Source organism: Hydrogenophaga sp. NFH-34 (assembly GCF_021401345.1).
In the GTDB taxonomy this organism is placed as follows: domain Bacteria; phylum Pseudomonadota; class Gammaproteobacteria; order Burkholderiales; family Burkholderiaceae_C; genus Hydrogenophaga; species Hydrogenophaga electricum.
This window is the reverse complement of the sequence record NZ_JACBGE010000015.1, coordinates 1-56,526: the sequence shown is the minus strand read 5'-3', so window position 1 is coordinate 56,526 and position 56,526 is coordinate 1. Positions and strand designations below refer to the sequence as shown.

At 66.7% G+C, this 56,526-nt stretch carries 55 protein-coding genes (1 of these 55 only partly in view); 39 read left to right on the top strand and 16 right to left on the bottom strand.

Annotation, left to right across the window (positions count from 1 at the left end; all coding sequences use genetic code 11):
• The 7 genes from tpiA to tsaD all read right to left on the bottom strand — a co-directional run.
• A protein-coding gene (tpiA, locus tag L0977_RS15215; protein ID WP_234265704.1) for a triose-phosphate isomerase crosses the window boundary here: on the bottom strand, positions 1-276 show its beginning. 468 nt of this gene lie to the left of the window's left edge; the window shows 276 of its 744 coding nt (coding positions 1-276); the start codon lies at positions 274-276; its stop codon lies off the left edge, out of view.
• 18 nt (positions 277-294) lie between these two features.
• Positions 295-1,284, bottom strand: coding sequence for an NAD(P)H-quinone oxidoreductase (locus L0977_RS15210; protein ID WP_234265782.1), 990 nt, complete (start codon positions 1,282-1,284; stop codon positions 295-297).
• A gap of 19 nt (positions 1,285-1,303) precedes the next feature.
• Positions 1,304-3,481, bottom strand: a complete 2,178-nt coding sequence (gene pnp, locus L0977_RS15205; protein WP_234265703.1) for a polyribonucleotide nucleotidyltransferase — start codon at positions 3,479-3,481, stop codon at positions 1,304-1,306.
• A 229-nt stretch (positions 3,482-3,710) separates the two neighbouring features.
• Positions 3,711-3,977, bottom strand: coding sequence for a 30S ribosomal protein S15 (gene rpsO / locus L0977_RS15200; RefSeq protein ID WP_234265702.1), 267 nt, complete (start codon positions 3,975-3,977; stop codon positions 3,711-3,713).
• A gap of 112 nt (positions 3,978-4,089) precedes the next feature.
• Positions 4,090-5,289 (bottom strand): pyridoxal phosphate-dependent aminotransferase, encoded by a 1,200-nt coding sequence (locus tag L0977_RS15195; protein ID WP_234265701.1) that lies wholly within the window; start codon positions 5,287-5,289, stop codon positions 4,090-4,092.
• Between the two features lie 142 nt (positions 5,290-5,431).
• A complete protein-coding gene (locus L0977_RS15190) occupies positions 5,432-6,721 on the bottom strand; it encodes a branched-chain amino acid ABC transporter substrate-binding protein (protein WP_234265700.1) in 1,290 nt (429 codons plus the stop codon).
• Positions 6,722-6,864: 143 nt separating this feature from the next.
• Positions 6,865-7,971 (bottom strand): tRNA (adenosine(37)-N6)-threonylcarbamoyltransferase complex transferase subunit TsaD, encoded by a 1,107-nt coding sequence (tsaD, locus tag L0977_RS15185; protein ID WP_234265699.1) that lies wholly within the window; start codon positions 7,969-7,971, stop codon positions 6,865-6,867.
• Between the two features lie 85 nt (positions 7,972-8,056).
• Here tsaD and L0977_RS15180 point away from each other — a divergent pair, with 85 nt between their 5' ends.
• The 10 genes from L0977_RS15180 to cobA all read left to right on the top strand — a co-directional run bounded on the left by L0977_RS15180 (position 8,057) and on the right by cobA (position 22,216).
• A complete protein-coding gene (locus L0977_RS15180; protein ID WP_234265698.1) occupies positions 8,057-8,749 on the top strand; it encodes a substrate-binding domain-containing protein in 693 nt (230 codons plus the stop codon).
• 86 nt (positions 8,750-8,835) lie between these two features.
• A complete protein-coding gene (locus tag L0977_RS15175; RefSeq protein WP_234265697.1) occupies positions 8,836-10,125 on the top strand; it encodes a nitrate regulatory protein in 1,290 nt (429 codons plus the stop codon).
• Positions 10,126-10,485: 360 nt separating this feature from the next.
• Entirely contained in the window at positions 10,486-11,793 is a 1,308-nt protein-coding gene (locus L0977_RS15170; RefSeq protein ID WP_234265696.1) for a CmpA/NrtA family ABC transporter substrate-binding protein, read from the top strand.
• Between the two features lie 31 nt (positions 11,794-11,824).
• Positions 11,825-12,691 carry a nitrate ABC transporter permease gene (gene ntrB, locus L0977_RS15165; protein WP_234265695.1) on the top strand — a complete coding sequence of 289 codons (867 nt, stop codon included), beginning with the start codon at positions 11,825-11,827 and terminating at the stop codon, positions 12,689-12,691.
• Positions 12,692-12,720: 29 nt separating this feature from the next.
• Positions 12,721-13,569, top strand: coding sequence for an ABC transporter ATP-binding protein (locus L0977_RS15160; protein ID WP_234265694.1), 849 nt, complete (start codon positions 12,721-12,723; stop codon positions 13,567-13,569).
• Between the two features lie 101 nt (positions 13,570-13,670).
• Positions 13,671-16,244: a nitrite reductase large subunit NirB gene (gene nirB, locus L0977_RS15155; RefSeq protein WP_234265693.1), complete on the top strand. Its 2,574-nt coding sequence runs from the start codon at positions 13,671-13,673 to the stop codon at positions 16,242-16,244.
• Positions 16,245-16,260: 16 nt separating this feature from the next.
• Entirely contained in the window at positions 16,261-16,596 is a 336-nt protein-coding gene (gene nirD / locus L0977_RS15150) for a nitrite reductase small subunit NirD (RefSeq protein WP_234265692.1), read from the top strand.
• Between the two features lie 7 nt (positions 16,597-16,603).
• On the top strand, positions 16,604-20,389 hold the full coding sequence (locus tag L0977_RS15145; protein WP_234265691.1) for a bifunctional nitrate reductase/sulfite reductase flavoprotein subunit alpha: 3,786 nt from the start codon (positions 16,604-16,606) through the stop codon (positions 20,387-20,389).
• Positions 20,390-20,462: 73 nt separating this feature from the next.
• Entirely contained in the window at positions 20,463-21,410 is a 948-nt protein-coding gene (gene ybiB, locus L0977_RS15140) for a DNA-binding protein YbiB (protein WP_234265690.1), read from the top strand.
• Positions 21,407-22,216 carry a uroporphyrinogen-III C-methyltransferase gene (gene cobA, locus L0977_RS15135; protein WP_234265689.1) on the top strand — a complete coding sequence of 270 codons (810 nt, stop codon included), beginning with the start codon at positions 21,407-21,409 and terminating at the stop codon, positions 22,214-22,216. Before ybiB ends, cobA begins: the two co-directional genes overlap by 4 nt.
• 12 nt (positions 22,217-22,228) lie before the next feature.
• On the opposite strand, the gene L0977_RS15130 is transcribed toward cobA, so the two are convergent.
• Positions 22,229-22,489: a hypothetical protein gene (locus tag L0977_RS15130; RefSeq protein WP_234265688.1), complete on the bottom strand. Its 261-nt coding sequence runs from the start codon at positions 22,487-22,489 to the stop codon at positions 22,229-22,231.
• A 187-nt stretch (positions 22,490-22,676) separates the two neighbouring features.
• Here L0977_RS15130 and L0977_RS15125 point away from each other — a divergent pair, with 187 nt between their 5' ends.
• Positions 22,677-23,882: an NAD(P)/FAD-dependent oxidoreductase gene (locus tag L0977_RS15125; protein ID WP_234265687.1), complete on the top strand. Its 1,206-nt coding sequence runs from the start codon at positions 22,677-22,679 to the stop codon at positions 23,880-23,882.
• A gap of 183 nt (positions 23,883-24,065) precedes the next feature.
• Positions 24,066-24,278 (top strand): 30S ribosomal protein S21, encoded by a 213-nt coding sequence (rpsU, locus tag L0977_RS15120; protein ID WP_056273869.1) that lies wholly within the window; start codon positions 24,066-24,068, stop codon positions 24,276-24,278.
• 81 nt (positions 24,279-24,359) lie between these two features.
• Here rpsU and L0977_RS15115 read toward each other — a convergent pair whose 3' ends face one another.
• Positions 24,360-25,283 (bottom strand): LysR family transcriptional regulator, encoded by a 924-nt coding sequence (locus tag L0977_RS15115; protein ID WP_234265686.1) that lies wholly within the window; start codon positions 25,281-25,283, stop codon positions 24,360-24,362.
• 80 nt (positions 25,284-25,363) lie between these two features.
• Between L0977_RS15115 and lysA the strand changes: the two genes are divergently transcribed.
• From lysA to L0977_RS15100, 3 genes are all read left to right on the top strand, one after another.
• Complete coding sequence (lysA, locus tag L0977_RS15110) at positions 25,364-26,602, top strand: diaminopimelate decarboxylase (protein WP_234265685.1); 1,239 nt, start codon at positions 25,364-25,366, stop codon at positions 26,600-26,602.
• A 367-nt stretch (positions 26,603-26,969) separates the two neighbouring features.
• The gene (locus tag L0977_RS15105; protein ID WP_234265684.1) at positions 26,970-28,580 is read left to right on the top strand and encodes a DUF4139 domain-containing protein; all 1,611 of its coding nucleotides are present in this window, start codon (positions 26,970-26,972) and stop codon (positions 28,578-28,580) included.
• A gap of 68 nt (positions 28,581-28,648) precedes the next feature.
• Positions 28,649-29,095, top strand: a complete 447-nt coding sequence (locus tag L0977_RS15100) for a GatB/YqeY domain-containing protein (protein WP_234265781.1) — start codon at positions 28,649-28,651, stop codon at positions 29,093-29,095.
• A 52-nt stretch (positions 29,096-29,147) separates the two neighbouring features.
• On the opposite strand, the gene pmbA is transcribed toward L0977_RS15100, so the two are convergent.
• Complete coding sequence (gene pmbA / locus L0977_RS15095) at positions 29,148-30,572, bottom strand: metalloprotease PmbA (RefSeq protein WP_234265683.1); 1,425 nt, start codon at positions 30,570-30,572, stop codon at positions 29,148-29,150.
• A gap of 41 nt (positions 30,573-30,613) precedes the next feature.
• On the opposite strand from pmbA, the gene yjgA reads away from it, so the two are divergent.
• The 5 genes from yjgA to L0977_RS25605 are packed head-to-tail and all read left to right on the top strand — an operon-like array spanning position 30,614 to position 34,213.
• Positions 30,614-31,279, top strand: coding sequence for a ribosome biogenesis factor YjgA (gene yjgA / locus L0977_RS15090; protein WP_234265682.1), 666 nt, complete (start codon positions 30,614-30,616; stop codon positions 31,277-31,279).
• Positions 31,276-31,866 (top strand): molybdopterin adenylyltransferase, encoded by a 591-nt coding sequence (gene mog / locus L0977_RS15085; RefSeq protein WP_234265681.1) that lies wholly within the window; start codon positions 31,276-31,278, stop codon positions 31,864-31,866. Before yjgA ends, mog begins: the two co-directional genes overlap by 4 nt.
• A gap of 8 nt (positions 31,867-31,874) precedes the next feature.
• Positions 31,875-32,351, top strand: a complete 477-nt coding sequence (locus L0977_RS15080) for an FKBP-type peptidyl-prolyl cis-trans isomerase (protein WP_234265680.1) — start codon at positions 31,875-31,877, stop codon at positions 32,349-32,351.
• Positions 32,348-33,532, top strand: a complete 1,185-nt coding sequence (locus L0977_RS25610; protein ID WP_326491075.1) for a chorismate-binding protein — start codon at positions 32,348-32,350, stop codon at positions 33,530-33,532. The genes L0977_RS15080 and L0977_RS25610 overlap by 4 nt, the downstream gene beginning before the upstream one ends.
• Before the next feature lie 30 nt (positions 33,533-33,562).
• Positions 33,563-34,213 (top strand): aminotransferase class IV, encoded by a 651-nt coding sequence (locus L0977_RS25605; RefSeq protein ID WP_326491074.1) that lies wholly within the window; start codon positions 33,563-33,565, stop codon positions 34,211-34,213.
• 37 nt (positions 34,214-34,250) lie between these two features.
• Here L0977_RS25605 and L0977_RS15070 read toward each other — a convergent pair whose 3' ends face one another.
• The 5 genes from L0977_RS15070 to L0977_RS15050 all read right to left on the bottom strand — a co-directional run bounded on the left by L0977_RS15070 (position 34,251) and on the right by L0977_RS15050 (position 40,310).
• Positions 34,251-36,743: a TonB-dependent siderophore receptor gene (locus L0977_RS15070; RefSeq protein WP_234265679.1), complete on the bottom strand. Its 2,493-nt coding sequence runs from the start codon at positions 36,741-36,743 to the stop codon at positions 34,251-34,253.
• Positions 36,744-36,919: 176 nt separating this feature from the next.
• Complete coding sequence (locus tag L0977_RS15065) at positions 36,920-38,032, bottom strand: FecR domain-containing protein (RefSeq protein ID WP_234265678.1); 1,113 nt, start codon at positions 38,030-38,032, stop codon at positions 36,920-36,922.
• A complete protein-coding gene (locus tag L0977_RS15060; RefSeq protein WP_234265677.1) occupies positions 38,022-38,558 on the bottom strand; it encodes a sigma-70 family RNA polymerase sigma factor in 537 nt (178 codons plus the stop codon). Before L0977_RS15060 ends, L0977_RS15065 begins: the two co-directional genes overlap by 11 nt.
• A gap of 100 nt (positions 38,559-38,658) precedes the next feature.
• Positions 38,659-39,435, bottom strand: coding sequence for a serine O-acetyltransferase (gene cysE, locus L0977_RS15055; protein ID WP_234265676.1), 777 nt, complete (start codon positions 39,433-39,435; stop codon positions 38,659-38,661).
• 116 nt (positions 39,436-39,551) lie between these two features.
• Positions 39,552-40,310: an RNA methyltransferase gene (locus L0977_RS15050; RefSeq protein ID WP_234265675.1), complete on the bottom strand. Its 759-nt coding sequence runs from the start codon at positions 40,308-40,310 to the stop codon at positions 39,552-39,554.
• A gap of 144 nt (positions 40,311-40,454) precedes the next feature.
• Between L0977_RS15050 and L0977_RS15045 the strand changes: the two genes are divergently transcribed.
• Complete coding sequence (locus L0977_RS15045) at positions 40,455-41,393, top strand: inositol monophosphatase family protein (protein WP_234265674.1); 939 nt, start codon at positions 40,455-40,457, stop codon at positions 41,391-41,393.
• Between the two features lie 6 nt (positions 41,394-41,399).
• Here L0977_RS15045 and L0977_RS15040 read toward each other — a convergent pair whose 3' ends face one another.
• Positions 41,400-43,952 (bottom strand): PAS-domain containing protein, encoded by a 2,553-nt coding sequence (locus tag L0977_RS15040; protein WP_234265673.1) that lies wholly within the window; start codon positions 43,950-43,952, stop codon positions 41,400-41,402.
• A 354-nt stretch (positions 43,953-44,306) separates the two neighbouring features.
• Here L0977_RS15040 and L0977_RS15035 point away from each other — a divergent pair, with 354 nt between their 5' ends.
• The 18 genes from L0977_RS15035 to L0977_RS14950 all read left to right on the top strand — a co-directional run bounded on the left by L0977_RS15035 (position 44,307) and on the right by L0977_RS14950 (position 56,311).
• The gene (locus L0977_RS15035; RefSeq protein ID WP_234265672.1) at positions 44,307-45,398 is read left to right on the top strand and encodes a 3-deoxy-7-phosphoheptulonate synthase; all 1,092 of its coding nucleotides are present in this window, start codon (positions 44,307-44,309) and stop codon (positions 45,396-45,398) included.
• Between the two features lie 76 nt (positions 45,399-45,474).
• Positions 45,475-46,470 (top strand): chorismate transformation enzyme, FkbO/Hyg5 family, encoded by a 996-nt coding sequence (locus tag L0977_RS15030; RefSeq protein WP_234265671.1) that lies wholly within the window; start codon positions 45,475-45,477, stop codon positions 46,468-46,470.
• A gap of 40 nt (positions 46,471-46,510) precedes the next feature.
• Positions 46,511-46,783, top strand: coding sequence for a hypothetical protein (locus L0977_RS15025; RefSeq protein ID WP_234265670.1), 273 nt, complete (start codon positions 46,511-46,513; stop codon positions 46,781-46,783).
• Between the two features lie 569 nt (positions 46,784-47,352).
• Positions 47,353-48,486, top strand: coding sequence for an ABC transporter substrate-binding protein (locus tag L0977_RS15020; protein WP_234265669.1), 1,134 nt, complete (start codon positions 47,353-47,355; stop codon positions 48,484-48,486).
• Positions 48,487-48,729: 243 nt separating this feature from the next.
• A complete protein-coding gene (locus L0977_RS15015; RefSeq protein WP_234265668.1) occupies positions 48,730-49,296 on the top strand; it encodes a hypothetical protein in 567 nt (188 codons plus the stop codon).
• Positions 49,297-49,298: 2 nt separating this feature from the next.
• A complete protein-coding gene (locus tag L0977_RS15010; protein WP_234265667.1) occupies positions 49,299-49,640 on the top strand; it encodes a DUF4031 domain-containing protein in 342 nt (113 codons plus the stop codon).
• 54 nt (positions 49,641-49,694) lie between these two features.
• Positions 49,695-49,931 carry a hypothetical protein gene (locus tag L0977_RS15005; RefSeq protein WP_234265666.1) on the top strand — a complete coding sequence of 79 codons (237 nt, stop codon included), beginning with the start codon at positions 49,695-49,697 and terminating at the stop codon, positions 49,929-49,931.
• Between the two features lie 39 nt (positions 49,932-49,970).
• A complete protein-coding gene (locus L0977_RS15000; protein WP_234265665.1) occupies positions 49,971-50,585 on the top strand; it encodes a hypothetical protein in 615 nt (204 codons plus the stop codon).
• Positions 50,582-50,860 carry a hypothetical protein gene (locus L0977_RS14995; protein WP_234265664.1) on the top strand — a complete coding sequence of 93 codons (279 nt, stop codon included), beginning with the start codon at positions 50,582-50,584 and terminating at the stop codon, positions 50,858-50,860. The genes L0977_RS15000 and L0977_RS14995 overlap by 4 nt, the downstream gene beginning before the upstream one ends.
• A gap of 216 nt (positions 50,861-51,076) precedes the next feature.
• Complete coding sequence (locus L0977_RS14990; RefSeq protein WP_234265663.1) at positions 51,077-51,865, top strand: hypothetical protein; 789 nt, start codon at positions 51,077-51,079, stop codon at positions 51,863-51,865.
• Between the two features lie 11 nt (positions 51,866-51,876).
• Positions 51,877-52,062 carry a hypothetical protein gene (locus tag L0977_RS14985; protein WP_234265662.1) on the top strand — a complete coding sequence of 62 codons (186 nt, stop codon included), beginning with the start codon at positions 51,877-51,879 and terminating at the stop codon, positions 52,060-52,062.
• A 24-nt stretch (positions 52,063-52,086) separates the two neighbouring features.
• Positions 52,087-52,659: a 5' nucleotidase, NT5C type gene (locus L0977_RS14980; protein WP_234265661.1), complete on the top strand. Its 573-nt coding sequence runs from the start codon at positions 52,087-52,089 to the stop codon at positions 52,657-52,659.
• A gap of 33 nt (positions 52,660-52,692) precedes the next feature.
• Positions 52,693-54,051 carry an NADAR family protein gene (locus L0977_RS14975; RefSeq protein ID WP_234265660.1) on the top strand — a complete coding sequence of 453 codons (1,359 nt, stop codon included), beginning with the start codon at positions 52,693-52,695 and terminating at the stop codon, positions 54,049-54,051.
• 434 nt (positions 54,052-54,485) lie between these two features.
• Positions 54,486-54,791: a hypothetical protein gene (locus L0977_RS14970; protein ID WP_234265659.1), complete on the top strand. Its 306-nt coding sequence runs from the start codon at positions 54,486-54,488 to the stop codon at positions 54,789-54,791.
• 9 nt (positions 54,792-54,800) lie between these two features.
• Positions 54,801-55,136: a hypothetical protein gene (locus L0977_RS14965; RefSeq protein ID WP_234265658.1), complete on the top strand. Its 336-nt coding sequence runs from the start codon at positions 54,801-54,803 to the stop codon at positions 55,134-55,136.
• Complete coding sequence (locus tag L0977_RS14960; protein ID WP_234265657.1) at positions 55,117-55,362, top strand: acyl carrier protein; 246 nt, start codon at positions 55,117-55,119, stop codon at positions 55,360-55,362. Before L0977_RS14965 ends, L0977_RS14960 begins: the two co-directional genes overlap by 20 nt.
• Positions 55,359-55,697: a hypothetical protein gene (locus L0977_RS14955; protein ID WP_234265656.1), complete on the top strand. Its 339-nt coding sequence runs from the start codon at positions 55,359-55,361 to the stop codon at positions 55,695-55,697. Before L0977_RS14960 ends, L0977_RS14955 begins: the two co-directional genes overlap by 4 nt.
• A 92-nt stretch (positions 55,698-55,789) precedes the next feature.
• Positions 55,790-56,311: a hypothetical protein gene (locus L0977_RS14950; protein ID WP_234265655.1), complete on the top strand. Its 522-nt coding sequence runs from the start codon at positions 55,790-55,792 to the stop codon at positions 56,309-56,311.
• Positions 56,312-56,526 lie beyond the last annotated feature (215 nt).

The window sequence follows — 56,526 nt, the reverse complement described above, 5'->3', positions numbered from 1 at the left end:
GACCAGGGCATAGCGGCAGGCAAAGTCCTTGAGCATGGCCGCGCTCACCTCACCGGTGAAAGCACCCTGCTCGTGGGCAGACACGTCTTGCGCTCCCCAGGCGATCGGACTGCCTTGCAGCAGCCCCTGCAACTGCGCCAGATACGGCGCCGGCGCGCACAAGGCCACGTCACAGGCGGGCGCGGCCAAACCGGCCAGCATGGCCTTGACCAGGCTTTCGTTGGCGGCGAGGCCACCATTCATCTTCCAGTTGCCTGCGATCAGTTTTCTGCTCATCCGAAATCTCCGCGGGATTCAGGACCAAGTCAGCACGATCTTGCCGATGTGCTGGTTGGTCTCCATGAGGGCGTGCGCTTCGGCAGCGTGCGCCGCTTCAAAAGTGGCGTGAACCACAGGCCGCACCAGCCCTTGTTCGAGCCAGGGCCAGACTTGCTCGCGCAACGAGGTGGCAATCGCCGCCTTGAAGGCCACTGGCCGCGGGCGCAGGGTCGAACCGGTGATCACCAGCCGGCGACGAAGCACCAGACCCGCATTGAAGCCGGACTGCACCCCGCCCTGCACCGCAATGATGACCAGCCGGCCGTCTTCGGCCAGGCACTCCACCTCGCGCGCCACATAGTCGCCTGCCACCATGTCGAGCACCACGTCGACGCCACGGCCACCGGTCAGTTCCCGCGCCACCGCCACAAAGTCCTGCTCGCGGTAGTTGATGGCATGGTCAGCACCCAGGGCCAGGCAGGCCGCGCATTTCTGGGCACTCCCGGCGGTGGCGATCACGTGCGCCCCGGCAGCCTTGGCCAGCTGGATCGCCGTCACGCCAATGCCACTGGTACCCCCCTGCACCAGCAGGGTTTCACCGGGCTGCAGACGGCCGCGATCGAACACGTTGCTCCAGACCGTGAAGAAGGTCTCGGGCAAGGAGGCCGCCTGCACATCATCCAGACCCGCCGGGACAGGCAGACACTGCGCCACGGGCGCGACGCAGTATTCGGCATACCCACCGCCAGCGACGAGCGCGCAGACGCGATCTCCGACACTCAGGCCCGCAGCCGACAGCGCAGCCGCATCCCCCGATACGATGACGCCAGCCACCTCCAGTCCCGGCAGATCCGGAGCGCCGGGCGGTGGCGGATAAGCCCCCTTGCGCTGCAGGACATCGGGCCGGTTCACCCCGGAGGCGTGCACGCGGATCAGCACCTCTCCGCTACCGGCCTCCGGAAGTGGGCGCTGCACCAGGCGCAAGACCTCGGGCGCGCCGAAAGCGCTGATTTCGACCGCTTGCATCGTGGTCACGGCCTGCCGCTTATTGCTGCTGTTGCTGTTGCTGCTGGGCAGCCTCCATGTCCGCCGGTGCGCGTTCAGCACGCTCCGGGCGTTCGGCACGCTCCGGACGATCCAGCAAGGCCTTCATGGACAGCTTGACGCGTCCCTTTTCGTCGGTCTCGAGCACCTTGACCTTCACGATCTGACCTTCCTTGAGGTAGTCCGTGACCTTCTCGACGCGCTCGTGGGCGATCTGGCTGATGTGCAGCAGACCGTCCTTGCCGGGCAACAGGTTCACCAGGGCGCCGAAGTCCAGGATCTTGGTGATCGGGCCTTCGTAGACCTTGCCGATTTCGACTTCGGCCGTGATCTGCTCGATGCGGCGCTTGGCTTCGTCGGCCTTGGCACCATCGGTGGAGGCGATGGTGATGGTGCCGTCTTCGTCGATGTTGATCTGGGTGCCGGTCTCTTCGGTCAGCGCGCGGATCACGGCGCCACCCTTGCCGATCACGTCACGGATCTTCTCCGGATTGATCTTCATGGTGTAGAGCTTGGGAGCGAAGTTGCTCACCTCGGTCTTGGCTTCGCCCATGGCTTCCTGCATCTTGCCCAGGATGTGCATGCGCGCCTCCTTGGCCTGGGCCAGGGCGACCTGCATGATTTCCTTGGTGATACCCTGGATCTTGATGTCCATCTGCAGAGCGGTCACGCCATTGGTGGTACCAGCCACCTTGAAGTCCATGTCGCCCAGGTGGTCCTCATCGCCCAGGATGTCGGTCAGCACCGCAAAGCGGTTGCCTTCCTTGATCAGACCCATGGCGATACCAGCCACGTGTGCCTTCATGGGCACGCCGGCATCCATCAGGGCCAGGCAGCCACCGCAAACAGAAGCCATCGACGAGGAGCCATTGGATTCGGTGATTTCCGAGACCACACGGATGGTGTAGGGGAAGTCTTCCTTGCTCGGCAGCGCGGCCACCAGGGCGCGCTTGGCCAGACGGCCGTGGCCGATTTCGCGGCGCTTGGGGCTGCCCACGCGACCGGTTTCGCCAGTGGCGAACGGCGGCATGTTGTAGTGCAGCATGAAGCGGTCTTCGAACTCGCCGGCCAGCGCGTCGATGCGCTGGGCGTCGCGGTCGGTACCGAGCGTGGCAACCACCAGGGCCTGGGTTTCACCGCGGGTGAACAGGGCCGAGCCGTGGGTGCGCGGCAGCACACTGTTGCGAATTTCGATGGGACGCACGGTGCGGGTATCGCGACCGTCGATGCGCGGCTCACCGGCCAGGATCTGGCCACGGACGATCGCGGCTTCGATGTTGAACAGAAGGCCTTCGACGGCCACGCCGTCGAATTCGACGCCTTCGGCCTTCAGGCCATCCATGACCGCGGCATAGGCTTCGCGGCAGGCTTGCGTGCGGGCCTGCTTGTTGCGGATCTGATAGGCGGCTTCGAGCTTGGCCTTGCCCAGGGCTTCCACCTTGGCGATCAGCGGCTCGTCCTTGGCCGGCGGCTGCCAGCTCCATTCGGGCTTGCCCGCATCGCGCACCAGTTCATTGATGGCGGCGATGGCGATGTTGCCCTGCTCGTGGCCGAACACCACAGCGCCCAGCATGATCTCTTCCGACAGTTGCTGGGCTTCAGATTCGACCATCAGCACCGCAGCCTGCGTGCCCGCCACCACCAGATCCATCTGGCTGTTCTGGCGCTCGGTCTGACCCGGATTGAGCACGTACTGGCCGTTGACGTAGCCCACGCGGGCGGCGCCGATCGGGCCGTTGAAGGGGATGCCGGACACCGACAGGGCCGCCGAGGTGGCGATCATGGCCGCGATGTCAGCGTCCACTTCGGGATTCAACGACACCGTGTGGATGACGACCTGGACTTCGTTGAAGAAGCCTTCCGGGAACAGCGGGCGGATCGGGCGGTCGATCAGGCGGCTGGTCAGCGTCTCGAACTCGCTGGGGCGGCCTTCGCGCTTGAAGAAGCTGCCCGGGATCTTGCCGGCAGCGTACGACTTTTCGAGGTAGTCAACGGTCAGCGGGAAGAAGTCCTGGCCGGCCTTGGCTTCCTTGCGCGCCACCACGGTGGCCAGCACCACGGTGCCATCCATGTCGAGCAGCACGGCGCCGCTGGACTGACGGGCGATTTCGCCGGTTTCCATGCGGACCGTGTGCTGGCCCCACTGGAAGGTCTTGGTGACTTTGTTGAACATCGTCATGGATATCTCCTGTTGATTGGGTGCCTGAGGCAGCACCCGGAGCCCGGAAACACCACGTTCGGAACACGATGCCATTCCAGAGGGACTGAAAAACAGCGGCCGAAGCCGGCTTCAGCCCCCTTGGAATGACACAGCTTCGCTCGTCGTGCGGAATCTCCGAAGGAATGAAGCGCAAAACGCCTGAGCCAGCGAACCAACCCAGGCGTTTCGAGCATCCGGACCCGTGCGATTACTTGCGCAGGCCCAGCTTCTTGATCAGGGCCACGTAGCGGTCAGCGTCCTTGGTCTTGAGGTAGTCCAGCAGCTTGCGACGGCGGCTGACCATGCGCAGCAGGCCGCGGCGACCATGGTGATCCTTGGCGTGCTGCTTGAAGTGGGGGGTGAGTTCGTTGATGCGAGCGGTCAGGATGGCCACTTGCACTTCCGGGCTGCCGGTATCGGCGGCTGCACGGGCGTTGGCCGCAATGACGTCGGCCTTGACTTGTTTGTCGATCATGGTGATTCCTTTACAGGGACAGGCGACCCATCGCAGCGCGCACGTGCCGGACAACCCCGCACACGGCCGCAATGGGCGTGAACTTGCCATCCGAATCGGCGGCAACCGGTAATTATAGCCCAGTGCCGTGGGTACCGGGCTGGACGGCCAGCCAGCGGCGCAGGCGTTCCACCCCTTCGGTCAGCCGCCCCAGATCACGGCTGGCAAAACACCAGCGCAGCCACCCCGTCGCCTCGGCGCCGAACGCACTGCCGGGCGCCAAGCCGAGTCCGGCTTCGCGCACCAGGCGCTTGGCCAGTTCCAGGCAGTCGCCCTGGCCCTCCACGCGGAAAAAGGCGTACATACCGCCTGGCGGATCGGCCAGCGTCACCCCAGGCAACGCCGCCAGCAAGGGAATCAAGGTGTCGCGGCAGCGCTGCAGGTGGCGCACCAGCGCCGGGGTGATGTCCTCGGTGTGTTGCAGCGCCACCGTGGCACCCCGTTGCACAAACACCGGCGCGCAGGAGGTGTTGAACTCGATCAATTTGCCCATGACCGGCGTCATCGTCGGCGGCAGCACCAGCCAGCCCAGGCGCCAGCCGGTCATGAGAAAACTCTTGGAAAAGCTGTGCGCCACGATCAGGCGGTCGTCCGGCCGGGCCACATCCAGGAAGCTGGGCGCGGCGCCATTGGCGGTGTCGCCGGCGTAGTACAGGCGCTCGTACACCTCATCGGCCAGCACCCAGGTGCCGGTGCCGCGGCAGTGCGCCAGGATGGTGGCCTGCTCGTCGGCCGAGAGCGTCCAGCCCGTGGGGTTGTTGGGTGCGTTGACGATCAGCAGCCGCGTCGCCGGGGTGATGGCGGCCAGCAGGGCCGGCATGTCCAGGCACCATGCGCCGCGGTCGTCCACCACCAGCGGCACCGTGCGCACCCGGGCACCGAGAATGCGCGGCTGCGCCACCAGGTTGGGCCAGACCGGTGTGACGATGACGACCTCGTCGCCCGCGTCCACCACCGCCTGCACCGCCAACATCAGGCCGTTGACGCCCCCGGACGTGACCGCGATGCGGTCGAACCACGCATCGGTGTGCTGCCCCGGGTGGAGGTGGTGTGTGTAGCCGGCGATGGCGTGGCGAAGCTCCGGCAGACCCAGGTTGTGGGCGTAGAAGGTTTCGCCGGCCTGCAGGGACGCGATGGCCGCCTCCCGGATGATCTCGGGCGTGACCTCGTCACTTTCGCCGAACCAGAACTTGAGCACGCCCTCGCGGCCCAGGCCTTCGTTGGCCACTTCGCGGATCCGCGACTCTTCCAGGCTTTGCACGACCTCACGCATGAAAACTCCCGCACAAAGCCGCGATCATGCCAGTGCTGGCACGCCGTGTTCAAGCGGGCCGCCCCTTCCCGGGCGGTGCGCGTCTGCAGGCCTGGCCAAGACACCGGGCATGCAGCCTGCGCCCCCCCCGGAGCACCCGGACTCAGGGCCGCTGCATCGCGCACTGGTGCGGCATTTCGGCCTGTTCCGGGGTCAGTTGCCGGATGATGCGGAAGCCGTAACCGGACCCTTCGACATCGAACCGGACGCCCGGCGCGCCCTGGCGGTCCATCACGGCGACCGCCAGCGTCTGCTGCACCTGGTGGTCGGCGGCCCGCATGCGTGCCGTCTGGCCCGCCAGCGTGACCTCGGCCTTTTCCAGTTGGGCGGCGATCGCGCCCGCTTCGACCGAACCCGCGCGCTCGATGGCCTGGGCCAGGGCTTCGATCATGAGTTGCATGCGCATGTGCACGTAGTCGTCGGCCGGATTCGGGAAGCGCTGGCGAAACGCCTGGTAGAAGGTCTCGGATGCTTTGGTCGGCACGTTCGGGAACCAGTCGGCCACCGCCACCACCTTGCCGATGCCGGCGTCGCCCATGGCCGCCGGGGCGCCCAGCGCGTTGCCGTAGAAGGTGTAGAAGGTGCCATCGAAGCCGGCCTCGCGCGCCGCCTTGACCAGCAGCGTCAGGTCGTTGCCCCAGTTGCCCGTGAGCACCGCCTGGGCGCCGCTGGCCTTGATCTTGGCCGCATAAGGCGCAAAGTCCTTCACGCGGGCCATGGGGTGCAGCTCGTCACCGACGATCTTCACGTCGGGGCGCTGCGCGGCCAGTTGCCGGCGCCCTTCGCGCAGCACCGCCTGGCCAAACGAATAGTCCTGCCCGATCAGGTAGATGCTCTTGAGCGCCTTGTCTTCGCGCAGCACGCTCATCAGCGCCGACAGGCGCATGTCGGCATGCGCGTCGAAGCGGAAGTGCCAGTAGCTGCAGCGCTCGTTGGTCAGCAGCGGATCGACCGCCGAGTAGTTGAGGAACACCACGCGCCGCGACGGATCGCGCTCGTTGTGCTTGGCGATGGCGTCGATCAGACCGGCGGCGGCGGCGGACGAATTGCCCTGCACCACCACGCCGATGCCCCGGTCGATGGCCGCACGCAGGCCGGACAGCGCTTCTTCGGTCTGCCCTTTGCTGTCAAAGCGCACGATCTCCAGCGGCCGGCTGCCACCCGGCAGCTTCACGCCGCCCCGGGCGTTGACGCGCTCGGTCGCCCAGACCAGATTGCGGTACACCGCCTCCCCGGTATTGGCCATGGGGCCGGACAGGCCTTCGATCATGGCAATGCGGATCGGTGCCGCGTCCGCAGACGCAGCGGGCTGGGCCTGGGCAGCCACCCCGGTCAGGGCGCCGGCGAACAGGGCCGCCAGGAAACGGCGGCGGAAAAAAGCAAGACGTTGCATGAAAACGGTCTCTCCAACGGATCGGGGCCTGTGCGAACACGCGCCCCGGCACCTTGTTTGCAGGCCTGGCGGACGCCAGGCCCTGGCTTCAGGGAGGCGCAGTGTAATTCATAATTACAGGGCCGACTTGTGCCCAGGCGCTGTCAGGCCCCGACGGCCGACACCGCCGCCAGTTCGGCCAAAGGCCAGCGCGGGCGCACGTCGAAACGGTAGCTGGACGCCGCGTCCACCACCGGCGGCAGCAAGCCGGCCTGCGCGCGCAAGCCGGCCGCCAGCGCGATCATGGCGCCGTTGTCGGTGCACAGGTGCAGTTCGGGGTAGTGGACCCGCACGCCGCGCCGCTGGCAGGCCGCGTTCAGTTCCTGGCGCAGCAGCGCATTGGCCCCCACCCCGCCGGCCACCACGAGCCGCCGCAGACCGGTGGCCCGCAACGCCGCCAGCGACTTTTTCACCAGCACGTCGACGATGGCAGCCTGCACGCTGGCCGCCACGTCGGCCTTCTGCTGCGCACTCAGTGGGTCGGCCAGGTAGGCGGTGGCAGGGCCTTCGGGTGCCGCGTGCGCCAGGCGCTTGACCTGGGTGAGCACGGCCGTCTTGAGGCCGGCAAAAGAAAAGTCCAGATCGCCGCTGTGCAGCAGCGGCCGTGGAAAAGCGTAGGCCTTGCCGTCGCCGGACTGCGCCAGCCGCGACAGCGCCGGCCCGCCCGGGTAACCCAGGCCCAGCAGCTTGGCCGATTTGTCGAAGGCTTCGCCGGCGGCGTCGTCGATGGTCTCGCCGAGCAGTTCATAGCGCCCGACGCCGTCGACGCGCATCAGTTGCGTGTGCCCCCCCGAGACCAGCAGCGCCACGAAGGGAAATGCGGGCGGATCGGCGCTGAGGAATGGCGACAGCAGATGGCCTTCCAGGTGGTGCACGCCGATCACCGGTTTGCCCAGCGCCATGCCGAGCGCGCAGGCCACGCCCGAACCGACCAGCAGCGCGCCCGCCAGCCCGGGCCCCCGGGTGTGGGCCACCGCGTCCACCGCCGACAGCGGCAGGCCGGCCTGTTCGAGCACGGCGTCGGTCAGCGGCAGCACGCGCCGGATGTGGTCGCGGCTGGCGAGCTCGGGCACCACGCCGCCGTAGGCCTGGTGCATCTCGATCTGGCTGTGCAAGGCGTGGCCGAGCAGGCGCGGCACGCCGCTGCCGCTGGCATCGACCAGGGCCACACCGGTTTCGTCGCAGGAGGATTCGATTCCCAGGATCCGCATGGGCCGCGAGTGTACGTGCGCGGCCCCGACCATCCGCATAATGCGGCCTTCCCCGCCACCCTGTACCGCATCGATTGCCTTGCCCATGAGCGTCCGCATCACCCTCATTTCTTCCATGGCCACCAAGAAGCTGCTGGCCGAACTGACCGCCCGCTATACCGAGCTGCACCCGGACCACGAGGTGGTGGTGGAATCGGTCGGCGGCGTCGACGCCGCCAAGCGCGTGCAGGCCGGCGAGGTGTTCGACGTCGTGGCGCTCGCGGCCGACGCGATCGAAAAGCTCGCCGCTGGCGGCCACGTGGTGGGCGCCAGCCGCATCGACATGGTGCGCTCGCCGGTGGCCGTGGCCATCAAAGCCGGCGCGCCACGTCCCGACATCGCCACCGAAGAAGCCCTCAAACAGGCGGTACTGGCCGCCCCCACGCTCGGTTATTCCACCGGTCCCAGCGGTGTGCAACTGGCCCGGCTGTTCGAGCGCTGGGGCATCGCCGACGTGGTCCAGAGCCGCATCGTGACGCCGCCGCCCGGCGTGCCGGTGGGCTCGCTGGTGGCCAGCGGCGACGTGGCGCTGGGCTTCCAGCAACTGAGCGAGCTCATGAGCCTGCCGGGCATCGACCTGCTGGGCGGTCTGCCCGAAGCGGTGCAGATCGTCACCACGTTCTCGGCCGCCCAGGCCACGGCCTCGCCCCAGGCCCAGGCCGTGCAGGCGTTCCTGCAGTTCCTGGTCTCGCCCGACACCGCGGCCATCAAGCAGCGCAACGGCATGTCGCCCGCCTGACCCGGGCCGTCCGAACCAAGCCGCCCGATTCAGGCGGCACGCATGTTGCTGGCGTCATTCCACCTCCCTGCGATGCCACCTGCACCATGAAATCGGGCCTGTCTTTCCTCATCGAGGCGCGGCGATGCGAAATCGCCGGCCTGCAGCAACTGGCGCTGACGAGCGCCCTGGTCAACGCGACCGGGCGGCTGGTGCACGCGCTGCAGCGCGAACGGGGCCTGTCCAATCTGTATGTCGGCTCCCAGGGCAGACGCTGGCAGACCGAGCGCACTGGGCAGATCACCCAGTGCGAGCAGTTGCAGGCCGAGGTGCAGGCCTGCTTCGACCAGCTTGACACCCAGTCGCTGCAGACCGCCAACGGCGCCCGCCTGTTCAGCCGCATCGCCTACGTGCTCCAGGGGCTGGACGCCCTGCCCCGCCTGCGCGGGCGTGTCGCGGCCGGCGCGCTGAGCGCACAGCAGACCACCGCCGCCTTCGTGCGCCTGATCAACGGCCTGCTGGCCGTGGTGTTCGAAGCCGCCGACAGCGCACCCGACCCGGACATCTCCCGCCGCCTGGTGGCGCTGTTCAACTTCATGCAGGGCAAGGAATTCGCCGGCCAGGAACGGGCCACGGGCTCGGGCCTGTTCGCCTCCGGCCTGGCCGATCCGGACGAGCAGCACCACCTGCTGGACCTGGTCGAATCGCAGGAACGCTGCCTCCAGGTCTTCACCGACTTCGCCAGCGAAACCCTGCGGGCCGAATGGCAGCGCTCACAGCGCCCCGAGGTGCTGGCCGGGCTGGAGCGCCTGCGCCGCATCCTGGGCACGATGCCGGCAGGCAGCGCCCTCGACGTAAACCTGAGCCAGACCTGGTTCGACGCCTGCACCGCCCGCATCGACGCGATGAAAGCGGTTGAAGACGCGCTGGCCGCCGAGCTGCTGACGCTGTGCACGCAGCGGCTGGACACCACGCGCCGCGAGCTGGCGACGCTCGAACAGGTTGCGGCAGAGCAACGCGACGCCCTGCCGGACCGGGCAGACTTCTTCGACAGCCGCGAAGACCCCCTGCTCGCGTTGCCCCCCAGCGTGGCGGCAGCGGGGGGCGCGGTGCAGGCCTACGGCCCCCAGGTGGACCGCTCCATCCTCGAACTGGTGCAGGACCAGTCGCGCCGCCTCCAGCACATGAGCGACGAGCTCGACACCGTGCGCGCCAGCCTGAACGAGCGCAAGCTCATCGAACGCGCCAAGGGCCTGCTCATGGCCCACCGCCACCTGAGCGAAGAAGACGCGCACAAGACCCTGCGCCAGATGGCGATGAACCAGAACCGCCGCCTGGTGGACGTGGCCGACGCGGTGCTCGCCATGGCCGACGTGCTCTCCGACCGTCCCCGCTGAAGCCCGGCCCTCACACGGGTGCTGCCATGCACAAAAACTGCGTGCGCCTGCACCAGTTTGAGCGCCCGACGGCGCAGCAGGACGCAGGCAGGCAGACCGCAGAAACACGCCTCCTCCGGGATTTTCTCCTGCAAAAACAAATATCTTTCCAAAATTTGATCGCCTGAAGCGCTGCACAGCCATCGGCTGGCACACAAGCTGCTAGATGAGCCACAACCCAGCCAACGACGGCCAGGTACTCATCAGTCTTCCCAGACACGGACAACGGCGTCCATTGCTCTCCGGGCTTCCAGCCCGGGATGCGATGGGCGCCGTTGTCGTTTTGGGCTTCCGATTTTGTTCATCTCGCAGGAGTCGACCATGAAGCAGCCTTTGAACACCCCGTCTTTCTCGCGCCGGGCCGTCATCCAGAAAGCCTCGGCATTGGGAGGCGCCGCCCTGCTGGGCAACGCCTTCATAGCGCCCGCCCGTGCGTCCACCGCGCTGGAAACCAAGACCGCCAAGCTGGGCTTCATCGCCCTGACCGACGCGGCCCCGCTGTTCGTCGCCGACGAAAAAGGCTTCTTCAAGAAGCACGGCATGACCGAGGTGGAGGTGCTCAAGCAGTCCTCTTGGGGCACCACGCGCGACAACCTGGTGCTGGGCTCGGGCAAAGGTGGCATCGATGGCGCCCACATCCTCACGCCCATGCCCTACCTCATCAGCACCGGTGCGGTCACGGCCAACAACGTGCCGGTACCGATGACCATTCTGGCGCGCCTGAACCTGGGTGGCCAGTGCATCTCGGTAGGAGACGAGTACAAGGACCTCAAAGTCGGCCTGGACACCAAGGTCTTCGCCAAGGCCCTGCTCGCCAAGCGCGTGAAGACCGGCAAGCCGGTCAACGCCGCCATGACCTTCCCCGGCGGCACGCACGACATGTGGATCCGTTACTGGATGGCCGCCGGTGGCGTGGACCCGAACAAGGACATCTCCACCATCGTCGTGCCGCCCGCGCAGATGGTGGCCAACATGAAGGTTGGCAGCATGGACACCTTCTGCGTCTGCGAGCCCTGGAACCGGCAGCTCATCAACCAGAAGATCGGCTACACCGCCATCACCACCAGCGAACTCTGGATGAACCACCCGGAGAAGGCGTTTGCCATGCGCGCCGACTACGTGCAGGCCAACCCCAACGCCACCAAAGCGCTGCTCAAGGCGGTGATGGAAGCGCAGATGTGGTGCGAAGACCCGGCCAACCGCGCCGAGGTGGCCGAGATCTGTTCGCGCCGACGCTGGATCAACGCCCCGGTGGCCGACGTGATCGACCGCGTCAAGGGCGACTTCGACTACGGCACCGGCCGCGTGGAGATGAACAGCAAGTTCCAGATGCGCTTCTGGAAAGACCACGCCAGCTACCCGTTCCAGAGCCACGACCTGTGGTTCCTCACGGAAAACCAGCGCTGGGGCTACCTGCCGACCAACCTGGACACCCAGGCCCTGATCGCCAAGGTCAACCGCGAAGACCTCTGGCGCGAAGCCGCCAGGGAGCTGGGCGTGGCCGCCAAGGACATCCCCACGTCCACCTCGCGCGGCGTGGAGAAATTCTTCGACGGCAAGGTCTTCGATCCGGCCAACCCGAAGAAGTACCTGGAAAGCCTGTCCATCAAGGCCACCAGGTCGGCCTGACCCCACCCCCTGCTCCACGACGAGGAACACCATGTCCACGACCGACACCATCGAGCCGATCCGGCTCACCCCCACGGCTGCGGCCGCTCCCGCCGCGCCGGCCTGGCTGGGCAACACCGTGCGCAAGCTGGTGACCCACGTGCTGCCGCCGGTGATCATCCTGGCCGTGCTGCTGCTGATCTGGGAAGCGCTGGGCAGTCGGCCCGGCGCCGCCCTGCCGCCACCGAGCAAGGTGGTGGCCGACACCTGGGAGCTGATCATCGACCCGTTCTACGACAACGGCGGTAACGACGTGGGCATGGCCTGGCAACTGCTGGCCAGCCTCAAGCGCGTGGCCTACGGTTACGCATTGGCGGTGGTGGTCGGCGTGGGCCTGGGCGTGCTGGTGGGCCAGTCGACCTGGGCGCTGCGCGGGCTGGACCCGATCTTCCAGGTGCTGCGCACCGTGCCGCCGCTGGCCTGGCTGCCGATTTCGCTGGCGGGCTTTCGCGACGGCAACCCGTCGGCCATCTTCGTGATCTTCATCACCGCGATCTGGCCGATCATCATCAACACCTCCATCGGCATCCGCAACATCCCCGAGGACTACCGCAACGTGGCCAAGGTGATCCGCCTCAACGGCCTGGAGTACTTCGGCCAGATCATGCTGCCGGCCGCCGCCCCCTTCATCTTCTCGGGGCTGCGCATCGGGGTCGGCCTGTCGTGGCTGGCCATCGTGGCGGCCGAGATGCTGATCGGCGGTGTGGGCATCGGCTTCTTCATCTGGGACGCCTGGAACTCCTCGCGCATCAGCGACATCATCCTGGCGCTGCTCTACGTCGGCCTGATCGGCTTCGTGCTCGACCGCCTCGTGGCCTGGATCGGCCACCTCGTCACCCGCGGCACCGCGGCCCACTGACCCCCCGGACACCTTCACGGAGCCTCACCATGAGCAGCGCCTACCTCAGCCTCTCCCACGTCGACATGAGCTTTGCCGGTCGCAACGGCGCGGTCAACCCCGTCCTCAAGGGCATCAACCTCGACGTCCAGCGCGGCGAATTCATCTCGCTGATCGGCCACTCCGGTTGCGGCAAGTCCACCGTGCTCAACATCGTGGCCGGCCTGCTGCGCGCCACCGCCGGGGGCGTGATCCTCGACGGCCGCGAGATCAACGCCCCCGGCCCGGACCGCGCCGTGGTGTTCCAGAACCACTCGCTGCTGCCCTGGCTCACCGTGTGGCAGAACGTCGAGCTGGCGGTGGACAAAATCTTCCGCGACACCAAGACCCCGTCCGAGCGCAAGGCCTGGATCCGGCACAACCTGGAGATGGTGAACATGGGGCATGCGCTGCACCGCCTGCCCTCGGAAATCTCCGGCGGCATGAAGCAGCGCGTGGGCATTGCCCGTGCCCTGGCGATGGAACCCAAGGTGCTGCTGCTGGACGAGCCCTTCGGCGCTCTCGACGCACTGACCCGCGCGCACCTGCAGGACGAGGTGATCCGCATCCAGAGCGAGCTGGGCAACACCGTGCTGATGATCACGCACGACGTGGACGAGGCGGTGCTGCTGTCCGACCGCGTGGTGATGATGACCAACGGGCCGGCGGCCACCATCGGCCAGATCATGGACGTGCCGCTGGCGCGCCCGCGCAACCGCATCGCGCTGGCCGAAGACGCGGTCTACAACCGCTGCCGGCAGGAGATCCTGAGCTTCCTGTACGAGAAGCAGCGCAAGGTCGAGCCGATCGCGTCTTCGTCGCGCGCAACGCCCGACACCCCGGTGGCCCTGCAGGCCTGATCGCCCGCCGGGACCTCCGGCCCCACCCCCGCCCGCCACCCCCGGTTTGCCGGGGGTGAGGGTGGCTGCCGCCCGGTGAACCTTTTGCCCGAGACAACCCCATGACGACAACCTCCGCTCCCACCCACATCGTCGTGGCCGGCCACGGCATGGTCGGCCACCGCTTCGTCGAAGCGCTGCTGCAACACTGCCCCGACCTGCCGGCCGCCGGGTTGCGCGTGACCGTGCTGGGCGAAGAGCCGCGCCCGGCCTACGACCGCGTGCACCTGTCGGACTTCTTCAGTGGCCGCAGCGCCGAAGCGCTGTCGCTGGTGCCCGACGGCTTCTACGACCGCCCCGGCCTGCGCCTGCGCCTGAACGCCCGCGTCGTGGCGATCGAACGCCGCGCGCGCACGCTGCAGCTGGCCGACGGTGAGGTCATCGCCTACGACCGCCTGGTGCTGGCCACCGGCTCCACGCCGTTCGTGCCCGGCGTGCCCGGGCGGGACCGCGCGCACTGCCACGTCTACCGCACCATCGAAGACCTCGAAGGCATGCAGGCGTCGGGGGCGGTGTCCCAAAGCGGCGTGGTCGTCGGCGGTGGCCTGCTCGGCCTGGAATGCGCCAAGGCGCTGCGCGACCTCGGGCTGGTCACGCACGTGGTGGAGTTCGCGCCGCGCCTGATGAGCGTGCAGGTCGACGAGGCCGGCGGCCGGGTGCTGCGCAGCCAGATCGAGGCGCTGGGCGTGCAGGTGCACACCGGCCGCAACACGGTGGACATCACCGACGGCGCCACCGCGCGCCACCGCATGGTGTTTGCCGACGGCACACACCTGGAGACCGACATGATCGTGTTCTCCGCCGGCATCCGGCCACGCGACGAGCTGGCGCGCCAGTGCGCGCTGGCCATCGGCCCGCGCGGCGGCGTGGCCATCGACGACCAGTGCCGCAGCAGCGACCCGGCCATCTATGCCATCGGCGAATGCGCCGCCTGGAACGAGCAGGTGTTCGGCCTGGTCGCACCGGGTTACGACATGGCACGCGTGGCGGCCGCGCACGTGGCCGGCGAAGCCGACGCCGCGTTCCACGGTGCGGACCTGTCCACCAAGCTCAAGCTGATGGGCGTGGACGTGGCCAGCATCGGCGACGCCCACGGCCGCACGCCCGGCTGCCGCAGCGTGAGCTTCACCGACGACCTCAAGCAGGTCTACAAGCGCCTGGTGGTCAGCGAGGACGGCCAGCGCCTGCTGGGCGCGGTGCTGGTGGGCGACGCGGCCGAATACGCGACGCTGCTGCCCATGATGCTCAACGGCATCGCCCTGCCCGCCGCGCCCGAACAGCTCATCCTGCCGGCGGCCGAAGGCGGCAAGCCCGGCCTGGGTGTGGACGCCCTGCCCGACAGCGCTGTGCTGTGCTCGTGCAACAACGTCAGCAAGGCCCAGCTCTGCGCGGCCATCGAAGGCGGCGCCCACACCGTCGGTGCGCTGAAAGCCTGCACCCGCGCCGGCACCTCGTGCGGCGGCTGCGTGCCCATGGTCACGCAGGTGCTCAAGGCCGAACTCACGCGCCAGGGCGTGGCCGTCAGCAACCACCTGTGCGAACACTTCCCCCATTCGCGCCAGGCGCTCTACCACTTGGTGCGGGTGGGCGAGATCAAGACCTTTTCCGAGCTCATCGCCCGCCACGGCCAGGGCCACGGCTGCGACATCTGCAAGCCCACGGTGGCCAGCATCCTGGCCAGTTGCTGGAACGGCTTCGTGCTCTCGCCGCAGAACGCGCCGCTGCAGGACAGCAACGACCACTTCCTGGGCAACATCCAGAAAGATGGCACCTACTCCGTGGTGCCGCGCGTGCCGGCCGGCGAGATCACGCCCGATCAGCTCATCACCATCGGCGACATCGCCAAGCGCTACCGGCTCTACACCAAGATCACCGGCGGCCAGCGCATCGACCTGTTCGGCGCGCAGGCGCACCAGTTGCCACGGATCTGGCGCGAACTGGTCGACGCCGGCTTCGAAAGCGGCCACGCCTACGGCAAGAGCCTGCGCACGGTCAAGAGCTGCGTGGGCAGCACTTGGTGCCGCTACGGCGTGCAGGACTCGGTGGCCATGGCCCTGCGCCTGGAGCACCGCTACAAGGGCCTGCGCGCGCCGCACAAGATCAAGTTCGGCGTCTCCGGCTGCACGCGCGAATGCGCCGAAGCGCAGGGCAAGGACGTGGGCGTCATCGCCACCGAACGCGGCTGGAACCTCTATGTGTGCGGCAACGGCGGCATCAAGCCGCGCCACGCCGAACTGCTGGCCAGCGACCTCGACGAGGCCACGCTGATCCGCAGCATCGACCGCTTCCTGATGTTCTACATCCGCACCGCCGACCGGCTGCAGCGCACCAGCACCTGGCGCGACCAGCTCGAAGGCGGGCTGGACTACCTCAAGGCCGTGGTGATGGCCGACAGCCTGGGGCTGGGCGCCGAACTGGAGGCCCAGATGGCGCACCACGTGGCGAGCTACGCCGACGAATGGAAAGTGGCCCTGGAAACCCCGGCCACGCTGCAGCGCCTGCGCACCTTCGTCAACAGCGACGCGGGCGACCCCCACGTGGTGTTCGTGCAGGAGCGCGGGCAGCCGCGCCCGGCCACCGCCGCCGAAAAACAGGCACTGCCCGCCGGCCGCGCCACCGAACCGGTCTCGGCCTGACCCGGGAGCAGCCCCCATGGACACCTCCCACCCCGCCTGGCAGCGCATCTGCGCGCTCACCGACATCCTGCCCGACACCGGCGTCTGCGCGCTGGTCGGCGAGCGGCAGATCGCCGTCTTCCGGCTCGGCGACGACAGCCTGTACGCGCTGGACAACCACGACCCGCACAGCGGCGCCAACGTGCTCTCGCGCGGCATCGTGGGCGATCTGCGCGGCGAGCCCGTGGTCGCCTCGCCGATCTACAAGCAGCACTACGCGCTGCGCACCGGCGCCTGCCTGGAAGACGCCACCACCACGCTGCAGACCTACGCCGTGCAGGCGCGCGAAGGTGCGGTCTGGTTGCTGGCCTGAAGCGCGCATGAAAACCGTTCGCAGCGTCTGCCCGTACTGCGGCGTCGGTTGCGGCATCGTCATGACCGTGGGCGACGATGGCCATGTCGCCCAGGTGCGCGGCGACCCGGACCACCCCGCCAACCGTGGCCGCCTGTGCACCAAGGGCCAGACCTGCGCGCAGGCGCTCAGCGCGCCCGGGCGGCTGACGCAGGCCTTCGTGCGCGAAGCCCGTGCACAGGACCCGGTGCCGCTGGCGCTGGACGCGGCCATTGCCGACACCGCCCGGCGCCTGCGCCACACCATCGACACCCACGGCCCCGACAGCGTGGCGCTCTACGTGTCGGGCCAGATGTCGCTGGAGGCGCAGTACCTGGCCAACAAGCTGGCCAAGGGCTACATCTGCACGCCGCACATCGAGTCCAACTCGCGGCTGTGCATGGCCAGCGCGGGCAGCGGCTACAAGGGCACGTTCGGCGCCGACGCGCCCCCTGGCAGCTACGACGATTTCGACCACGCCGACCTGTTCTTCGTCATCGGCGCCAACATGGCCGACTGCCACCCCATCCTGTACCTGCGCATGATGGACCGCGTCAAGGCGGGCGCGAAGCTGGTCGTGGTCGACCCACGCCGCACGCCCACCGCCGACAAGGCACACCTGCACCTGCCGATCCGCCCCGGCACCGACCTGGTCCTGCTCAACGGCCTGCTGCACCTGCTGGCGCTCAATGGCCACACCGACCCGGCCTTCATCGCCGCCCACACCGAAGGCTGGGACGCCATGCCCGCGCTGCTGGCCGACTACCCGCTAGCCACCGTGGCCGCCCTGACCGAGCTGCCCGAAGCCCAGATCCGCCAGGTGGCCGACTGGATCGGCCAGACCCCGAACTGGATGAGCTGCTGGACCATGGGCCTGAACCAGAGCACCCAGGGCACGGCGCACACGCATGCGGTGTGCAACCTGCACCTGGCCACCGGCGCCCTCTGCCGAACCGGCAGCGGCCCGTTTTCGCTCACCGGCCAGCCCAACGCCATGGGCGGGCGCGACATGGGCTACATGGGCCCCGGGCTGCCGGGCCAGCGCTCGGCCCTGTCCGCCGCCGACCGCCGCTTCGTCGAAGACCACTGGCAACTGCCGCCGGGCACCCTGCGCGCCGATGCCGGCCCGGGCACCGTGGCCCTGTTTGACGCCCTGGCCGCCGGCGACGTCAAGGCCTGCTGGATCATCTGCACCAACCCGGTCGCCACCGTGCCGGACCGGCAGCGCGTGATCGCGGGCCTGCAGGCGGCCGAACTCGTGATCGTGCAGGACGCCTTCCTCGACACCGAAACCACCCGCCACGCCGACATCCTGCTGCCCGGCGCGCTCTGGGCCGAAGGCGAAGGCGTGATGGTCAATTCCGAGCGCAACCTCACGCTGGCGCCGCAGGCAGTGGCCGCGCCGGGCGACGCCCTGCCCGACTGGGCCCTCATCGCGCGCGTGGCCCGCGCCATGGGCTACACGCAGGGCTTCAACCACACCAGCGCGGCCGAGGTGTTCGACGAAATCCGCGCCTTCGCCAACCCGGCCACCGGCTACGACATCGGCGGCGCGAGCCACGAGCGCCTGCGCGAAGCCCCCCTGCAATGGCCCTGCCCAGTTGGTGATCCGCACAGCCGCCACCCGTTCCGCTACCGCGTCGACGGCGGCCTGCGCTTCGCCACGCCCAGTGGCAAGGCCCGCTTCGTCGCCTGCCCGCACCAGCCGCCGGCCGAGCCCACCGACGACGCCTACCCCCTGGTGCTCAACACCGGCCGCGTGCAGCACCAGTGGCACACACGCACCAAGACCGGCCGCATCACCACCCTCAACCGCCTCAACCCGGGGCCCTTCATCGAGATCCACCCCGACGACGCGGCCGCGCACGGCCTGGCCGAGCAGGCGCCCATGCTGGTGCGCTCGCGGCGCGGGCAGGCCGTGCTGCCAGCCCGGCTGACCGACCGGGTGCCGCGCGGCCAGTGCTTCGTGCCCTTTCACTGGAACGACTGCTTCGGCGACAACCTGGCCATCAACGCCGTGACCGGCAACGCCGTCGACCCGGTGTCCCTGCAGCCCGCGCTCAAGAGCAGCGCCGTCCGCATCGGCCCCGCACCATCGGTCGCCGGTCGCGCCATGCCGGCGGCCGGCCAACAGCCCGAGGCCGCCCCCGCGCTGTCCGGCGTGGCCGTGCTCTGGGCTTCGCAGACCGGTAAGGCCGAGGCGTTCGCCACCCGCTGCGCCGAACGCCTGCGCGCCGAAGGCCATGCGGTCACGCTGGGCGGCATGGACCGCTTCCCCGCCGCCGGCCTCGCCGGAGCGCAACAAATCCTGCTGCTGGCCAGCACCTTCGGCGACGGTGAACCGCCGGAGCACGCGCAGGGCTTCTGGTCGCAATTGCAGGCCGAGGCCGCACCGCCGCTGGCGGGCACCCCTTTCGCCGTGCTCGCTTTCGGCGACCCGGCCTACGACCGGTTCTGCGGCTTCGGCCGCCAGTTGGACGCGCGGCTGGAAACCCTGGGTGGCCAGCGCCTGCTGCCGCGCACCGACTGCGAACCCGACCACGAAGCCGACGCCAGCCAGTGGCTGGAACGGCTGGTGCACCGGCTGGCCGGCCGGCCGCTCCCTGCGGGCGAAGCACCCGCCACCGAGCGCCCCCGGCCCCGCACACCGGCCCCGCCCGGCGTGGGCCGCCAGAACCCGCTGCCCCACCGGCTGGTGATCCACCGCCGGCTCAGCGGCCCGGGTGCCAGCAAGGACGTGCGCCAGTTCGGCTTCGACCTGCGCGGCAGCGCGCTGTGCTACGAAGCCGGCGACGCGCTGGGCGTCTGGCCCCGCAACGACCCGGCCCTGGTCAACGCCGTGCTGGCGGCCACCGGCCTGCCGCGCGAAGGCAGCGTGGCGCTGCCCGGCGTGGGCGAACGGCCCTGGGCCGAGGCGCTGGCGCAGCACCTCGACATCACGCGCCTCACGCCCGAACAGTTGCGGTTTGTGGCCGAGCGCAGCGGCGACACCGGCCTGGCCGCGCGCCTGCAGGGGCCGGCCGACGCCCTGGCCGGCTGGCTGCAGGGCCGCCAGCTCATCGACCTGCTGCGCGCGCACCCGGTGCGCGCCGGGGCAGCCGACTGGCTGGGGGTGCTCAAGCGCCTGCAGCCGCGCCTGTATTCCATTGCGTCCAGCCCCCGCGCCGAACCCGACACCGTGCACCTGACGGTGTCGGTGGTGCGCTACCACTTCGACGGCCAGCCGCGCGGCGGCCTGTGCTCCACCTTCCTGGCCGACCGCGCGGGCGACACGGACGTGCCGCTCTTCGTGCAGCCCGCTCCGCACTTCCGCCCGCCGGCCGACCCGACGGCCCCGCTGATCATGATCGGCCCGGGCACCGGCATCGCGCCCTTCCGCGGCTTTCTGCAGGAGCGCCAGGCCACCGGCGCCAGCGGCCGCAACTGGCTGTTCTTCGGCGAACAGCACGCCGCCACCGACTTCTACTACCGCGACGAACTGACCGCCCTGCAGCGCCAGGGCGTGCTGCACCGCCTGGACACGGCTTTCTCGCGCGACCAGGCCGACAAGCTCTACGTGCAACACCGCATCGCCGAACACGGTGCCACGCTGTGGGCCTGGCTGCAGGACGGGGCACACCTGCGGATCTGCGGCGATGCCAGCCGCATGGCCAAGGACGTCGACGCCGCGCTGCGCCAGGTGGCGCAGACCCACGGCGGCCTGGGCCCCGACGCGGCCACGGCCTATCTGGCGCAACTGGCGCGCGACCAGCGCTACCAGCGCGACGTGTATTGACGCGGCGCCACCGGGCGGGAACAGCGTTTGCTTATTACCCGATTTCATCAAGACTCCCGGACAATCGCGCCCCATGAGCATCAGCCACTACATCAAGGAGATCGGCCGCGGCAAGGACGGTGCGCGGGCGCTCACGCGCGCGCAGGCCGCCGACCTGTTCGGCCAGGTGCTGGACGGCGCCGTGACCGACCTGGAGATCGGCGGCTTCTGCCTGGCCATGCGCATCAAGGGCGAAACCCCGGCCGAGATGGCCGGCTTTCTTGACGCCACCCACGCGCGCCTGCAGCGCCTGCCCGACCTGGGGCACACCACCGTGGTGCTGCCCAGCTACAACGGTGCCCGCAAGCTGCCGGTGCTCACCCCTCTGCTGGCGCTGCTGCTGGCGCGCGAAGGCGCGGCCGTGCTGGTGCACGGCACGGCCACCGAGGACCGGCGGGTCACCAGCGAAGCCGTGTTCGCCGCGCTCGGCACACCGGCCGCCACGGCCGTGACCGCACTCCCCGCCGGCACCTGCGCCCTGGTGCCCACCGACGTGCTGCTGCCCGGCCTCAAGCGCCTGCTCGACGTGCGGCGCGTGGTCGGCCTGCGCAACCCGGCGCACAGCCTGGTCAAGCTGATGAACCCGTGTGCCGGCCGTGCGCTGATCGTGGGCAGCTACACCCACCCCGAATACGCGGTGTCGATGGCCGACACCTTTGCCCTGGTCGGCGCGCACGCCCTGCTGCTGCGCGGCACCGAAGGCGAACCCGTTGCCGATGCCCGCCGCATGCCGCAGATGGACGCCTTCCGCGACGGCCAGCGCCACCTGTTGCAGCCGGCCCAGGAAGGCCCCCTGACCAGCCTGCCCGACCTGCCCGCCGACATCTCGGCCGCAGCCACTGCGGCCTACATCCGCGACGTGCTGGCCGGCCACCGGCCCGTGCCCGCCCCCCTAGCCCGACAGGTGGCACACATCCTGCAAGAAGTGCAGGGCCCCGCCACCGTGCAGACCCACCTCCCTGCGGCGGTCAGCCCCCCATGAACACGCCCGCCACCGTCATCGCATCCGCCAGCACGTTCAACCCCGGCACCGTCACCCTCGTGGGCGCCGGTCCGGGCGACCCGGAACTGCTGACGCTCAAGGCCGCACGCGCCATCGCTGCCGCCACCGTGCTGCTGGTGGACGACCTGGTGAGTGACGGGGTGCTGGCACACGCCTCGCCCACCGCGCGCATCGTGCACGTGGGCAAACGCGGCGGCTGCAAGAGCACGCCGCAGGCCTTCATCGAAAAGCTGATGATCATGGCCGCGCGCGAAGGCGAAGTGGTGGTGCGGCTCAAAGGCGGCGACCCGTTCATCTTTGGCCGCGGCGGCGAAGAGGTCGAGCATCTGCGCGAAGCCGGCATCGCGGTGCAGGTGGTCAACGGCATCACCGCCGGCCTGGCCGGCCTCAGCTCGCTGGGTGCGCCGCTCACGCACCGCGACCGCGCCCACGGCGTGGTGTTCATCACCGGCCACGCCAAACCCGGCGACGCCGGCACCGACTGGCAGCAACTGGCGGCCACCGCGCGCGACGCGCGGCTCACCCTGGTGATCTACATGGGCGTCTCCAGCGCCACGCAGATCCAGACCGAGCTGCTGACCGGCCTGCCTGCGGACACGCCGCTGGCCATCGTGCAACACGCCAGCCTGCCGCAGCAACGCCACGCCGTGAGCACGCTGGGCGAGCTCACGGCCACCCTGGCGCGCGAAGGCCTGGGCAGCCCTTCGGTGATCGTGGTGGGCGATGTGGTGCAAGGTGTGGCCGCACTGGCCGACCCGGCCAGCACCGGGCTCCGGGCCGCCTGACCACCCGCGCGCTCAGCCCCAGGGCATCACGCAGAGCCAGGCCTCCAGCCGCCGCCCGTGAACCGCGTGGCGGCCGATGTTCGCCACCAGCCGACGCACGCGCTGGGCATCCAGATCCATATCGACCACCGCAAGCGCGTGGCGGTGATCACCCGACGGATCGACCGCGAAGCGGGTTTCCCCCGTGCACAGGCCCTCTGCCAACGAACAGACGTCGTGGTGGGTGGCCTCCTGAGGCAAGCCGAATACCAGAACCCGATAGGGCGTGCGCATGAATGTCCATTTCCAGAAATGCGCCCGCTGTTGTCTCCGGCGGTCGGGTGCGACAGGCCTGATGGTTGTTGGGTGATCGGTCGCGGGCGCCGTGCCCGCAGCCACGCGCGCCCCTGATCCTGTATCGGCAGCCGCAGGGCAAAGCTGAGCCGCCCTGGTGCCCACCGGCCCGCCTACACTGCAGCCCATGCAGACATTTGACGTGGTGGTGGTCGGCGCGGGTGCGGCCGGCCTGTTTTGTGCGGGCGTTGCGGGCCAGCGCGGCCTGAAGGTGCTGGTGCTGGACCACAGCGCCAAAGTGGCTGAAAAGGTGCGCATCTCCGGCGGCGGCCGTGCCAACTTCACCAACCGCGACATCGACGTGCGCCAGCCGCACAAACACTTCGTCGGTGCCAACCCCCACTTCTGCCGCTCGGCGCTCTCGCGCTACACCCCGGACGACTTCATCGCCCTGGTGCAGCAACACGGCATCCCTTTCCACGAAAAGCACAAAGGCCAGCTGTTCTGCGACCGCTCGGCCGGCGACCTGATCGACATGCTGCTGGCCGAGTGCGACGCCGGTGGCGTGGACCGCCGGCAACCCTGCGGCGTGCAAGCCGTGCGCCTGAGCGCCGACGGCAGCTACGAACTCGACACCGACCAGGGCCCGGTGCAGAGCGCCAAACTGGTCATCGCCACCGGCGGCCTGTCCATCCCCGCCATCGGCGCGACCGACTTCGGCTTTCGCATCGCCCGGCAGTTCGGCCTGCGCACCGTCGAGCCCCGACCCGGCCTGGTGCCGCTGACCTTCGACGGCGTGGCCTGGGCGCCCTACGCCGACCTCGCGGGCCTGGCACTGCCGGTGCTGATCGAAACCGGCGACAAGAAGAACCGGACCGTGTTCGCCGAAGACCTGCTCTTCACCCACCGCGGCCTGTCCGGCCCGGCGGTGCTGCAGATCTCCAGCTACTGGCAGGCCGGCACGCCGATCCGCATCAACCTCGCCCCCGAAGTCGACCTGCCGGCCGCACTCACCGAAGCCAAACAGCGTTCGCGCAAGCTGCTGGCCAACGAACTGGCGCAATGGGTGCCAGCCCGCCTGGCCGACGCCTGGGTCGCGCAGGACCCCGACTGGCAGCGTCCGGTCATGGAATGCAGCGACAAGGCCCTGGCCCGCCTGGCCGAGCGCCTGGCGCGCTGGGAACGGGTGCCCACCGGCACCGAAGGCTACAAAAAGGCCGAAGTCACGCTCGGCGGCGTCGACACCCGCGACCTGTCCCAGCAGACCCTGGAAGCGACGAAGCAGCCCGGCCTGTACTTCATCGGCGAATTGGTCGACGTGACCGGCTGGCTCGGCGGCTACAACTTCCAGTGGGCCTGGGCGAGCGCGCATGCGTGCGCGATGGCACTTTGAACACCATTCAGGCGCCCTTACCCATCGAGTGGCAATTTCCCGGCAGGACGCTATAATCCAAGGCTTTGCTGGCAAAAACCCCGTCGGCCAATACTAGTTTTCAGACGGGGAAAACCGCTGGTACGAAGGCCGGGCCCGATCTTCCCGACCCTCCTCTGCCCGCACCTTTGGAACCATTAGCTAATGACCACCATCCGCGTTAAAGACAACGAGCCGTTCGACGTGGCCCTGCGCCGCTTCAAGCGCACCATCGAAAAACTGGGCCTGCTGACCGACCTGCGTGCCCGCGAGTTCTACGAGAAGCCGACGGCCGAGCGCAAGCGCAAGAAGGCAGCCGCCGTCAAGCGCCACTACAAGCGCGTGCGCAGCATGCAGTTGCCAAAGAAGCTGTACTGATCCCTTCAGTCGCTTCGCCAGAAAACCCGCTCGGGACGCCGCAGCGGGTTTTTTGTTGCCTGAGCGCCGCTCCTGCCCGGTTCAGCGCCCGGCCGACAGGCGCGCGCTCAGCGCGGCCGCGGCCTGCCCCAGCGCGGCTTCGAACGCTGGCCGCAAGGGGTGTTCGGCGCGCCAGCTCGGGCGCACCAGCGAGACGCGAAACGGCACGCTGAACGCCAGCGGCCGCACCACCAGCCCGGCGCCACCGTCGCCGGCCAGTTCCAGCGCCGTCAGCGGGTTGACGATGCCCAGGCCCAGGCCCTGTCGCACCAGGGCACAGACCGACACCGCGCTCGGTGTTTCCAGCCGCAGCGTGCGCGCCACCCCCGCCGCAGCGAACAGTGCGTCCACCTGCTGGCGGTACGGGTCGGCCGGGGCGAAGCTGATGAAAGGTTGGTCCGCGAAGTCGCCTGGTGCCAGCACGGCCCGGCGCGCCAGGGCATGGCCGGCCGGCAGCACCGCCACCTCGTCGGCCACCAGCAGGGTGTCCAGCGTGCAGGCGGCCGGCGCCTCGGCGCGCTCGCTCAGCCCCAGGTCGAAGCGCTGCTCGGACAGCGCGGCTTCGAGCTGGGGCGATTCAATGGGCGTCAGGCTGACCGCCGCCTCGGGCTGCTGCGCGGCGAAGCGGCGCACCGCGTCGGGCAGCAGGGCGTGCGAAAGCGCGGGCAGGCAGGCCAGTTGCAGCCGCCCGTGGGCGTAGCCCTGGAGCGCCACCGCCGTCGCCGCAATGCGCTCCAGCCCCACATAGGACTGCTCCACCTCGTCCATCAGCGCCAGCGCACGCACGGTGGGCTTGAGCCGGCCCTTGACCCGTTCGAACAGCGCGAAACCCAGCACCTGTTCCAGCCGCGCCAGTTCGCGGCTGACGGTGGGCTGCGAGGTGTGCAGCAGTTCGGCCGCGCGCGTGACGTGGCCCGTGCCCATGACGGCGCGGAAGAAGTCGATCTGGCGATGGCTCAGCTTCATCGCATTCTCATATCAGATATGAATGAATGTCAGATTATCTGGCATTGCTGAATATGAATGAAACCGGGATCATCGCGCCCATGAATCCCTTTGCCCCCGCCCTTCTCCAGTCGCTGGCCCGCCAGCACGGCACCCCGCTGTGGGTCTACGACGCCGCCACCATCCGCGCCCGCATTGCCGAACTGCGTGCCTTCGACACCATCCGCTTTGCGCAGAAGGCCAACTCCAACATCCACCTGCTGCGCCTGATGCGCGAGCAGGGCGTGGTGGTGGACGCGGTTTCGCGCGGCGAGATCCTGCGGGCGCTGGCCGCCGGCTACACGGCCGACCTGAACGCGCAAGGCGCTTCGGGCATCGTCTTCACCGCCGACCTGTTCGACCACGCCACGCTGGCCACGGTGGTGGAGCACCGCGTGCCGGTGAACGCCGGCTCCATCGACATGCTGCACCAGCTCGGCGCCGTGTCGCCCGGCCACCCGGTCTGGCTGCGCATCAACCCTGGCTTCGGCCACGGCCACAGCAACAAGACCAACACCGGCGGCGAGCACAGCAAGCACGGCATCTGGCACGCCGAGCTGGACGACGCCCTGGAGGCCGTAAACCAGCATGGCCTGAAGCTGATCGGCCTGCACATGCACATCGGCTCCGGCGTGGACTACGGCCACCTGCAGGCCGTCTGCCAGGCCATGGTCGATCTGGTCCAGCGCGCCGGCACCGACCTGCAGGCCATCTCGGCCGGCGGCGGCCTGTCGATCCCCTACCGCGACGGCGAGCCGCGCATCGACACCGCGCACTACTTCAGCCTGTGGGACGCCGCGCGCCGCAGCATCGCCGCCCACCTGGGCCACCCGGTGCATCTGGAGCTGGAGCCCGGCCGTTTCCTGGTGGCCGAGGCCGGTGTGCTGGTGACCGAGGTGCGTGCGACCAAGCCCATGGGAGCCAACCACTTCACGCTGGTGGACGCGGGCTTCTCCGACCTGATGCGCCCGTCGATGTATGGCGCCTTCCACGGCATGAGCCTGATCCCTGCCGACGGCACGCCGCGCGCCACCGCCGAGACCGTGGTCGCCGGCCCGCTGTGCGAGTCGGGCGACGTGTTCACCCAGGCCGAAGGGGGTGTCGTGCTCACGCGCGCCCTGCCGCAGGCGCAGGTGGGCGACCTGCTGGTGCTGCACGACGCGGGCGCCTACGGTGCGTCCATGTCGAGCAACTACAACAGCCGCCCGCTGGCCGCCGAGGTGCTGGTGGACGGCGACAGCCACCGCCTGATCCGCCGCCGCCAGACGGTGGAAGAGTTGCTGGCACTGGAAGCCATGTAAGCCCAAGATGTAAGCCCCCCGCGCCGCTGACGCGGCTTCCCCCCTTCTGGCCTGCGGCCGGGGGGATGGCCCTTGTGGCCGGATGGAGCCCGATCCACGGCGCCTTGGGGCAGGAGCACGCGCTTCGGAGATCGCCCAGGTAAACAGTTCACCCCGCGCGCCCTTCCGCCTCTCCGGGATGGTGGTGGTGTGCGCGGGCGCAGGGACCATTCGCGGTTGCCCTCGCTGCGAAGCGCAGGTCCGGTGTTGACGAGGTGACCTTGGCGCACATGGGCATCCGCCCGCGAGCGTGGCGCGGAGAACGCGCATGCCGCCACCAGCCCGGCGCGAGGTGAAAGGGTGAATGCACCCCGGGCAGAATGGGGTCATGAAGCACACGATACCTTCCCTCCCGACAACGGCGGCCGCCCTGCTCGCAGCCCTGCTGCCGACGGTGGCGTCGGCCGCCCCGGCGGCCTCGCGCATCGACAAGGTCACGGTCTATCCGGGCACGGCCCAGGTCGAACGGGTGACCCGCGTGGCCGCCGGCGCGCGCGAGGTCGTGCTGGGCTGCCTGAGCACCGACGCCGACCTGGCGTCGCTGCAACTGGAGGCCGACGCGGGCGTGCGCATCGGCCCGGTTACTGCCACCACGGTGCCACGGCAGGAAGCGCCGGCCTGCAACACGCACCCGCTGGACCCGCGCATCGAGGCGCTGGAGGACCGCATCGCCCAGGTCCACGCCGACATCGGCGCGCGCGAACTGCTGCTGGCGCAGCTCAAAGGCAACGGCACGGGACCGGGGGTCTACGGCAGCGGCCCGGCCTCGGCGGGCGGCCTCGCGGCCACGCTCAACCTGGTGCAACGCACGGCGCAGGAACAGCTTCAGCAGTTGCAGCCGCTGCGGCGGCAAGCCGAACAGCTCGAACGCGAACTGACACCGCTCCAAGCCGAGCGCGCCTGGCAGCAGAACCGCGGCCAGGTGCGCGAACTGGTGATCCAGGTCAGCGCCAGGGCCGACGGCGATCTGCGCCTGCGCTACCTGGTGCAGGGGCCGACCTGGGCGCCGTCCTACCGCGCGACGCTGGACAGCAGCGCCGGGCACGTCGACATGGAGCGCCTGGCCCAGGTGCGGCAAACCAGCGGCGAAGACTGGAGCGGCGTCAGCCTGCGCCTGTCCACCGGTTCGCCGCGCGCGTCGGTGCAGGGCCCGCAGCCCCGCACCTGGCAGGTCTCGCCGCGCCCACGGGAGGACGAGATGCTCTTCCGGCGCAGCGCAGCCATGCCGGCCCCCGCGCCAGCGATGGCCGAAGCGGCGGCCCTGAGCGACGCGGCGCCCGAACCCGACTTCGCTGTCCAGGTCGCCGAAACCGGCTTTGCGACCGAATTCGAAGTACCCGGCCGTGTCGACGTGCGCAGCGGCGGCCAGAGCGTCGCCTTCGCGCTCGATGCGCAGCGCTGGCCCGCGACGACCTGGGTGCAGACCCTGCCCGAGCGCGACGCCAGCGCGTGGCTGGTGGCCGAGATCGCACTGCCGGCCGGCGTCTGGCCCGACGGCCGGCTGCAACTGCTGCGCGACCGCCAGGTGGTCGGCAACAGCGTCTGGCGCAGCCAGGACGGCGCCAACCAGGCCAAGCTGACCCTGCCCTTCGGGCGCGACGATCAGGTCCGCGTGCGCAACCTGCCGGTCACGACCGCGAGCGCGTCCAGCGGCTTCATCGGTCAGCGCAGTGAACGCCGCACCGGCCGGCTGTTCGAGGTCGAGAATCGGCACCGCACCCCGGTCGAGATCGAGGTGCTCGACAGCAGCCCGGTGCCGACCGACGAGCAGATCACGGTCGTGCGCGAGTTCGACCCCCAGCCCCAGACCACCCAGTGGAACGAACAGCCTGGCATCGTCGCCTGGCGCCAGCGTCTGACACCGGGGCAGACGGCCCGCTTCAGCGCGAGCTACCGCCTGAGCTACCCGAAGGACATGCCGCTGCTGGAGCGCCGCTGAGCCCGCCGGCTTGCGCGACAATCCAGGCCCGACTTTTCAGACACGGCTTGACCCCAAGCCCTCACGCCATGAGCCTCAAGGACAAAATCACCGAAGACATGAAGGCCGCCATGCGCGCCAAGGACAGCGAGCGCCTGGGCACGATCCGCCTGCTGACCGCTGCCATGAAGCAGAAGGAAGTGGACGAGCGCATCGAACTCGACGACACCGCCGTGATTGCCGTCATCGACAAGATGGTCAAACAGCGCAAGGACTCGATCACCGCCTTCGAACAGGGCGGTCGCGCCGATCTGGCCGCCAAGGAAGCGGCCGAACTGACGGTGCTGGAAGCCTACCTGCCGGCGCGCCTGTCGGCCGACGCCATCGCCGCCGAGGTCAAGGCCATCGTAGCCGAGGTGGGTGCCAAGGGCCCGGGCGACATGGGCAAGGTCATGGGCGCCGTCAAGGCCCGGCTGGCCGGCAAGGCCGACATGGGCCAGGTGTCGGCCGCCGTCAAGGCCGCGCTGGCGGGCTGAAGGGAGTTGCACGCCCGCCACCCACGCAGCAGGAGCGCGTGGGAGCCCGTCTTCAGCTCCCCGCCACCTTCATCCGGTTGACCAGGATCGAGCCCACCGTCTTGGCGCCGTAGTTGTAGGCATCGGCACCGACCGCTTCGATGCCGAGCAGCATGTCCTTGAGGTTGCCGGCGATGGTGATCTCCTGCACCGGGAAGGCGATTTCGCCGTTCTCCACCCAGTAGCCCGAGGCGCCGCGCGAGTAGTCCCCCGTCACGTAGTTGACGCCCTGGCCCATCAGTTCGGTGACGAACAGGCCGCGGCCCAGTTTTTTCAGCATCGCGGGCAGGTCGTCACCCGGCTGGGTCAGGCGGCTGGTGAGCGTGAGGTTGTGCGAACCGCCCGCGTTGCCGGTGGTGCGCATGCCCAGCTTGCGTGCCGAATAGGTGGACAGGAAGTAGCCCTGCACCTTGCCGGCGCTGAGCACCTTGCGCCGCACGGTGCGCACGCCCTCGTCGTCGAACGGGGCGCTGCCCTTGCCGTTGCGCAGGTGCGGCTCTTCCAGAATGTCGAGGTGCTTGGCCATCACCCGCTTGCCCAGGCTGTCGCCCAGGAAAGTGGTCTTGCGGTAGAGCGCGCCGCCGCTGGTGGCCTGCACATAGGCGCCCAGCAGGCCGGCCGCCAGCGGGGATTCGAACAGCACCGGGCATTCGGTGGTGGCGATCTTGCGGCCGTTCAGGCGCGACAGCGCGCGCTCGGCGGCGTAGCGGCCCACCGCCGCCGGGCTGGCCAGTTCCTCGGGCGCCCGCATGGAGCTGTACCAGTAATCGCGCTGCATGTGTTCGCCCTTGCCGGCGATCGGCGCCACCGACAGGCTGTGGCGCGAGCTGGCGTAACCGCCGCTGAAGATGCCGGGTTGACCGCGCTCGCCGCCGCGCATGTGGGCGGTGAAAAAGTGCGACTGCTGCGCCGACACGCTGGCACCTTCGCTGTTGGTGATCTTGCGGCTGGTGGCGAAGGCTGCCGCTTCGCATTCGAGCGCCAGGTGCACCGCTTCGTCGGACGTGATCGCCCAGGGGTGGAACAGGTCCAGATCGGGGTAGCTGTCGGCCACATCCTGCGCATCGGGCAGGCCAGCCACCGGATCTTCGGCGGTGAAGCGGGCGATGTCGTAGGCGGCCTGCACCGTGCGGCGCACCGCGTCGGGCGAAAAATCCGAGCTGGAGGCATTGCCCCGGCGGCGGCCGAGATAGACGGTCACACCCAGCGACTTGTCGCGGTTGCGCTCGACGTTCTCCAGATCGCCCTTGCGCACGCTCACATGGAGGCCGGCGCCCTCGGAGGCCTCGGCAGCCGCGTCGGAGGCGCCCAACCGGTGGGCATGGGCCAGGGCCAGATCCACCACCTCCTCGAACTGGGCGCGCGAATACTGGAAGCCCGACAGCGGGCGGGCGGGATCGGCGGGCACATGGCCCTGGGGCGTACGGGTGCTTTTCATGTCGGCGGCTATGATACTTGCCGCCCCTTTTCCCCTTTGCCATGCCCCGTAAATCCACCAAAGGCTATTTTGTTCGCGGCCAGTTCGTCGCGGCCGGCAGCGAGCTCGACCAGGAACTCAAGCGCGAGCTCAAGGGTTCGGTCGACATGAGCAAGACCGACCTCAAGAAACACAGCGACCACCTGCAAGCGCTGGGCGAGAGCCTGCTCACGCTGCGCAGCGACCTGATGGCGCGCCTGCGCGAAGCGCACGAAGACGTCAACGACAAACTCATCGACGCGCTGGAGGATGCGAAACGCATCACCAACTTCGAAGGCCGGCGCCGGCAGATGCAGTTCATCGGCAAGCTGATGCGCAAACTCGGCGACGAGACCATCACCGCCATCGAGGCCGCGCTGGAAGAGCAGCGCAAGCCCTCGGCCCAGGAAACCCTGCGTCTGCACCAGGCCGAGCAGTGGCGCGACCGCCTGCTGGCCGACGACGGCGCGCTGACCGACTGGCTGCAGGCCCACCCTGAAGCCGACGTGCAGCACCTGCGGGCACTGATCCGCCAGGCGCGCAAGGACGCCCAGGCGATCAAGGAACGGCCGGGCGAAGCGGCCCGGCACGGCAAGGCCTACCGCGAGATCTTCCAACTCGTGCGCGCCACGTTCGCAGGTGAAGACGGCAACGATCACCAGCCCGACGAACCGGTGGAACCCGCATGAGCGATTCCACACCCCCGTCCTGCGAACCGGTACGCATCGGCATCGTCTCCATCAGCGACCGCGCCAGCACCGGGGTCTACGAAGACAAGGGCCTGCCGGCGCTGCAGGACTGGCTCACGCGCGCACTGCACAACCCCGTCACCTTCGAGCCGCGCCTGATCCCCGACGAGCAGGCCCTCATCAGCCAGACCCTGATCGAGCTGGTGGACGCCGGTTGCGCGCTGGTGCTCACCACCGGCGGCACCGGCCCGGCCCTGCGCGACGTCACCCCCGAAGCCACGCTGGCCGTTGCGCACAAGGAAATGCCTGGCTTCGGTGAACAGATGCGCCAGATCAGCCTGGCCTTCGTGCCCACCGCCATCCTGTCGCGCCAGGTGGCGGTGATCCGCGAACGCAGTCTCATCATCAACCTGCCCGGTCAGCCCAAAGCCATCGCGGAAACGCTGGAAGGCCTGAAAAACCCCGACGGCAGCCCCCTGGTCAACGGCATCTTCGCCGCCGTGCCCTACTGCATCGACCTCATCGGCGGCCCCTACCTCGAAACACGCGACGAGGTGTGCAAGGCCTTCCGGCCCAAAAAGAAGTGAGCCTTCTCATGAACATCACCAAAGACACCGTCGTCACCCTCACCTTCCGCGCCAAGGACACCAGCGGCAAGCTGCTGGAAGATGGCAAGACGCCCCGCAGCTACCTGCATGGCGGCTATGGCAACACGCTTGAAGGCATCGAAAAGGCGCTGGAAGGCCAGGCCGCCGGCTACCAGGCCAGCGTGACGCTGGCGCCGGCCGATGCCTTTGGCGAGCGCGACGAATCGCTGGTCACGACCATTCCCAAGACCCAGTTTCCGCCCGGCGTGAAGGTCGGTGGCCAGCTGCGCGGCACCGACGACCAGAGCCGGGAAACGGTGTTCAACGTGGTCAAGATCAAGGGCCCGGTCGTGCACCTGGATGGCAACCACCCGCTGGCCGGCCAGACGCTGCAGTTCGACCTGCAGGTGCTCGACGTGCGGGCGGCCTCGCCCGAAGAGGTTGCCCACGGCCACGCCCACGGCGCGCACGGCCACCATCATTGAGCGCCGCCGCCGACGGCCACCACCACAGCCTGCGCGCCTACGTTGATTTTCCGGAAGTGGTGCCCTCCGGCGGTGCGCCAGTTTCCGCGCCGCAGCGACTGCGGGCGTGGTTCGACAACCCCACAGAAATCCTCACCGCCTGTGAGCCCAGCGAGGTGCCCGCCGTGCTGGCGGCGGTTGAGCGCCACGCCCGGGCCGGCCGCTGGTGCGTGGGCGGCCTGGCCTACGAGGCGGCAGCCGCCTTCGACCCGGCCCTGACCACCCACGCGCCCGCTCCCGGTACACCGCTGGCGTGGTTTGGCGTGTTCGATGCCCCGGCCGGCACCGCCTTGCCGGCGGAAGCCGCCCATATCCCTCGCCAGGCCCGCTGGGGCTTCGAAACCACCCGCGACGCCTACCTGCGCGATGCCGCCCGTGCCCAGTTGGCCATGGCCAGCGGCGAGGCCTACCAGATCAACCTCACCACGGGTCTGCAGGGGGCGCTGCACGGCGCTCCGCTCGACTGGATGCACGCGCTGCGCGCCGGCCAGCCCGACGGCTACCTGCTGTGGCTCGATGGCGGCCCGCTGCAGGTGTTGAGCGCCTCGCCCGAGCTGTTCTTCGACTGGCGCCCCGGCGCCGCAGACGGAGCCAACGGCGGTGGCACCCTGACGTGCAAACCGATGAAAGGAACGGCCGCGCGCGACGCCGACCCGGCGCGCGACCGGGCTGCGCGCGACGCGCTGCTGGCCAGCGACAAAGAGCGCGCCGAGAACGTGATGATCGTGGACCTGCTGCGCAACGACCTGGGCCGACTCGCACCGCCCGGCGCGGTGCGCGTGCAGCGCCTGTTCGAGGCCGAGGCCTGGCCCACGGTATGGCAAATGACCTCCACCGTCACCGCCCAGGCGCGCGCCGGTACCGGCCTGGTGGAGGTGTTCCAGGCGCTGTTTCCCTGTGGCTCCATCACCGGCACCCCCAAGGCGCGGGCGATGCACTGGATCCGCATGCTGGAAGACCGCCCGCGTGGCTTTTACTGCGGCGCCCTGGGGGTGGTGCGCCCCGGTGGCCACGCCACGTTCAACGTGCCGATCCGCACCCTGGTGCTGCAACCACCCCCGCCCGAAGCCGCCGCCCGCCCGACCGCCACCACCGGCCCCTGGCTGGCCCGCTACGGCGTGGGCAGCGGCCTCACCGTCTAAGCCCAAGGCCCCGCCGAATGGGAGGAGCTCATGGCCAAAAGCCTCATCGTCCACCGCGCGAGCGCACCGTTTTCCCTGCTGGAAACCCTGCGGCTGGAGCACGGCCGCTACGCGCGCCTGGCCCGCCACCTGGAACGGCTGGGCCAGAGCGCCCGGCACTTCGGTGTCCCCCTGAACGGGGCCCGCGTGCAAGCCCGTCTGAACACCCTGGCCACGCGCCACGCCACCGGCCTGTGGCGCGTGCGCCTGACGGTGTCGGCCTCGGGCGAACCGTCCACCGAGGCTTTTGCCCTGCAGGACACCCCGCAGCCGGTGCGCGTGGCCCTGGCGCCCGCGCCGCTGGAAACGACCGGGGCGCTGCAGGAGTTCATCCGCCACAAGACCACGCGGCGCGACCACTACGAGGCCCTGGCGCCCACGGACCCGGCCGTGTTCGATCACCTGCTGGTCAACGAACGCGGTGAACTCACCGAATTCACGCGCGGCAATCTGGCGCTGCGCCGCGGCGGTGAATGGCTGACCCCCGCCCTGTCCAGCGGCCTGCTGCCCGGCACCTACCGCGCAGAACTGCTGGCCGAAGGCCGGCTGCGCGAAGCCGTGCTGACCGCGGACGACCTGCAGCGGGCCGACGGCCTGGCGTTCTTCAACGGCTTGCGCGGCTGGCTGGCCGCACACCTGTGAGCGACCAACCCTGCAGGAAGCAGCGCCGTGGTGGCGTTCAGAACTTGTAGTTCATGGTCACCAGCGCGCTGCGCCCTTCACCGTAATAAAGTGTGTCGAACAGCCCCATGCCGCTGTAGTACTTCTTGTCCGCCAGATTGCGGACAACGGCCGAAACGGAGAGCTTCGGCGTGAAGTCGTAGCGCACATTCATGTCCAGCAGGGCATAGCCCTTCTGCCAGATGCTGGCGTAGTCGGACGCCGTGGGTGACCAGACCTTGCTTTCGTAGCGGCTTTGCCAACTGATGCCTCCACCCACCGTCCAGCCGCTTCCTGCGCCCGAGAGCCGGTAGGTGGTGAACAACCGGGCAATGTGTTCGGGTTGTGTGGTCATCGCCTGCGAACCATAGACCGGTGTGCCTTCGGCCGTTCGGGCATGGTTGTAGGTATAGCTGGCGTTGATGTTCCAGGCCGGCGTCAGACGGCCAGCGACCTGGAACTCGACCCCCTGGCTGCGCACCCCCTTGATGCCGCGATAGCGCTCTTCGTTGTTGCCCACGAATCCCGCGTACTGCGGCAGGTTGTCCTGCTGGATCACAAACACGGCTGCGCTGGCCTGCACCCGGTCCTCCAGATAATCGGCCTTGACACCGGCCTCCAGGGCCTGGCCTTTGAGCGGCTCCAGGTAGTCGCCGGCCAGGGTGAGCAGCGCCTGCGGCTGGAAGATGCTGGTGTAGCTGGCGTACAGCGCGTGCCAGGGATCGAGTTCATAGACCACCCCCAGGTACGGCGTCGTGGCGCTTTCGCGCTGGCCGGTGGGTTCGCCCAGGTCCTCGTAGGAACTGCGGGCTTTCTGCAGCACCCTGCTGGCGCGCGCGCCCAGGATCACCGAAAGCCGATCGGTCGGCCGCAACCGCGTGGACGCATAGATCCCGGTCTGGCGCTCGGTCTGGGCGTAGTCGCCATCCACGGTGAACACGGGCTCTGGGTAGCTGCCGTCCCAGTTGAAGATGCTGCCGGTCAGCAGGGGGTATTGCCCCGCGTAGAGCAGGCCATCGGTCTTGGCGTCGGTCCATCGGGCGCCGAACGCCGCGTCGTGGCGCCGCCCGAACAGCGTGTACTTGCCCTCCAGGCTCGCGTACAGCGTGTTTTGCCTGCGATCCCCTTCGAAATCGCCTGAAAACAGGTACATGCCTTCCCCCGTCACCGGGTCGGGATTGCCGCCGCTCGCGCTGGCCAGTGTCGAACGGTGCTGGCTGTGGTGGGTGTTGGCCTCCACCTTCAAGCGCCAGTCCGACGCCAGCTGCTGTTCCAGCATGGCAAACACGCTCTGGTTGGTAAAGACACGCCGGCTCCAGTTGGCGGCCGGATTGAACGAGCGGCTGAAATCGGTGCGCGTGCCGTCGCTGTTGAACACCGGAACGCCCGTCCAGGACGTCCCGCGCGGATCCAGGTGCTGGTAGTCCGCACCCAGCGTCAGGCGCGTGCCGGGTGTGACATCGGCTTCAACGATGCCGTAGAAAGCCGACAGCTTCTGCCGGTAGCGGTCCTGCTGGGATCCCCGGTCCTGCTGCGCGGCGGCCACGCGAGCGCGCACCGTCTGGTCGGCATTGAGCGGTGTGGAGAGGTCCGCTTCCAGGCGGCGGTGATCGTGGCTGCCGATTTGGGCCGTCACCGAGCCCCCGAAGGCTTTGGTCGGCCGCTTGCGCACGAAATTGACCGCCGCCGAAGGTTCACCCGCGCCGCTGAGCAACCCGGTGGCGCCTTTGATGACTTCCACCCGGTCGTAGAACAGCATGTCCAGGTTCGTCGTGCCCCAGTCGTAAATGCCGTCGGACAGGCGGGGCACGCCATCGTGCGTGAAATTGGTGATCGAAAAGCCCCGGGCACTGAAGCCCCAGCGTTCGCTGTCGGCCCTTTGCACGCTGATGCCGCTGGCGTTCTGGAACACATCCGAGATGCTGGCCGTGCCCTGGTCTTTCATCTGCTGCTGCGTGATGACGGTCACCGTCTGCGGCGTTTCGCGAATGGACAGGCGCAGTCCGGTGGCCGAAGCCGTGGTGGTGGGGCCGGCATAGCTGCCGGTGCCCTCGGTGACGGGATCGTCGAAAAGCTGGCCCGTGACGACCACCTCGGCCAGCGTCTGGGCACCGGCCTCGTCAGCGCCTTGCTGGGCCGCCACCAACCGCCAGCCGGCACCCTCTGGGACCGCCTGCAGGCCCGTGCCCGTCAACGCAGCGGCCAGGGCCTGGGAGGCGGTGAAATCACCGCGCACCCCCGGGCTTTGGCGACCACCGAGTTCCTCCGTGGAGAACGCCAGCAAGAGGCCGCCTTCGGCGCCCAGCCGGACCAGCACCGTGGCCAGCGGCCCCGCAGGGATGTCGTAATGGTGGCGGTTGGCCGGAATGGATGCCGGCTGACCGCCCTGTGCCTGGGCGTGCGCCCAACCGGGCAGGGTGACGGCGATGGCCGCTGCGGCGGCGATCAGGGTAAGCGGCGCGGCCAGCGCCAGCCGGGCGGCGTGCTGGCGCGGTCGGTGGTGTCGTTGCATGGGTGATCCCTCATGTCGGTGGTGGAAACGGGTCGGCGAAAGGACGAAAACGCCCCACTGGGGTGGCGCCTCACTTCCTAAGCCCCGCGAGAAGCCAAAAGGGATCAACTTTTTTGGCAGGCGGCAGCTGTGCCCACCTTCCCGCCTCCACCGCGGACGGGGTCCGTCGCGACCGCCTATGGCGCCACGTGGGTCCCGGCCGCCTCCACCCGGACCCAGTAGCGCGTGCGGTAGCGCAGTTGCACCGGCCGGGTGGCCAGCAGCATGTCGAGCGCGCGGTCGGTGTCGGCGACATCGTTGAGCGGGTAGGTGCCGCTCACGCGCAGGTCGGCCACCGCCGGGTCGCAGACCAGCCAGCCCGGGCGGTAACGGTCCAGTTCGCTCACGAAGTCGGCCAGCCGCATATCGTGCGCGACCAGCACGCCGCGCACCCAGGCCTCCTGGGTCGGATCGGCGGCGGTGGACGGGTGGACGGTGAGCGCGTCGAAGCTCGATTGCTGTCCGGCCTGCAATGTGAGGGCCTGGGCCTGCCCGGCGCGGGGGGTGACCTCGGTGGCGCCTTCGAACACGGCCACACGGGACGGCGCGTCGGCACGCTGGCGCACGGTGAAGCGCGTGCCCAGGGCACGCACGCGGCCATGCCTGGTTTCAACAATGAAGGGGCGCGCCGCCCAAAGGGATCCGGCGACGTGGGCCGTCTCGACATGGATCTCGCCCTCGTGCAAGCGCACGAGACGTGCGCTCTCGCTGTACACCACATCGACAGCACTGCCAGCGTTGAGCCACAACTCGGTGCCATCGGCCAGACTCAGGCGGCGGCGCTCGGCGGTGCCCGTGCGGACGTTGGCACCCAGAACCGCCCACCGGGTACGGCCGGCCTCGCCACCGAGTTGCCAGGCGGCTGTACCCGCCGCGCCGCCCACCAACAGCAACAGCGCCAACTGCCGCACGGCGCGACGCCGCCCGGCGCCATCGGCCCGCGCGGCCTGCGCCAGTGCCACGCTGGCGGGCGTGCCTGCCAGCGGTTGCAGCCGCTCGCCCATGGCCTGCACACGCTGCCAGGCCCACTCGTGCTCGGGGCGGTCCGAGCGCCAGGCGGCCAGACGCGCGAGCAATTGGCCACGCTCGGCTTCGCCGAGGTCGTCGGCCTGCAGTTCCACCAGCCATTCGGCGGCCCGCATGCGAACCCCCTGCGGAATGTCGCACACCCCGTTCATGACACGCCCTGCCATGCGCAGCAAGGTGACCGAGATGGCCGCAGAAGCCGCCGGGCAGCGCTCACGCGCCATCTCCCGCTGCGAAGCACACACGCACCACGGCGCGGGCGATATGGCGCTTGACGGTGGGCACAGACAGCCCCAGCTCGGCGGCGATCTCGGCCTGCTTCATGCCGTCGACCTGCGACAGCAGAAAAGCCTGCCGCACGGGCAACGGCAGCCCGGCCAGCAAGCGATCGATCTCGACCAGCGTCTCGAACAGGATGGCGCGATGCTCGGGCGACTCGGCCACGGACGCCGGCATCACGGCCAGCGTGTCAAGCCAAGCCTGCTCCAAACAGCGACGCCGGTAAAGGTTGGCGGCCAGCCCCTGGGCAATGGTGGCCAACAGCGCGCGCGGCGCACGGATGTCACCAAGGGCCTGGGGCTCGCGCTGGATCAGGCGCACATAAGTGTCCTGCGTGAGGTCGGCCGCATCGAACACATTGCCCAGCCGACGCTGCAGCCACCCCTGCAACCACCGGTGGTGATCGCGGTAGAGCGTTTGCAGGGTCGGGCTGGAAGGCGCGATGGCGGATGAGACGGAAGGGGCGGTCATGGCGGCGCCCTGGGCGTTGAATGTCAGTATGAGAATGAGGATCGTTCCCATTCATTATGACAAAAACACCGCGCACCGAAGGTGCACCAGCCCGGACCCGCTACTTGCCGACGAGCTGGTTGAGCTTTTCGGCCTCGAAACACTCCTTGCGCGCCGCCTCGTCGGGCACGCAGTCGCCGGTCTTCACGCATTCCGACAGGCGCTCCACGGCCTGCCACAGCAGTGCGATCTGGTGCTCCTGGCCGGCCGCGCTGGTGATCAGGCTGCGCATGGCCTGCTGCAACGGGTCGTCTTCCTGCGTCACGCCGTAGGCGCTGAACTTGGGCTTTTCTTCGGTGGTGACGTCGGCGCTTTCACCCTGCTTGCTCGGGATGATGCGCGCCGGGATGCCCACCGCCGTGGCGCCGGCCGGCACCGGCTTGATGACCACCGCGTTGCTGCCGATCTTGGCGCCGTCACCCACGGTGAACCCGCCCAGCACCTTGGCACCGGCGCTGACCACCACGTCCTTGCCCAGCGTGGGATGGCGTTTGGTGCCCTTGTAGAGCGAGGTGCCGCCCAGGGTCACTCCCTGGTAGATGGTGCAGCCGTCGCCGATTTCGGCCGTCTCGCCCACCACCACGCCCATGGCATGGTCGAAGAACACGCGGTTGCCCACTTTGGCACCCGGGTGAATTTCGATGCCGGTCAGCCAGCGACCCAGGTGCGAGATGAAACGCCCCAGCCACTTGAGGCCATGGTTCCAGCACCAGTGCGCCGGGCGGTGCAGCCAGACGGCGTGCAGTCCCGGGTAACAGGTGATGACCTCCCAGGTGCTGCGCGCGGCGGGGTCGCGCTCAAGGATGCACTGGATGTCGGAACGGAGGCGGGCAAACATGGAGCCATCAGATTCAAGGGGGCGCCCAGTCTAGCGTGTTTCACCGCCGCGCCGCCCCTAGGTGAAACAAGCCCCCTCGGGGGGCAGCGACCCGCGCCAGCGGCGGAGCATGGGGATCAGCGCTTCGCCTGCTGGGCGGTCTTGAGCATGGCCTTGGCCACCCCGCGGAGAATGTGGATTTCCTCGGGCGTCGGCACGGCCCGGTTGAACAGCTGGTTCAGGCGCGGCATCAGCTTCTTGGGCGCCGCGGGGTCGAGGAAGTCCACCGCCACCAGCGCCTCTTCCAGATGCGCCAGCATGCCGGCCACGGCGGCGGCATCGGCCGCCGGGCGCACAGGAGCCGCGGGTGTGGGCGCGGCAAAGCCCCCCAGGGCCTGGCGCCATTCGTAGGCAATGAGCTGGACCGCCGCCGCCAGATTGAGCGAGCCAAAGTCCGGAGCCGTGGGAATGGACAGGCACACGTGGCAGCGGTAGACGTCTTCGTTCTTCATGCCGAAACGCTCGGAACCAAACAGAAAGGCGACCCCGGAAGGGGGCGCAACCTCGGCCTCCGCTCCGGACAGCGACGGCAGCAGTTGCGCGAAGTGGGCGCGCGGCGCGCGCGTGGGGGGGCCGAAGTCGCGCGGGGTCATGGCCGTGGCGCAAAGGTGGCTCACGCCGTCAAGCGCCTCGTCCAGCGTGTCCACGATGCGGGCCTTGTCCAGCACGTCGTTGGCACCGCTGGCGCGCTGCACGGTTTCCTCGCGGTGCAGCACATTGGGCCAGCGGGGCGCCACCAGCACGAGCTCGTCGAAACCCATGACTTTCAGGGCGCGCGCCGCACCGCCCACATTGCCGGCGTGGCTGGTTTCGATCAGGACAAAACGGGTCAGCATCAGGGCACCTCGAACCGACCTGCCCCACGGACAGGCCGGAGCCGGTAAAATCTGGCTATTGTCGCTGCCCCGCATCGCCGGGAGCCGCTTTCCGCTCTTGCCCCTGCCCTCGGCCCGCTGCGGCCCTGTCAAGGAACACAATTCATGTCGTCCAGCCTCCACCCCATGCTGAATGTGGCCGTCAAGGCCGCCCGCGCCGCCGGCACCATCATCAACCGCGCGTCGCTCGATGTCGAAACGGTGCGCGTTTCGGTCAAGCAGACCAACGATTTCGTCACCGAAGTCGACCACGCGGCCGAAGCCGCCATCATCGAAACCCTGTTGACCGCCTATCCCAACCACGGGATCTGGGCCGAGGAATCCGGACGACGCGAAGGCAAGGGCCGCGAAAAGAACCACGTCTGGATCATCGATCCGCTGGACGGCACCACCAACTTCATCCACGGTTTCCCGGTCTACTGCGTGAGCATCGCGCTCATGGTGGACGGCCGGATCGAGCAGGCCGTGATCTACGACCCGACCCGCAACGACCTGTTCTGCGCCACACGGGGCCGGGGCGCCTACCTGAACGAGCGCCGCATCCGCGTCGCCAAGCGCACTTCGTTGCGCGAATGCCTGCTGTCCACGGGGTTCCCGTTCCGCCCTGGTGACTCCTTCCAGACCTACCTGCAGATGTTCGCCGACGTGATGCCGCGTTGCGCCGGCATCCGCCGCCCCGGCTCGGCCGCGCTGGACCTGGCCTACGTGGCCGCAGGCTTCTCCGACGGTTTCTTTGAAATGGGCCTGTCGCCCTGGGACGTGGCCGCGGGCGCGCTGATCGTGACCGAGGCCGGCGGTCTGGTGGGCAACTTCACCGGGGAGTCCGACTTCCTCGAACAGAAGGAATGCCTGGCCGCCAACCCGCGCATTTACGGCCAGTTGGTGAACATGATCGGCAAGTACAGCAAGTTCGCCAGCGCCGGCGACAAGGCGGCGGTGCGCCAGGCCACGCCATCCGCCGACACCCCGGCAGAGGCGGCCGAGCCGGCAACCCCGGCAGACACGGACGGCGACGCGGGCGAACGCCCTGACGCCCCCTTCTGACGCCCCTCAACCCTCGGCGGCACCCGGTAACCGGGCGGCCGCCGAGGGTGCCAGCGGCAGCGTCCACCAGAAGGTGGCGCCCTGCTCCGGCACCGACTCGGCCCAGATGCGGCCCCCATGGCGCTCGATGATGCGGGCCACGATCGCCAGCCCCACGCCCGTACCGGGCACTTCCGAACCGGCGTGCAGGCGCTGGAACAGCCCGAACAGCCGGTTGGCGCGCTTCATGTCGAAGCCCATGCCGTTATCGCGCAGGTACAGCGCCTGCCGCTCCGGATCGAACCCGATCTCCAGCCGCGGCTCCGCACGGTGGCGCGAGTATTTGAGGGCGTTGTCCGTCAGGTTGAGCAGCACCTGGCGCAACAGGGTGGCGTCGCCCATCACACGCGGCAAGGCCCCAATGTGGATGTGCGCATTCGGCACGCCCGGCGCCAGGGCGTCCACCACCAGCTGGGCCAGGGTGCCCATGTCCACCGGCATGGGCTGCAGGTCGACACGCACCACCCGCAGCAGCTCCAGCATGTCGGTGATCATCTGCCCCATGTAGCGCGCCGAGCGCTCGATGCGGCCGAACATGTCGCGCGCCAGCGGGCTGAGGTGGGCACCGTCTTCCTCCTGGATCAGCGCCGCAAAGCCGTTGACCGAGCGCAGCGGCGCCCGCAGATCGTGCGCAATGGAATAGGAGATCGCCTCCATGTCCTTCATCGAGCGCTCCAGCTCGGCCGTGCGCTCGGCGACGCGCCGCTCCAGATTGGCGTTGAGCGCCCGCACCTGCTCCTGCGCCACCACGCGGTCGTGGATGTCGAGCAGCGTGCCCGACATGTACAGCGCCTTGCCACTGTCGTCGCGCCGGTGCACACGCCCCCGGTCGTTGATCCAGAGCCAGTGCCCGGCCTTGTGGCGCATGCGGATGTCGCATTCGTAATAAGGCAGTTCCCCGTTCAGGTGCCACTGCAGGATGCGGGCCGAACGCTCCAGATCCTGCGGATGGACCAGGTTGCGCCAGGTATCGACCGTGGTGGGCTGCAGCTCCTCCACCCGGTAGCCCAGCATCTCCGCCCAGCGCTCGTTGATGACCAGCCCGCCCGTCTCCATGTTGACCTCCCAGATGCCGGGGCGGGTGGCTTCCAGCACCCATTGCAGGCGCTGCTGCTCCTGCCGCAAGGCCTGCTGCGTCTGCACGTAGGGCGAGACATCGGTGTAGGTGCGCACCAGGCCCCCTTCGGGCAGTTGCCGGGTGACGATCTCCAGCGTGCGCCCGTCGCGCGTCTGGCGCAGGTAGTGCTCGGGTATTTCGGCGCCAGCGGCCTGGCCCACATAAGGTCTCAGGAACGGATCCAGCAGCGACAGGTCGGGACCGAAATCCCCGCGCTCGGTCTGGAAGCGGACCACGTCGGCGTGGGCTGGCTGGCCGGCCAGGAAGGTCTCGGGCAGGTCCAGGAGATCCAGCGCGCGCCGGTTGTAGAAGCGCACAAGCCCCCCGGCATCGATCATCATGAGTCCCTGGCTCATGCTGTCGAAAGTCACCTGCAAGGCGGCGGTTTTTTCCGACAGCAGGGCGCTGGTGGCCTGGAACTGCAGACGGGCCCGCCTGCGTTCGGCATGGCCGCGCCAGGCGAGCACCAGTTGGCGCAGGGCTCCGATCAGCGGCTGCAGGTAGTCGACGTCGGCCTGCGTGTAGCCGCCCACCCGGTTGGCCAGACCGATCATGGCCACCAGCCGGCCCTGGGCTTCGACAGGGATCCCCATGAAGGCTTGCAGCGGCGCGTGCCCGGTCGGCAACCCGCCGGCGCGGGCATCGTGAACCGGATCATTGGCGATGACCACATCCCGCGTCGTCAGCGCATGGCCAAAAAGAGTCTGCAGGTTGCGGAACTCCATGCCCGCATCCAGCTGGTTGTCGTGCATCTGGCGCGAGGTTTCGTCCCACGCGATGTCGGTGATGGCGTGCACCTTGATGAACGGTTTGTCCTGCAGATCGAACTGCACCTCGCCAACAAAGCCGAACGCGCTGTCGGTCACGTCCAGCAGCGCCTCCAGCAGGCGGGTGAAGGCCTGTCGCTTGTCGTCCGCCTCGATGAAGGCTGCCTGGGCCTGCTGCACAGCTTCGAGAATGCGGTGCTGGCGGGCCAGTGCCTGGGTGGCCATCTGCTCGCGGTCGATTTCGGTCAGGTACACCAGCAGCAGCGGATCGGCGCCCTCGATCACGCGCATGTGAAGCCGCACGGTGAACGGCTTGCCCTCGGTCACCGCCAGACAGACATGCTCGAATTCAACGGAGCCGTCCCACAACACCCGCTGACGCTCGGCTTCGGAAGGCCAGTGTCCGAGTTCGACCGTGGTCTTGCCCACGGCCTGCCCGCGCGAGACGCCGGTCAGTTGCTCCCAGGCGCGGTTGACGGCCAGGATCCGGCCATCGGCCTTTCGGCTCAGGCTGGCGGCCAGCGGGGCCGCCATGAACAGCGTCTCGAACAGCCCGGCGTCCAGCGCCCCCTCGCCGACACCGTCTCCGGACAGGGACGGCGAAGCCAGTGAAGCCGGTGAGGTCGAAGATGCCATGCGCGGGGCCCCATTCAGAAGACGTGGCGTTCCCGGAACCGGATGGTCCCAGGCGCCGGGAAGCGGGCCGTCAAACACGACCGAACTGCTACAGTATCCGGTTATTTTCGACCCACCCTGACCGACCTTGAACGCCCCGCTGGACAAACACACCCCCATGATGCATAGGTCTGTTCTCCTATGAAGAAACATGCTTGAAGTGCAAAAACTACACTAAAAACCACACTACAGCAGCCTCGTGGTATTCATCATTTTTCGTCCAAGAAGGACACCAAGCCACTCGTGATCAAAACCTACGAGTCCTGCAGAGTCTTTTGAGCACTCAGCTCCTGCGACTTTCAGCACGATTCAGGGATGCCTGAACCCGCGCTCCCTCGCTTCCATCGCATCACTCGGTCCACTGAGCTTCCGCCGCCCAACCATCTAATCCGCTTCTTTCCCATCGCCGGCTCGGCTGTGGAGAATCTGATCGAACAGACCCGACAGAGGGCGGTGCAGATACTCCACGCAAGGGAAGACCGCCTATTGGTCATTGTCGGCCCCTGCTCTATCCACGATCCGGTCGCTGCTCTTGACTATGCCCGCCGGCTGGTTGAGCAAAGAAACAGACTCTCCGAGCACCTGGAGATCGTGATGCGGGTCTACTTCGAAAAGCCCCGGACCACCGTGGGCTGGAAGGGCCTGATCAACGACCCTCACCTTGACGGGAGCTTTTGCATCGACGAAGGCCTGCGCATGGCCCGTCACCTGCTGATCGACATCAACCGTCTGGGCCTGCCAGCCGCCAGCGAGTTCCTGGACGTGATCACTCCACAGTACGTCGGGGACCTGATCTCTTGGGGTGCCATCGGTGCCCGGACCACCGAGAGCCAGGTGCACCGCGAACTTGCCAGTGGTTTGCCCGTCCCTATCGGCTTCAAGAACGGCACCGATGGCAACCTCAGGGTGGCGATCGACGCAATCCAGGCCGCCTCCACGTCCCACAACTGCCTTGCAGTCCACAAGAACGGTCATGCCTGCATCGTTCGTACCGCCGGCAATCCTGATTGCCATCTCATCCTGCGCGGTGGCAAGACACCAAACTACGACGCGGCCAGCAACGCCGCTGCAGCCGCGGAGCTGGAGAGGTCCAGCTTGCCAGCCCGGCTCATGGTGGATTGCAGCCACGGCAACAGCAGCAAGCAGCACGAGCGCCAATTGGTGGTCGCTGCTGACATCGCTAATCAGATCAAGACAGGCAATCGTCACATCTTCGGCGTGATGCTGGAAAGCAATCTGGTGGCAGGCGCCCAGAAGTTCACCCCAGGCCAGGACCGAATCGAGCAGCTTCGCTACGGGCAGAGCATCACAGACGCATGCCTTGACTGGGACAGCACCGTACATGCCCTACAAGTCCTCGCGGATGCAGTAGCTGCAAGCCGGCTTCCTGAACCAGCCGCTGCCTGAATCATCCCCGATCCCTCGCACAACACCATCGTCTCAACAGGGCATCGATGAGCCCACCTCTTGCAAGGATTTCCGCATGCCCCTCGAATGGTGTACCTCTCCCGTGGCCGAAGACCTGACCTGCAACAAGGATCGCATCCTGGGCGGCGCGTGCATGGGCACAGACTTGCCTGCCCTCCTGCCAGTTTGGCCCATCCAGGCTATCAGCACCCGCGTACTTGGAAACGGTCCCCAAATCCAGCAGGATGTCTTCGCCATCATCTCCGATGACCCTATCACCAAGGACATCACCGAGGATATCCACTGGCACAGGGCAGGCCCAGTGCTCTACGGTGTGCTGGAGATCGACGACAGCCAAGGAACAGCGGACACCGGCCGAACGCCGCTGCAGGATGCTACCCGGGACGCATACGACCGCATTTTCCGCTTCCTGGCCGATCAGGGCACGCCACACCTCTGGAAGCTGTGGACCTACATGTCCGACATCAACGTCGAAACACACGGGCTGGAGCGGTACCGACAGTTCAACATCGGCCGTGCCGAAGCATTTGTGGCCCACAAGCAGGTGGTGGAGGGTAATGTGCCCGCGGCATGCGTGCTAGGCACCGATGGCGGGCCGCTGACCATCGCATTCCTGGCCAGTTCGCTGCCTGTAATCCCCATCGAGAACCCGAGGCAGGTAAGTGCCTTCCACTATCCCGAGCAGTACGGCCCTCGCAAGCCCCTTTTCGCCCGGGCGGCAATTGCCAGACTCGATGGGCGCTCCAACCTCTTCATCTCGGGCACCGCCAGCATCGTGGGCCACGAAACCGTACACATCGGCGACGTTCGGGCACAAACCTACGAATGCCTGAACAACATCGAGGCACTGCTGCAGGAGGCCAAGCGCATCGAGGGCGCGAATTTCGGATTTGGCGACCTGGCATACCGCGTGTACGTGCGCAACTCCGAGGACGTGTCGGTGGTGAAAGAAGTGATCCAGGAGCGAATCGGATCCTCCCATGCGGTGTACCTCCGAGCCGATGTCTGTCGCTCCGACCTGCTGGTCGAAGTCGAGGCGCACAGCACCTAAGGAATCAGATCTGAACTCCAGATCGCCTCACGGCAGCGCCATGACGCTTGAGCAGTTTTTGAATGTATGCATTCGGATCAGCAATTCGATCTGGGTGCGAAACCACATCGTCTCCTGCTCCGGCTACCTCGTCTTGGAACTGGCCGATGTTACTGGCGAGGGCTTTAAAAAGGTAGATCAGGTGCTTCGTGCCATGGGCTTTGATTTCCGCGAAGAACTACATCGAAGCGGCATTCCATGCCGGACATATGCCATTGAGCGCAGCTACCGCTCGTGTTCCTACTTGCACCGATCAATGCGCAGAGCAGACTGAACTGAAACGGCCCATACAGGCCGACAAAGGTTTCTTCATGTGCACATACTCATCCTTCATTTCTGAATCGTTCAATTCCTTCTGGATACTTTCCATCTGCATGCTGATGTTGGCCGGACTGGGCATGCAGCGAAGACAGTGGGAAAAGGCGTCAAGGCTCTTCGACGCAGGTGTTCAGCATGAAGCTGAAGAATGCGTCCCAGAGGTTGGCGAGATGATCCGTGTGGAGCGCTGGTTATCCGACCGCACAGCAGTGATTCGGTACTGTGGACGGCCGTGGCGAGCCCGATTGCGCGACGGGTCATCGTCTGAGCCTGGGATGTTTCGTGTCACTCAAGTGAGTGGCAACAACTTGACCCTCGTAAAGGCCTGACGAGCTTCCTCGTCCAGGTCCTGTCGATATCTGCCCAGTTTCGATCCGCTTTCAGATTTGACTCGTGCCTGCGCCATCTGAAGATGGATTTGTCAGATCAATCCGAGCGGAAAACGAGCCCGAGCGCTTAGGGCATCCGAATTCCATCCACATCACTGAAGCGGCGTGCATCGCAATGCCCCGCAAAGGACTTCTCATGCTCAATCGTCGTCAACTCATGGCCATTGCCGCACTTGCCCTGGCTGTGCCCACCGTGACCCAGGCACAAAACCCGAGCGACATCGTCGTTGCCCAGATCGGCCCCTTCACCGGTCTGCCCGCCCCTGACGCGCTGTGGCTGAATGAAGGGATGAACGCGGCCTTCAATGAGATCAATGCAGCAGGCGGTATCGGCAACCGCAAGGTACGCCTGCTCAAGTTCGACGATGGCTACACCTACGAAGGATTCAAGGAGAGGATGCAGGAGGCGATGGCCAGCAATCCGGTGGCATTGCTGGCTCCAGTGGGCTCGGCCACGATCAAGGGTGTTCTGGACAATGCGCTGCTCGATCGCTCCAACATCATGATCCTCAACGCGGTGCCCGGTGCCAGCGTCCTGCGATCACCCGGCCATCCCCGCCTCTTTCACATCCGGGCCGGCGATGATCAGCAGGTCAAGAAGGTCATCGACCACGGCTACGCCATGACGACGGCCTCCATGGGCGTGCTCTTTCAGGACATCCCCATCGGATCCTCTGGTCTGGAGTCAGCCAAGGCTGCGGTACTTGCCGGTGGCGGGAAGATGGACCTGGTCGAAATCCAGTCCTCTCTCGATTCCGACACCCTGAAAGCTGCTGCCAAGAAGATGGCATCCGTCAGCCCCCAAGCCGCGCTGGTGATCGGCAATCCCAAGTTCATGGCCGAAGGCGTCACGGCGCTGCGGAAAGCGGGCATGCGCCAACCCATCTTCGCACTGTCCTACCTGCCGGCGACGGTGCTGTTCAAGCAAGCCGCGGAGCATGCCAGAGGCGTTGGCATCGTCCAGACATTCCCCAGCCCTCAAGGGGTCTCCACGCCCATCCAGCGGAACTTCCGAATGGCGATGAAAAAGAGCTTCCCGGAGATGGACTCGTACTCGCCCTTCCACATCGAAGGCTACATCACCGCCAGGGTGTTCATCGAAGCGGCCAGCCGTGCCAAGTCCATCAGTTCTTCCGACATCGCATCCGCGCTGCGCCAGGCCGGCGAGATCGACCTGGGCGGTTACCGGGTGAACTTCTCCAAGGGCAACGAGGGCAGCAAGTGGGTGGACATCGGCGTCGTTTCGCATGACGGACGACTGCGCTACTGAAATGTCTCCGCTTTCGATGTTGATGTTGGTGGATTCCTGACTACCCTGAACCCATGAAACACCTTTGTCCCCCGACGAAAACAGCGCAGATGCGCGCGGAGGAACTGGCTGATTTTCGCGGCCAGCCGATGAAGCAGCGTGCCCCGTACTCTCGTGCCCTCAAGCATTCGGCCCGGCAAGCAAGCAAGCTTGACGACGCGAAGCAGATTGCAGAGTGGGATCTCGATCGGAAGGAGCAAGGCCATGACTCGACCGTCGAGTAATTCCTTTGTCGTCCTGGCGTTCGGGCCGCAGCCGATCGAATCCCTGGGCAAAGCCAGCAAGCTATGCGGACCCAATGCGGTCATGGACTCGGACCTTGCCCGAGTGGCCGGTGCAGTGTTCGCCGTGGGCAGCGTATCGGCCCTCAAGACGTTGAGTGCCAGACTCTCGGCTGGCGCTGAGCGGGTTTCACATGTCGGCGCTGGCCTGTCGGCTGCAGCTCTGGAATGGCTTGCCAACGGTGAGCGCGACAACAGCAGCAACACCATTTTCACCGTACTGCTCAATGTGGTGGCCATCGACCGGGAAATCATGAGCCATCCGCTGGACTTCGGCGACTGGCGGCGCTGCCAGCTCCTGATCGAATCGGTTCCCGAGATTCAATCGCGTTTCCACACGATGGGTTCGCAGTCCATTCAATGGAACCGTCTCGTGCGGGACTGGCCTCTGATTCTCTCGGAGGCCAACGCGGAGCGCCCCGATTGGCGAACCGGAGGCATGTACCCGGAAATCGCCCGTGAGATCATCGAAATGTGCGTTCGGAGCTGAAGATGGCCTGCTACGTGGATGACATGCGGGCACCATATGGGCGGATGGTGATGTGCCACATGCTGGCAGACACCGACGAAGAGCTGCACGCCATGGCCGATCGTATTGGCGTGGCAAGGCGCTGGTGGCAGGGACCAGACAAGTCCAGTGGCTCCCACTACGACATCTGCCTGTCCATGCGGGCCAAGGCGGTTGAAGCCGGCGCGATCGAAATCACCCTGCTCCAGGCGTCCTACATGAACCTGCGCAGGAAGGTCACTGGCGAACTCGGAAGTCCGAAAGACGTACTGGCCTGGCGAGATGCGTTCCGCGAGAAAACCAAAAGAACGGCCATCTCAAGTTGAACACACTCCCCGCAATCAACCAGTATTGATCGCCCGAATTTGGGCGGTGCTGACTTGAACATCATGTCCATTGAACTTGCTGCCGCAGAAAACCTGTCCTATGAGCGCCTTCAGTCTGGCGTCTACCGAGTTCATCTTGGGGACGTGGGCTATATCGGTGTGGTCACGGGAGGAAATGGCGTCTGGAGTGCTGAGCCACCACGCGGATACTCCGGCCCCTACGCATCCCGCAAGGAAGCAGGTGAAAAACTACTCTCGATTCACTTGGCCAAGAACAAGGCTAGCATCTAGATCTTTGGCATCTGAACTGGCGCCTGTGGATGAAGCGTCGTGCCACTACTGGACAATCAAGAAATGCTGCAGGCGCAGATTCTGGGAAAAGCCCCAATCACTGCCCATGGCGCCATCTATGCCGGCATCGTCTCCACGGGGACCCCGCCTGACGTCGTGCGTTTCATGGCCCACCTGGGCTACAGACTGGCACGCGCAGGCTACACGCTTCGATCCGGAGCCACACATGCCTACAAAGAAACATTTCTGGCTGGATGCACCCGCGCAGGGGGCGCCGTGGAGATCTGGCTCCCCTGGGCCGGTTTTGCAGGGCATCAGGGACATGCATTTCTCCCCGAGTTGTGTCACATCGAGATTGCTGCCCAAGTCCATTCGGGCATGCTCGGCCCAAGCAAAGGTGCGGGCAGGCTCGTCGCGATGGTGGCGGGGCCGAATCTGGAGAAGCACGCAGAGTTCCTTGTCTGCTGGACGCCCGATGGATGTGAGAGCAGCAAGGACAAAACACATGAGACAGGCACCACATTCACCGCGATTGCGGCAGCGGAAATGTTCAAGGTTCCCGTGTTCAATCTGCAGCAAGCAGATACCGTCAAGCGCCTTGCGGCCTTCTTGAACACGGCACGGTCAGCCAGGTTGCAGTCATCTACTTCGTGATGCGACGGCGAGGCTATGTATACGCTGATACGTCGAAGGCCCAGTGGGGAGCTGTCATCGCGGCTTTCTTCCTGGCCTTGATGACCACTCCATTTGAGGATTCGGTCGCAGCTCTGTATCCCTGGGCCGCGGGTTTGATGGTGGTCGTTGCTGCTGTTGTCTTGTCCCGTCTTCGCAAGAACGAGCGTATCATGTTCATCGCGCTTCTGGCCGCAGCGATGTTCCTCTTCTCCGCCCACCACCAGTGGCAAATGACACCTCTGGCTGGCGCCTGACCACAGCTCGATTCCAACGTACTTCAGGCTCTGGGCTCCCTCGCCAAGCTCCCGGTCCTTCTCCCTTTGGGCGTCTTGCAACGCCCGTCCACCATGGCCCCCAGAGTGGTGGTCTCACCCTGGCATCATGCATGCGACACCAGGTTGAGAGATAGCTGTCGGCTTTGCCCTGCGTTTTTGATTTGACTGGCCCTCGGTGGGGACTATCCTGACCTCATGAACACGAAGGATGCCACCAAAATCATTAACGTCACCACGCAATCGCTCAATGCGTTTGCCGACGCCCTTTTCAACGGCGTGGAGGGCGAAATGGACTGCTGGCTCGAAGTGAATTCGGATGCGGAATTCAGGTGGCACGTCAATGCCCTCATCCGGGATCAGGCTCTCGTGAATCGGGTGCCCGCGGGCGCCGATCATCAGGCAGCGTTGACGCAATCGTTCGAGGCGGCGCTACGGAGTGACGAGGAAACGCGAAGTTGGCTGGAGTCACACTTGGACGAGGACGACGTTCGCAAGGCCGTATTCGCCTTTGCGCTGGCAACCAACTCGAAATGGTGCAGCAAAGCTCTTCAACCTGGTGAGGTCGCCATCGAGGATATCGCTCAGACCTCGGCCCATATCAAGGCCGGGCGTATGCGCCAACTCGATGACGATGATTTCCCCCCGATGCACGAGCATTGGCAGGTTGAGGTACTGGCGAACAATGAAAAGTTGGTCAGCATTGGCCGAGACTGGGTGTGCGGCCTTCGTGACCTATCCGAGATGGATGAGAACACCATCGTTGGTGCCGCCAGGCATCTTCTGAGCTTCATGGGCTGCGGGCTTCCTGCTGCTGTGCCCTCTTCCCCCGTACTGGAGCAAAAGCCCAGGGCCTGGGCATGGCCCGGAGAAAGTGGCCTGGTGTTCACCGAAGACGCCGAGAAAGCACAGGCAGCACGACTGATGGATCTGGATGTGTTCGAGCTATATCGTCCGGCCATTACAGATTCAGACATTCCGTTCTGACGAAGTTCGGCATGAACAGAATCGTTCATCCGATGTATCCACATTGCGGTGGGCGCAGCCCTCAAACCGACCCCATTGAGAAGGCAATGCGGCAGGGCGTGAGCTGGGGCAAGCGTCGCGCTCGCATCGAAATTGCGCTGGTGCTCGCTGTGGTGATGGCTCATTTCTTCGCCATCAAGTTCTTCCTCTTCTCCTGAATCCACACTTTGAAATTGCCCGAGATGGAATCGAATCGACATGAGCTTGCATTGGACTTGACTGATCAGGGCAACATTGTTCATGTCCTGGAAGATCTCGGGTACTTTCAAACAGCAAAGCAATACTTCAATCGAAACCGTCAGGACAGCGTACGGGTCTTCATCGACATGGACGGTGTGACCGTGGACTTCGACGGATACATGGCGAAAAATGGTCTTGGCCCAGACGAGGTCAAGAAGATGCCGGGCGCCTACCGTGTCATGGAGCCCATCGATGGCGCTCTTGAAGCGATCCGCGAACTCATCGCCTTGGGCTTTGAAGTCTGGATGGCAACGAAACCACCTACGGGCATTGCTCACGCCTATTCGGACAAGGCCGCCTGGGTGTTCGAGCACATTCCCGAACTGTCGCAGCGCATCATCATCACGCACGACAAAGGCCTGTTGGGCAGCGAAATCGACTTCCTGCTGGATGACCGCCCGCACAAGGCCAACTGCCTGCAGTTCCCTGGCACGCTGCTTCAGGTTGAACCAGGCAACGCCCTGCCTGCAGTGCTGCCCTTCTTCAAGCGCCTATCCGAAGCACTCAAGAGCTAGCAAGCCTACCGACAACGACAACATCGCATCCTCATGAGCAACGAGTCCACCCCGACCACCGCAAGCGCCCTTGGCATCCTGATTCGCGACATTGAACATGCCTGCCAGGGCACAGCCACCTGGTACGTCATGAACGCCGACGAGTCGGGCTACTGCATGTCGTTCGACCACCACTCACACAGCAATCCGGCCGCGGCCTGTGAGAAATGGATGTCCGAGCAGAACCCCACATGGATCGCAGCCAACGGCTATCACGTGGTACAGGAAAGATCGCTATCTCGGATCGAGCGACTGGCACGGGATGCGGCCAGCGCCCTGCGAGATGCAGAGCGCAAACTCAACGAGCTGTTCATTGGTAGCCGGGCTATCAAAAATGCGGCACTGCGCACCCGGGGGATGGTTGATGGCCGGCGTCAACCCGATGCCTACGGTCTGGCCAACGCAGTACAGGCCTACAGCAACCGCATGATGGAAGTCATCCGTGGGGACATCGCCGCTGACGTCGCGCCCTTCTCCGGTACGGAAGTGCAAAGCCGTGCAGCAGGGTTCATCAAACCCGACAACGACCATTCGGTCTACTTCTACGAGCAGGACTATTACGTCCTGTCCAACTTCAGCGCCTTTACGCTGATGTGGAAGGGGCGTCGATTCGACACCAGCGAGGCGGCCTACCACTGGGAGAAGTTCCCCCATCTTCCGCATGTACAGGAGTCAATCCTGGCCGCGCCCAGCGCCCATGACGCATTCAAGATCGCCGAGGGGCATGGGCACGTCAAGCGCTCAAACTGGGATGAGCTGAAGGTCGGCATCATGCGCGAAATCCTTCGACAGAAGGTTCTCCAGCACACGTATGTGCGGCGCAAGCTGCTGTCCACAGGTGGTCGCACCCTTGTCGAGGACTCCTGGCGCGATGGCTTCTGGGGCTGGGGCGAAGACGGCCTTGGCCTGAACATGCTGGGACGTCTGTGGATGGAGATCCGCGCAGAACTGCACAGTGCCGGCGTGACGGCTGAATCCACCATGGAGGTGGTGGCCGTTGCAATGGGGTTGACGTTCACGAACGATGTATCGCCCGTTCAATTGCCAACCAATGGTGCCTCCAAGAAGACTTCGAGCATGAAGCACAAGGCGGGCGACTGGGTGTGTGACGGATCTCGAATTGCCAGGGTCAAGGAGGTCTACGAACCCGATGGCATTTCATTGGAGGGCAGCCTGGACCTGGTGCTGTACGCACGTGACGGAAATCGCATCGGCCGCGAATCCGAGGCACTTGATGGCCCGAAAGGGTATGAGCCGATGTGTTCTGCGACAGCCTGGCGCCGCATCGAGAAGCCGGCGTTCCCCCTTTCCAAGTTCGACTTCCTGAAGAACCAGGTGATCTTCATCGACTGAGATGAGCGTGAGATCGGCGAGACACCCTACAGGCTATGTAGCTCAGTGCCAATGCGGCTCCATCGTGGGCGCAATGGACATGCACCGGACGCAGCCAGCAGAGGCTGTTGCCAACATCCGTGATTGGATCCGAAGAGGACTGAACATGCAGCCCGTGTTCGGTCCGGCATGGTCTGTCCGATTGGATGCATGCCTCTGTGAAAGATCGCTTGTTGGCGATCCCCAGACAGACACCATGCGCCTGGAAAAGCTCATGCGCGCCCTTCCCGGTTCAGCCATCCGGAATGCCCTAGGAGAAATGCGCGATACAGGTGACCTGGAAGAGTTTCGAAAGCTCATCGACATGCGGCTGTAGGGCCGGGTCTTGCGACAGTTGAAGGACAGGTAGTCGGGTGCAAACTGGGGGCAACCCTTTTCAGATTAAAAACACCGACATGACCACCGTTTTCGAAGAAGCCCAGGCCGGCAGCAGACCCGTAGGGTTCATCCGCGAAGATGCACTTCGCGAGATGCACTCAAAGACCTACGTGGCGGGGATGGGCATGGGTGTCTACAAGGAGCCGGACGAGGGGTGTGTTGCCGTCTACTTGTGGCCCGCAACAGTCTCACCCACGGATCTGCTGGAAGCGATCGCCAAGTCCTGGGACGGATGCATGTACAAGGCAGTCGGCGATGACATCGACATCGGTGCGGCGATCCGTGCGCAAGCGCGACGGCTGCTGGCGGGTGCCTCGAACTGAGCGGGCAGTATGAGTCCGAACGGTATCTACGCCACGCGAAGTTCCCGGGCCTGGAATACGCTTTCCGATGAGCATTTCGATGCCGCGAACACAGGAGGCAACTACAGTGCTCAGCTCTTCTTCATCGGAGGCGGATGCCTGGATGCGCCCGAGCAGATCCCCGCGGGAAGTATGCAGTCCATTGGAGGCCGTCCGGATACCGCTTTCACGGCGCAACGAATCATCTCCCGTGGCGAAATGGAGCTTGGCACAGAAGAGATGAAGCGCAGAGCAATTCTGGCCGAGAAGCTGATATCCGAGTTGCTGGCCGAACTGAAGGACGAACATGACCCAAGAAACAGCTAACCGAGTCATCACCGCATTTGCCGAGTACCTTGGCCTTCCGTACTCGCACGTCAAGCTCCAAGACAGGATTGCCGACCTGCCCGCCGACTCCCTCGATCTCGTGGAGATCATCATGGAACTGGAAGAGGTGTACCAGATCGAGATCACGGACGAGGATGCACAGGCATGCAAAAGCGTGGGCGACATCGTTCAGATGATCGAGCGCAAAAGGTCAGTCCTCGGATGAGCAAGAACTTCGACTTCCTCTCGAAGATGCTTCGGGACAACGCCGGCAAGATGGAAACCATCAAGCCGCATGATGTAGTCGTGGTCTACCGGTGCCCCGAGTGTGGCGATGACCACGATAGCGAGGACGATGCTATCGAGTGCTGCGTATCGCAGGCAACTGCACCAGCGCAGTGTCCCATCTGCCTGGATTCATGCGAATCCTACGAGGACGCGGTGAGCTGCTGTCTTCCAACATACCCTTTCACCCACGCCCAGCGGGAGGAAATCCTTCAGGATCTTCTTTCCGGCGAAGCCTGGAAGGAATCGATCGAGAAGCGCATGCCCGAGAGTTGACGGGTTCGCCTTGTCCTCTAGAATGGGGACATCGAGAGCGGTTCTATTTTGGCTTCGAGGTTGAAGCTCGCAACAACATTGCAGGAACCGCCATGAACATCATCAACTCCCCCACCCGCGAACTGCTGGCCCTGCCTGATATCGGCTCTGCCGGTGTGCAGCACAGCATCGTCTTCGAAGCTCTCCCCCTTGGTGTCCAGGCCGCGATCCACGAGGCGGCCACCGAAGAGCACAAGACAGCCATCGCCGCGGCAGCCGGTGACAAGCTGCCAATGATCGCCGAGATGTACGAGCACTTCATCTCGGCACCGGCCCGACGCAAGACAGAAGGTCAGGCATTCCCGTCCCTGGAATCGCTCGACAGCTTTCCCCTCCCCGGCGTGCTCAAGGAGTCCGATCGCGCATGGCTGCGGCCTGGCCAGCGCATCGCCAGGATCGAAGGTCAAGGTGAACTCGGGCGTGAGGATGGCCACTGGACCCTCACCATCTTGTATGCGGACGGTGTGCGCTGCACTACTGACCCCGTGGCCACTCTCGATGAGTTCTTTGCTCTGAGGGAACACGTTGAACAAGCATCCGGCATCCTGGGCTTGGTCGACAAGAGCGAAGTCTGAGCACACAAATGAAAACCCCGGCCAGCCGAAGCTGCCGGGGATTTTTTGCGATCCGTACCGGGGTCTCAGAAGTTGCGACCCAGATGCAGTTTCATCGTAAGCGTCGCCTCAGCACCCTCTTGACGAGGAGGACGGGAGGTATTCAGACGTCCACGACGTGGCGCAGCAGGGCGAAGCCGACGCGCCAATGGGTGCCGTCGCCGGGGTCGATGGTG

Bases quoted from the DNA above. Each gene is read 5' to 3' on its own strand.
- L0977_RS14980 (WP_234265661.1), top strand. From the start codon at position 52,087: ATGGAATCGAATCGACATGAGCTTGCATTGGACTTGACTGATCAGGGC.
- L0977_RS15130 (WP_234265688.1), bottom strand. From the start codon at position 22,489: ATGCGCACGCCCTATCGGGTTCTGGTATTCGGCTTGCCTCAGGAGGCC.
- L0977_RS14950 (WP_234265655.1), top strand. From the start codon at position 55,790: ATGAACATCATCAACTCCCCCACCCGCGAACTGCTGGCCCTGCCTGAT.
- L0977_RS14970 (WP_234265659.1), top strand. From the start codon at position 54,486: ATGACCACCGTTTTCGAAGAAGCCCAGGCCGGCAGCAGACCCGTAGGG.
- L0977_RS15010 (WP_234265667.1), top strand. From the start codon at position 49,299: ATGGCCTGCTACGTGGATGACATGCGGGCACCATATGGGCGGATGGTG.
- L0977_RS15175 (WP_234265697.1), top strand. From the start codon at position 8,836: ATGAAATCGGGCCTGTCTTTCCTCATCGAGGCGCGGCGATGCGAAATC.
- L0977_RS15160 (WP_234265694.1), top strand. From the start codon at position 12,721: ATGAGCAGCGCCTACCTCAGCCTCTCCCACGTCGACATGAGCTTTGCC.
- L0977_RS14965 (WP_234265658.1), top strand. From the start codon at position 54,801: ATGAGTCCGAACGGTATCTACGCCACGCGAAGTTCCCGGGCCTGGAAT.
- L0977_RS15025 (WP_234265670.1), top strand. From the start codon at position 46,511: ATGACGCTTGAGCAGTTTTTGAATGTATGCATTCGGATCAGCAATTCG.
- L0977_RS15045 (WP_234265674.1), top strand. From the start codon at position 40,455: ATGTCGTCCAGCCTCCACCCCATGCTGAATGTGGCCGTCAAGGCCGCC.
- rpsU (WP_056273869.1), top strand. From the start codon at position 24,066: ATGACCACCATCCGCGTTAAAGACAACGAGCCGTTCGACGTGGCCCTG.
- rpsO (WP_234265702.1), bottom strand. From the start codon at position 3,977: ATGATCGACAAACAAGTCAAGGCCGACGTCATTGCGGCCAACGCCCGT.
- L0977_RS25605 (WP_326491074.1), top strand. From the start codon at position 33,563: ATGGCCAAAAGCCTCATCGTCCACCGCGCGAGCGCACCGTTTTCCCTG.
- L0977_RS15190 (WP_234265700.1), bottom strand. From the start codon at position 6,721: ATGCAACGTCTTGCTTTTTTCCGCCGCCGTTTCCTGGCGGCCCTGTTC.
- L0977_RS15050 (WP_234265675.1), bottom strand. From the start codon at position 40,310: ATGCTGACCCGTTTTGTCCTGATCGAAACCAGCCACGCCGGCAATGTG.
- L0977_RS15145 (WP_234265691.1), top strand. From the start codon at position 16,604: ATGAAAACCGTTCGCAGCGTCTGCCCGTACTGCGGCGTCGGTTGCGGC.
- lysA (WP_234265685.1), top strand. From the start codon at position 25,364: ATGAATCCCTTTGCCCCCGCCCTTCTCCAGTCGCTGGCCCGCCAGCAC.
- L0977_RS15015 (WP_234265668.1), top strand. From the start codon at position 48,730: ATGACTCGACCGTCGAGTAATTCCTTTGTCGTCCTGGCGTTCGGGCCG.
- L0977_RS15180 (WP_234265698.1), top strand. From the start codon at position 8,057: ATGAGCGTCCGCATCACCCTCATTTCTTCCATGGCCACCAAGAAGCTG.
- L0977_RS15040 (WP_234265673.1), bottom strand. From the start codon at position 43,952: ATGGCATCTTCGACCTCACCGGCTTCACTGGCTTCGCCGTCCCTGTCC.
- L0977_RS15115 (WP_234265686.1), bottom strand. From the start codon at position 25,283: ATGAAGCTGAGCCATCGCCAGATCGACTTCTTCCGCGCCGTCATGGGC.
- L0977_RS15170 (WP_234265696.1), top strand. From the start codon at position 10,486: ATGAAGCAGCCTTTGAACACCCCGTCTTTCTCGCGCCGGGCCGTCATC.
- L0977_RS15080 (WP_234265680.1), top strand. From the start codon at position 31,875: ATGAACATCACCAAAGACACCGTCGTCACCCTCACCTTCCGCGCCAAG.
- cysE (WP_234265676.1), bottom strand. From the start codon at position 39,435: ATGTTTGCCCGCCTCCGTTCCGACATCCAGTGCATCCTTGAGCGCGAC.
- nirB (WP_234265693.1), top strand. From the start codon at position 13,671: ATGACGACAACCTCCGCTCCCACCCACATCGTCGTGGCCGGCCACGGC.
- ntrB (WP_234265695.1), top strand. From the start codon at position 11,825: ATGTCCACGACCGACACCATCGAGCCGATCCGGCTCACCCCCACGGCT.
- pnp (WP_234265703.1), bottom strand. From the start codon at position 3,481: ATGACGATGTTCAACAAAGTCACCAAGACCTTCCAGTGGGGCCAGCAC.
- L0977_RS15195 (WP_234265701.1), bottom strand. From the start codon at position 5,289: ATGCGTGAGGTCGTGCAAAGCCTGGAAGAGTCGCGGATCCGCGAAGTG.
- tsaD (WP_234265699.1), bottom strand. From the start codon at position 7,971: ATGCGGATCCTGGGAATCGAATCCTCCTGCGACGAAACCGGTGTGGCC.
- L0977_RS14985 (WP_234265662.1), top strand. From the start codon at position 51,877: ATGAACAGAATCGTTCATCCGATGTATCCACATTGCGGTGGGCGCAGC.
- L0977_RS15125 (WP_234265687.1), top strand. From the start codon at position 22,677: ATGCAGACATTTGACGTGGTGGTGGTCGGCGCGGGTGCGGCCGGCCTG.
- cobA (WP_234265689.1), top strand. From the start codon at position 21,407: ATGAACACGCCCGCCACCGTCATCGCATCCGCCAGCACGTTCAACCCC.
- L0977_RS15060 (WP_234265677.1), bottom strand. From the start codon at position 38,558: ATGACCGCCCCTTCCGTCTCATCCGCCATCGCGCCTTCCAGCCCGACC.
- L0977_RS15070 (WP_234265679.1), bottom strand. From the start codon at position 36,743: ATGCAACGACACCACCGACCGCGCCAGCACGCCGCCCGGCTGGCGCTG.
- nirD (WP_234265692.1), top strand. From the start codon at position 16,261: ATGGACACCTCCCACCCCGCCTGGCAGCGCATCTGCGCGCTCACCGAC.
- L0977_RS15210 (WP_234265782.1), bottom strand. From the start codon at position 1,284: ATGCAAGCGGTCGAAATCAGCGCTTTCGGCGCGCCCGAGGTCTTGCGC.
- yjgA (WP_234265682.1), top strand. From the start codon at position 30,614: ATGCCCCGTAAATCCACCAAAGGCTATTTTGTTCGCGGCCAGTTCGTC.
- mog (WP_234265681.1), top strand. From the start codon at position 31,276: ATGAGCGATTCCACACCCCCGTCCTGCGAACCGGTACGCATCGGCATC.
- L0977_RS14960 (WP_234265657.1), top strand. From the start codon at position 55,117: ATGACCCAAGAAACAGCTAACCGAGTCATCACCGCATTTGCCGAGTAC.
- pmbA (WP_234265683.1), bottom strand. From the start codon at position 30,572: ATGAAAAGCACCCGTACGCCCCAGGGCCATGTGCCCGCCGATCCCGCC.
- L0977_RS15105 (WP_234265684.1), top strand. From the start codon at position 26,970: ATGAAGCACACGATACCTTCCCTCCCGACAACGGCGGCCGCCCTGCTC.
- L0977_RS15020 (WP_234265669.1), top strand. From the start codon at position 47,353: ATGCTCAATCGTCGTCAACTCATGGCCATTGCCGCACTTGCCCTGGCT.
- L0977_RS15035 (WP_234265672.1), top strand. From the start codon at position 44,307: ATGCCTGAACCCGCGCTCCCTCGCTTCCATCGCATCACTCGGTCCACT.
- ybiB (WP_234265690.1), top strand. From the start codon at position 20,463: ATGAGCATCAGCCACTACATCAAGGAGATCGGCCGCGGCAAGGACGGT.
- L0977_RS15100 (WP_234265781.1), top strand. From the start codon at position 28,649: ATGAGCCTCAAGGACAAAATCACCGAAGACATGAAGGCCGCCATGCGC.
- L0977_RS15065 (WP_234265678.1), bottom strand. From the start codon at position 38,032: ATGGCGCGTGAGCGCTGCCCGGCGGCTTCTGCGGCCATCTCGGTCACC.
- L0977_RS14990 (WP_234265663.1), top strand. From the start codon at position 51,077: ATGAACACGAAGGATGCCACCAAAATCATTAACGTCACCACGCAATCG.
- L0977_RS15030 (WP_234265671.1), top strand. From the start codon at position 45,475: ATGCCCCTCGAATGGTGTACCTCTCCCGTGGCCGAAGACCTGACCTGC.
- L0977_RS14955 (WP_234265656.1), top strand. From the start codon at position 55,359: ATGAGCAAGAACTTCGACTTCCTCTCGAAGATGCTTCGGGACAACGCC.
- L0977_RS14975 (WP_234265660.1), top strand. From the start codon at position 52,693: ATGAGCAACGAGTCCACCCCGACCACCGCAAGCGCCCTTGGCATCCTG.